The organism is Methylobacterium tarhaniae (genome assembly GCF_001043955.1).
In the GTDB taxonomy this organism is placed as follows: domain Bacteria; phylum Pseudomonadota; class Alphaproteobacteria; order Rhizobiales; family Beijerinckiaceae; genus Methylobacterium; species Methylobacterium tarhaniae.
Map to the genome: position 1 here is coordinate 1 of NZ_LABZ01000112.1, position 40,611 is coordinate 40,611.

A 40,611-nucleotide genomic window follows, 5' to 3' on the forward strand; every position below is an offset into this window, starting at 1 on the left:
GGCCGCGACAGCGGAGCCCGGAATCCAGAAACGGAGATGGAAAGAATAAATCGGAATGCGGCCCGCCTTGTCCCGACGCGTCAGCGGCTCTGGATTCCAGGCTCCACTGCGCGGCCCCGGTACGACGGCGAGGAATTCAAAAAGTTCGGATCAAAACAGACGACGTTTCTTTGCATAAAAAAACCCGCCCCTCCCTTGCGGGACAGGCGGGTGTGAAGTCGAGGGTCCGTCCGTGGTGGAGGGAGGTGACTATTCCCGCTCGCCGGTGAGGTTCAGCAGCAGCTGGAACAGGTTGATGAAGTTCAGGTAGAGCGAGAGCGCCCCGAACACCGCGAGCTTGGAATTGGCTTCCTCGCCCCAGCTCTCGGCGTACTGCTCCTTGATCGACTGGGTGTCGTAGGCGGTGAGCCCGGTGAAGATCACGACACCGATGAGCGAGATCGCGAATTGCAGGGCGCTCGAGCCCAGGAAGATGTTGACCAGGCTGGCGATGACGAGGCCGATCAGGCCCATCACCAGGAACGAGCCCATCCGCGAGAGGTCGCGCTTGGTGGTGTAGCCGTAGAGGCTGGTCGCCCCGAACATCGCCGCGGTGATGAAGAAGGTGCGGGCGATGCTGGTGCCGGTGAAGACCAGGAAGATCGAGGCCAGGGACAGGCCCATCACCCCGCAGAAGGTCCAGAACAGGGTGTGGGCGGTGGCGGCCGAGATCCGGTCGGCGCGGAACGACAGCACCATGATGAAGGCGAGGGGCGCCAGCATCACGACGTATTTGAGCGGCGTGCCGAAGAGCGGCTTGTAGAGCGCCGGGGTCGAGGAGACGCCGAGGGCCACGAGGCCGGTCAGGGCCAGGCCGAGACCCATCGTGTTGTAGACCCGCAGCATGTGCCGCCGCAGGCCCTCGTCGAAGACCGCACCGGCGGGAGCCGCATGGGTCTGCCAGGCGTAGGGGGTGTTCATCGGGGAGATCGCTCCGGGATGGTGGCGGGTGTCAGGTGTCAGTGCCGCAGGGCCGCCAGGGTGGCGGCGGCGCGGCCGAGTTCGGGCTCGCTGCCCGAACCGCTGAGCGCATAGGCGCCGTGTCCCGCCTTCCAGTAGACCGTAACGGCCTCCGGCGAGCGGACGATGGCGGGAGCGCTGGCCTCCGCGTCCGGCGTGCGGGTGGCGAAGAGCGCGAGCTTGCCGAGATTGCCGGCATCGATCGCGACCTCGACGCCTGCTCCGCTGCGCGCGGGGAAGATCTGCATGTCGTCGACCCGCCAGTCCGGCGGCAGGTCGGGCAGGGCGATGCCGGTCGCCGCCTCGACCTCGCGCCGGTCATAGGCCGGGGTCGGGCGCTGCGAGGCGACCCGGGCCCGGACCATGGCCGCCTGCCGGGCCTGCAGCGCCTCCTCGACGAAGGCCGGGGAATGCGTCGAGGCGATGGTGTTCTGCACCCCGAAATCACCCGTCTCGTTGTGCAGGAGCCAGCCGGTCCCGACCAGCATGGCGATCACGGCGGCCCGCTGGAGGCGCGCGCCGATGCGCCGCCAGGTCAGGGCCCGGTCGAGGCGGCGGGCCGCCGCCGCGAGGCGCTCCGGGGTCGGGCCGGGCCGCACGGCCACGCCCTGCACCGGCCCGAAGGCCGCGCACAACGCGTCGCGGGTGTGCAGGTCGGCCATCACCCGGGCCGCGACCTCGGGCCGCGCCGCCAGATGCTCCTCCACGTCGATCCGACGGCCGAGATCGAGCTGGCCGTCGATATAGGCGTTCAGGTCGGCCTCGGTGATCGGATCCATGGTCGTCTCCGGTGAATGCTCGCCGCTCATCACGACGCCCTCGCGGAGGGAACCCCACCCTCGACCACCCGCAGCCGCGGCGCCGGTCGCTCCGAGGTATCGTCGGGGGCGGGTGCCCGGGACGCGCCGCCGCTCTCGATGTTGCGCAGGGCCGCGCGGGCTCGCCCGAGGCGCGACATCAGCGTGCCGATCGGGATGCCGAGCACGTCCGCGGCCTCCTGGTAGGCCAGCCCCTCGATGGTCACGAGGTGCAGGGCCTCGCGCTGCTCGGCCGGCAGGCGCTGGAACGCCTCGCGCACCTGGGCCAGCCGGACGTGCCCTTCCTGGGCCGGGGGCGTGGACTCGTCGGCCATCTGCCCGAGGGCGTCGGCGTAGCGGGCCTCCACCTTGCGGCGGCGCTGATCGTCGATGAAGGCGTTGTGCAGCACCGTCATCAACCAGGTGCGCAGGTTGGTGCCGGGCCTCAGGGTACCCTGGCGCTCGAGGGCGCGCACGAGGGTGTCGTGCACGAGGTCGTCGGCCTGCGCGGAATCACGCGTCAGGGACCTGGCATAGCGCCGGAGCGGCACCAGGAGGTCGAGCACGTCGGGGCGCTTGCGAAGCATCATGTTGGGTAAACGTCCGGCGGCCGGCTCCTAATCCCGCCGCCTCTCGACCTTCGTCGCCGCCGTCGCGCAGGGTGAGTTCACATCCGCGTGATCGCACCGGGCCCGGAAGCGGGCGCACGAACGACGAGGGGCCCCGCGCGGGGCCCCCTTGCTCATGGCCGGCTGCGATGCCCGCTCAGTGCGACAGGATCCGCGACAGGAAGGTCTGGGCGCGCTCGCTGCGCGGCGAGCCGAAGAACTCCTCCTTCTGCGCGTCCTCGACGATCTCGCCCTTGTCCATGAAGATCACCCGGTGGGCGACCTTGCGGGCGAAGCCCATCTCGTGGGTCACCACCATCATGGTCATGCCCTCGCGGGCGAGCTCGACCATCACGTCCAGCACCTCGCCGACCATCTCGGGGTCGAGGGCCGAGGTCGGCTCGTCGAACAGCATCACGATCGGGTTCATGGCGAGCGCCCGGGCGATGGCGACGCGCTGCTGCTGGCCGCCGGAGAGCTGGCCCGGGAACTTGTGGGCATGGGCCTTGAGGCCGACCCGCTCCAGGAGCGCCAGGCCCTTGGCCTCCGCCTCGTCCTTGCCCCGGCCGAGCACCTTGCGCTGGGCGAGGCTCAGGTTGTCGGTGATCGACAGGTGCGGAAACAGCTCGAAGTGCTGGAACACCATGCCGACCCGCGAGCGGAGCTTGGGCAGGTTGGTCTTCTTGTCGGCGATCTTGGTGCCGTCGACGGTGATCTGGCCCTTCTGGAACGGCTCGAGGGCGTTGACGCACTTGATGAGCGTCGACTTGCCGGAGCCCGAGGGGCCGCAGACCACCACCACCTCGCCCTTGGAGACGGAGGTGGTGCAGTTCGTCAGCACCTGGAAGTCGCCGTACCACTTCGAGACGTCGTCGATGGCGATCATCCGGCCGGCCGTCGCGGCGACGGGCGGCCGCTCGGTGAGCAGGGTGCCGACGGGGCCGGTGCCCGGCGCCGCGTCGATGGCGGCCTGCGGCTCCGGAACGGGGCTGACGGGCGGCATCGCGGAGGAGGTCATGGCGTGAACCCTATCGGATGATGGCGACCCGGCGCTGCAGGCGGCGCACCAGGAGCGAGGCGATGAAACAGATGGTAAAGTAGACGACGGCCGCGAACAGGTACATCTCGACCAGGCGCCCGTCGCGCTGCGCGATCTTGGAGGCGGCGCCGAGGAAGTCGGTGATCGACAGGACGTAGACCAGCGAGGTGTCCTGGAACAGCACGATGGTCTGGGTCAGCAGCACCGGCAGCATGTTGCGGAAGGCCTGGGGCAGGATGACGTTGCCCATCGACTGCCAGTAGGTGAGGCCGAGCGCCGAGGCGGCGGCCGCCTGCCCCTTCGGGATCGACTGGATGCCCGCCCGCATGATCTCCGAGAAGTAGGCCGCCTCGAACAGCGTGAAGGTGATGAGCGAGGACGAGAAGGCGCCGACCTGGATCGGTCGCTCGGCCCCGATGATCCACTGCCCGATATACGGCACCAGGAAGTAGAACCAGAAGATCACCAACACCAGCGGCAGCGAGCGCATGAAGTTGACGTAGGCCTTGGCGACCTGCGGCAGAACCGGCAGGCCGGAGAGCCGCATCATGGCGATCAGGGTGCCGAGGATCACGCCGCCGACCGCCGCCAGGGCGGTCAGGGTCAGCGTGAAGGCCATCCCGTCGAGGAACAGGTAGCGCCAGGAATTCAGGATGACGCTGAAGTCGAAATTCGAGAACATCGCGGGCCCTTGTCCGGCAGCCTAGAGCATTTTCCGACGGAGTGGATACCGGTTCGTCGCAGAAAATGCCACAAAATCAATGGCTTGGAGCACAGCCGATCGCCGGGTGATCGCGCTGCGCTCCGGAGGCTAGCGGCCCGGCACCGCGACGCGGCGCTCGATCAGCCCGGCGGCGGTCACCACCAGCAGGTTGATGATGATGTAGATGATCGTCGCGGCGGTGAAGGCCTCGAAGACCTGGAACGAGAATTCCTGCATCGCGCGGGCCCGGGCGGTCAGCTCCAGGAGGCCGATGGTCAGCGCCACCGACGTGTTCTTCAGGTTGTTGAGGAACTCGGAGGTCAGCGGCGGCAGGATGATGCGGTAGGCGTTGGGCAGGAGCACGTAGCGGTAGGTCTGGGCGGTGGTGAGCCCGAGCGCCGTGCCGGCCATGCGCTGGCCCCGCGGCAGGGCCTGGATGCCGGCCCGCACCTGCTCGGCGACGCGCGAGGCGGTGAAGAAGCCGAGGCACACCACGGCGGTGTAGAACGGTGCGTTCGGCAGCTGCTTGAGCCAGGTGCCCCAGGATTCCGGCAGCACCTCGGGCAGCACGAAGAACCACAGGAACATCTGCACGAGGAGCGGGATGTTGCGGAACAGCTCGACATAGGCGTTGCCGGCCGCTTGCGCCGCACGGCTCGGCAGGGTGCGCAGCACGCCGACGACCGAGCCGATCGCGAAGGCGATGACCCAGGCGCACAGGGCGGTGACGATGGTCCACATCAGGCCCGACAGCAGCATGTCGGCGTAGCTGCCGGTCCCCTCGGGCGACGCCTCGAAGAAGATGCCCCAGTTCCAGTTGTAGTTCATGCCCTGTCTTCCGGGTCCGCCTGACGTCCGAGATGGTATACGGTTTTCCGGCCCGGGCGAGGCCGGGAGCGGTCGAGACACGGGGAAAAGTGCCGACGGGAGGGGATTCGGCGAGGCGCCGCCCCGTCGTGGGGGCGGCGCCCGATCTCAACTCAGTAGGCGGCCGGGTCCGGGCTGTCGCTCGGCTTGGCGAAGGCGTGCTTCAGCGCGTCGCTCATCGGCAGGTTCAGGTTGATGTCCCGCGGCGGGATCGGCTTCAGGAACCACTTGTCGTAGGTCGGGCCGCTCTCGGCGCTCTTGTAGAAGGCGGCCGTGGCCCCATCGACGACCTTCTTGAACGGTGCGTCGTCCTTGCGCAGCATGATGCCGTAGGGCTCGGGCTTCGACAGCGCGTCGGTCGAGATCGCGTAGGCGGTCGGCTCCTTGGAGGAGGCGGCCAGCGAGGCGAGCAGCACGTCGTCCATCACGAAGGCGGCGGCGCGGCCGGTCTCGACCATCAGGAACGCCTCGGCGTGGTCCTTGGCCGGCAGGATCGTGATGCCGAGCTTCTTGTCGGCGTTGTACTCGTTGATCTGCTTGATGTTCGTGGTGCCCGAGGTCGACACGACGGTCTTGCCCTTCAGGTCCTCGAACTTCGTCAGGCCGCTCGACTTCTTGGCGACGAAGCGGTTGGCGGTGAGGAAGTGGGTGTTGGTGAAGGCGACCTGCTTCTGCCTGTCGACGTTGTTGGTGGTCGAGCCGCATTCGAGGTCGACGGTGCCGTTGGCGATCAGCGGGATGCGCGTCGCCGAGGTCACCGGGTTGAGCTTCACCTCGAGCTTGTCGAGCTTCAGCTCGGACTTCACCGCGTCGACGATCTTGTAGCAGATGTCCATCGCGAAGCCGACCGGCTTCTGGTTGTTGTCGAGGTAGGAGAACGGCACCGACGAATCGCGGTAGCCCAGCGCGATCTGCCCGGTCTCCTTGATCTTCTTCAGCGTCCCGGTCAGGTCCTGGGCAGAGGCGGTTCCCGCGGAGGCCGCCAGGCCGGCGAGCAGGACGGGAAGCAGGCTTCTCAAACGCATTCGTGCTCTCCTATTGGGCACAGACCTAGTCCGTCACGGCGATCTTGGCGTCAAGTGTGAGGCTGGGGATGACGATACGGCTCGAACGAAGCCGATTTACGCAGACCGGAGGCCGCGCCCGGTCCGCCCCTGGCAAGGCGCGGGCCAATCTCGGCCGCCGCGGCGCCTTCGGCCGGGGCGTCCACCGCGACGGACCCTTCGGCGACGGACCTGTTGCACCCTGGACGCGCCCGCGCGAAGGTGCCTCCGCCGATGGCCGCACCCTTGCCCGGCATCCGTGACGACCCCGCGACGACGAACCGACGAGACCGATGCAGATCGCCACGCCCTACCTGATGTTCCTCGGCGACGTGCCGGACAAGCTCGCTGCCAAGACCGCCTACGGCATCGTCGACTGGCGGCCGGAATGGTGCGTCGGGCAGCTGCGCCTGCCCGGCTGCGCCGCCGACCTCGGCATCCCGGACCTCACGATCGGGGAGGGCGTCGCCAAGGGCGCCCGCACGCTGATCGTCGGCGTGGTCAATGCCGGCGGCGTGCTGCCGCAGCACTGGATCGCCAGCATCGTCGCGGCGATCGAGGCCGGGCTCGACGTGGCGAGCGGCCTGCACACCCGCCTCGGCTCGGTACCGGAGATCGCCGAGGCCGCGTCCCGCCACGGGCGCCAGCTCCACGACGTGCGCCATTCCGACCAGCGCTTCGACACCGGCAAGGGCACGCGCCGGCCGGGCCGGCGGCTCCTCACCGTCGGCACCGACTGCTCGGTGGGCAAGAAGTACACCGTGCTGGCGCTGGAGAAGGGCATGCGGGCCCGCGGCCTCGACGCCGATTTCCGCGCCACCGGCCAGACCGGGGTGTTCATCTCCGGCCGCGGCGTCGCCATCGACGCGGTGGTCGCCGACTTCATCTCCGGCGCCGTCGAGTGGATCGCCCCCGCCGCCGATCCGCACCATTGGGACCTGATCGAGGGCCAGGGCTCGCTGTTCCATCCGAGCTTCGCCGGCGTCAGCCTCGGCCTGCTGCACGGCGCCCAACCCGACGCCTTCGTGGTCTGCCACGAGCCGACCCGCACGACGATGCGCGGGGTCAAGCACGCGCTGCCGAGCCTCCGCGAGGTGATCGACCTCACGGTGCAGCTCGGGCGCCTGACCAACCCGGACATCCGGCCGACCGGCATAGCGGTCAACACCCAGGCGCTGGAGGAAGCGGAGGCGCGGGCGCTGCTCGATAAACTCGCCGCCGAGCACGATCTGCCGGCGACGGACCCGGTCCGGTTCGGGGTCGAGGGGCTGGTGGACCGCCTGGTCGCGGAGTTCCCGGCGTGATCCGGCTCGAGACCGCCATCGAGCGCTGGCCGATCGCCGGCCGCTTCACCATCTCGCGCGGCAGCCGGACGGAGGCCGTGGTGGTGACCGCCGTGGTGACGGACGGCACCGTCACCGGCCGCGGCGAGTGCGTGCCCTATGCCCGCTACGGCGAGACCGTGGAGGGCGTGCGCGACCTGATCGCCCGGCAGGGCGAGGCGCTCGCCGCCGGCCTCACCCGGCGCGACCTCGCCGCGCGCCTGCCCGCGGGCGCCGCGCGCAACGCCCTCGACTGCGCCCTGTGGGATCTCGAGGCCAAGCGCGCCGGCACGCCCGCCCACGTCCTCGCCGGGATCCCGGCGCCTGCCCCGGTCACGACCTGCTACACGCTGAGCCTCGGCAGCCCGGAGGAGATGGCCGCCGCCGCCCATATGGCGGCGGCGCGGCCGCTCCTGAAGGTGAAGCTCGGCGGCGTCGGCGACCCGGAGCGGATCGCCGCCGTGCGCCACGGCGCGCCGGATGCCCGGCTCGTGGTCGATGCCAACGAGGCCTGGTCGGCCGAGACGCTGGAGGCCAACCTCGCGGCCTGCGCGGCGGCCGGGGTGGAGCTGATCGAGCAGCCGCTGCCGGCGGGCGACGACGGGCTGCTCGCCCGGGTCGGGCGCCCGATCCCGATCTGCGCCGACGAGAGCCTGCACGGCGATGTCGACCTTGACGCCCTCAAAGGTCGCTACGACGCGATCAACATCAAGCTCGACAAGGCCGGCGGCCTCACCGAGGCCCTGCGCCTCGCGCGGGACGCGAAGGCGCAGGGCCTGTCGATCATGGTCGGCTGCATGCTCGGCACCTCGCTCGCCATGGCGCCGGCGATGCTGCTCTCAGGGTACGCCGACTTCGTCGACCTCGACGGCCCGTTGCTGCTGGCCCGCGACCGCGAGCCCGGCCTGGCCTTCGAGGGCAGCCTGGTCCACCCGCCGGAACCGGCCTTGTGGGGATGAGGACGTTTTTGGGCTGAACCGACCTTCGGGCGGGCCCGGCGCGCTTGCGCCGGGCCGGCAAAGGATGCTCTCTGGCCGTCAGGGACCGGGAACGGGTCCCACATCCGGGAGAACCCGAACGTCATGATCCTGGTCAGCGTGATGTATCCGGGCGGCGGCGACGCCCAGCCCTTCGATCTCGCCTACTACCTCAAGCACCACATGCCCCTCGTGCGCGAGCGCTGGTCGGGCATGGGCCTGGAAAAGGCGGAGGTGGTCAAGGCGAGCGGCACGCCCGACGGCAGCCCGGCGCCGTTCCAGGTGATCGCGCTCCTCACCTTCCGCTCGCTGGAGGACTTCCAGAAGGCGGGGGCGGCCCACGGCAAGGAGATCTTCGGGGACATCCCGAACTTCTTCAAGGGACAGCCGGTGGTGCAGATCAACGAGCCTCAGAGCTTCTGACGACTCCGATGATCGACATCGTGAAGGTTCTCCGCGAGCAGCACCCGGATCTCGGCCCCTACGTCCTGGCCCTGCGCGAGCGGTCCGGGCTGGTGGCACCGGACGATCCGGACGCGCTCGCGCCCGAGGTGCGGGACTGGGCCGCCGCGGAGGCGCCCAGCACCGGCTTCAGCCGGCGCCGCGTGACCTACGCGCCGTTCCCGGGCCTGCCGGAGGAGACCCGCACCCTCAGCGTCGTCGCCTTCGACAGCGCCGCGGACCTCGCCCGCTTCGCCACCCGCTGGACCTGAGCGTCAGCGACCCCGCACGGCGACGTCGCGCGGGATCGCGGGGGGACCGGCCAGCCGGGAGCTGAGGGTCAGCCCGAGATCGATGCAGAGCACGAGCAGGATGCCGGCGAGCAGCGCGATGACCGCGGCCTGGCCGCGGGGGCTGAACCCGGCCACCACGGCGCGCGGGCTCTCCGTCACCGGAAGCGGCGCGTCCCCGGGCTCCGGCACGGAGGCGCCCTCCGGCGGAGCCGGTACCGCCTCCAGAGGGCCGAAGCGGGGCCGGTAGCCGCCGACCGGTACCGTGATGCGTACCTCCAGCGCCTCGGCGTTCTGGGCATAGGCCTCGTCCAGCGCCCGCCGCAGGCGCCCGGCCTCGACACGGACGCTGGGATCGAGGCTCGGATCGAAATCGGGGCTGCGGCCGAGGGCCTGGGTGGCGATGGTGTAGGCCTTGATGGTCGCGCCGCGCCCGGCCAGTTCCTCCTCGACGACGAAGCGCAGGAAGCGCGCGAGCTTCGGCGAGCGCTGGAAGGGCGGCGCGCGCAGCACGACTTCCAGGGTCTCGACCACGCGGTCGGCCGGAACCTCCTCCTCGGTCACGGACATCGCACTGCCTTCCCGCGCGGCCGGAGGCGTGCCCCGGCCCGTCGCCTGGTCCGCGCTGCCGGAGGCAGCGAACCACCTAACACTCCTGAGTAGTATAGCGGTGGGATCGCAGGATGTTAGTCCCTGAAAGGCCGTCATGCGGTCCGTCCTGGGGACAGGTCGTGCGAGGACGGGGCAGGCGGCTCGGCCGGGCTCAATCGGTGCGAGGCGGGAAGGGGACGGTGAAGAGCAGCTTCCGCGCCTCGTCGCGCACCTCGACGCGCCAGGCGCGCCAATCGATCCGCGTGGCTTCCGGGCCGTTCATCGCGTCGGCGATCAGGGTCTGCGCCTGCTGATGCGCATCGCCCAGGTCGCAGCAATCCAGCCCGGCCTCATCCGGCACGCTCTGCACCGAGTCCATGATATCGAAGAAGTAGCGGGGCAAGGCGGCTCGGACTCGAAGCTTTGGCTGAATGGGAGATGAGGAACACCATCGTTTTGCCCATCGCCGACCATGGCCTGCGCAGCAAATCCGATGATGACCTGTTAGGCTCAGTACGTTGAAACGGAGTCCGCCCGGCAAAGTTCCGCTTCCTACTCGACGGGCAGGCATAGGCCGTCCGGTCTAGAGACGGCCTATGCCGTGTGATCTTTGCCTCGTCATCGTCGGCTGGCCCGGGACTCAGTGGGCCTCCCGGTCCGCGGCGCCGCGCCAGGCGGGCTGCCGGTCATGGGCCGTCAGGGTATCGCGGGAGGCCGGCCTGCCCGCCTCCGCCGCGGCTGTCCGCAAGCCGGCTGCCAAGCCTGGTCCCAAGCCTGGTCCCAATCCGGCTCCCAAGCCCGCTCCGAGGGCGCGCCCGGCCTCCGCGCCGGCAGCCTCGACCACCCGGGCGCGCACCGAGTCGGGCAGCGCGTCGAGGATCGGGCCGGCGACCTCCGCGAGCACCGGGGAAGCCTGCGCCGTGGAGGCTTGTGCCGAAGGAGCTTTTCCCGGAGAGGGCTGAGCCCTCCCCGCCGGGACCGGTCCCGGCGCCTCGCCGAGACGCAAAGGCGACAGATAGTAGATCGCGCCGATCACCAGCCCGGCCCGCAGCCAGAAGGCCATCCCGTACCCCCGCTCATCCATCGTCCTCGCGACGGCGCGACCGTGGGCGGAAATCGTGAAGCGTTTGCCGTCCGGGCGGTGGCGATCCGCCGACATGCCTAACGGCCGCGACCGCGCGGCGCCCCGCGATCCTGTTCGCAACTCGCGCGAGGGGCTTCAATTTTTCTGAGTATCCTGCTCAAGCGATTTGATCTTTTCGACAAGGGCGGCCTCCGCCTAGAATCCTCGCCACGCCAAGCCGCTTCCCCCGGCTCCAGAACAACGATCGGGACCCAGGATGTCCGAACCCTTGCCGACCGACATCGAGATCGCCCGCGCGGCCACCCTGCAGCCCATCACCGCGATTGCCCGGCGGATCGGCATCCCCGACGAGGCCCTGCACCCATACGGCCGGCACATCGCCAAGATCGACCATGCCCACATCCAGGGCCTGGAGGCGCAGCCCGAGGGCAAGCTGATCCTGGTGACGGCGATCAGCCCGACCCCGGCCGGCGAGGGCAAGACCACCACCACGGTGGGTCTGGGCGACGCGCTCAACCGCATCGGCCGCAAGACGGTGATCTGCCTGCGCGAGCCGTCCCTCGGTCCCTGTTTCGGCATGAAGGGCGGGGCGGCCGGCGGCGGCAAGGCCCAGGTCGTGCCGATGGAGGCGATCAACCTCCATTTCACGGGCGATTTCCACGCCATCACCTCGGCCCACAGCCTCGCTGCCGCGCTGATCGACAACCACATCTACTGGGGCAACCCGCTCGGGATCGACCTGCGCCGGGTGGCGTTCCGGCGCGTCCTCGACATGAACGACCGGGCCCTGCGCAACATCACCCAGAGCCTCGGCGGCGTCGCCAACGGCTATCCGCGCGAGGACGGCTTCGACATCACGGTCGCCTCCGAGGTGATGGCGGTGTTCTGCCTCGCCCGCGACCTCGCCGACCTGGAGGCGCGCCTCGGCCGGATCGTGGTGGCGGAGAACCGCGACCGGAAAGCCGTGACCCTCGCCGACCTGAAGGCCACCGGCGCCATGACGGTGCTGCTCAAGGACGCGCTGCAGCCGAACCTCGTCCAGACCCTCGAAGGCAGCCCGGCGCTGATCCATGGCGGGCCCTTCGCCAACATCGCCCATGGCTGCAACTCGGTGATCGCGACCCGCGCGGGCCTCAGGCTCGGCGACTACGTGGTGACGGAGGCCGGCTTCGGCGCCGATCTCGGGGCGGAGAAGTTCTTCGACATCAAGTGCCGGCAGGCGGGGTTGAGCCCCTCCGCGGTGGTGATCGTCGCGACGGTGCGCGCCCTCAAGATGCATGGCGGCGTCGCCAAGTCGGAACTCGGCACCGAGAACGTCGCGGCGCTGGAGCGGGGCTTCGCCAACCTCGCCCGCCACGTCGAGAACGTGCGCCGCTTCGGCGCGCCGGTGGTGGTGGCGGTCAACCACTTCCACGCGGACACGGAGGCCGAGCACGCGGCCCTCAAGGCGCTCTGCCGCGACCGCCTCGACGTCGAGGCGATCACCTGCCGCCACTGGGCCGAGGGCGGCGCCGGGGCCGAGGGCCTCGCCCATGCCGTCGCGGCCCTGGCCGACGGCGGATCGGCCGCGACGCCGCGCTTCGTCTACCCGGACGCGATGCCGCTCGAGGACAAGATCCGCACCATCGCTCAGACGCTCTACGGCGCCGCCGACATCCAGGTGGAATCGAAGGCGGCGGCCAAGCTCGCGGCCTTCGAGCAGGCCGGCCACGGCCACCTGCCGGTCTGCATGGCCAAGACCCAGTACTCGTTCTCCACCGACCCGACCCTGATGGGCGCGCCGAGCGGCCACGTGGTGGCCGTGCGCGACGTGCGCCTGTCGGCCGGAGCCGGCTTCGTGGTGGCGATCTGCGGGGAGATCATGACCATGCCGGGCCTGCCGAAGGTGCCCGCCGCAGAGGGCATCCACCTCGATGCCCAGGGGCGGATCGAGGGGCTGTTCTGAGCCTCCCGAGCCTTCGCGGGCCTGTTTCAGACCTCGGCCCGCAGGGGGCGGCTGAGCAGGTCCGCGATCGCCGCGTCGAGGCTGAGCGCGCCGGAGAGCAGCCCCGCCACCGCCTCGGCGACCGGCATCTCGACGTCCCGCCGGCGGGCGAGGGCGACCAGACCCTGCGCGGTGAGGGCGCCTTCCGCGAGCTTGCCGCCGGAGGCTTCCTCGAGGCTCGCACCCCGCCCCAGGCGTTCGCCGAAGGCGAAGTTGCGTGACTGGGCCGAGGCGGCGCTGAGCACGAGGTCGCCGAGGCCGGAGAGGCCCATCAGGGTCTCCGGTCGGGCGTCCCAGGCGCGCGCGAAGCGCATCAGCTCGGCGAAGCTGCGGGCGACGAGGGCGGCCCGGGCGCTCTCGCCGAGACCCCGGCCGATCGCCGCGCCGCAGGCGATGGCGAGCACGTTCTTGGCCGCCCCGCCGATCTCGACCCCGCGCGGGTCGCTGCCGTGATAGACCCGGAAGGTCGGCCCGGACAGGGCCGCGGCGAGATGCGCCGCCAGCGCGTGGTCGCGGCTCGCCAGGGTCACGGCGGTGGGCAGCCCGCGAGCGACGTCGGCCGCGAAGCTCGGGCCCGACAGGACCGCGATCGGGGCGCCCGGCGCGGCCTCTGCGGCGACGTCGGTCAGGAAGGCGTCGGTGCCGCGCTCGATGCCCTTGGCGCACAGGATCAGCGCGGCGTCCGGCCGCAGGTGCGGGCGCAAGGTGCCCAGCACGCTTCTCAACGTCTGGGCCGGCGTCACCACCAGCACCGCCTCGGCCCCGGCGAGGTCCGAGGCGGCGGCGGTCGGGAGCACGCCCGGATGCAGCATCACGCCGGGGAGGTGGCGGGCATTCTCGCGGGTGCGCGCCATGGCGGCGGCGCTCGCGTCGTCGCGCATCCACAGCACCACGGGCCGCGGTGCCGCCGCCGCGGCGGCGTTGGCGAGGGCCGTGCCCCAGGCGCCGCCGCCCAGGACCGCGATCGGGCCGATGGGGCTCATGCAGCGTCTCCCGCCATGAAGTCCGCCGCCGCCAGCCGATAGAGCCGATGCGGCCGCAAGGGGTGGCCCTCGGGCAGGGCCGGATGGTCGAAGCCGCCGGTCTCCGTCATGCCGAGGCGCTCCATCACCCGGCGCGAAGGGGCGTTCAGATCGGCCGTATAGGCCACGACCTCCGTCAGCGCGCAACGGGAGAAGGCGTCGGCGAGCGCGGCCCGCGCGCCACGCACGGCGAAGCCCCGGCCCCAGGCGTGCCGGGCGAGGCGCCAGCCGATCTCGACCAGGCCCGTTTCCTGGCCGATCAGGGTCCCGAGCGGCAGCGGCCGGGCCGGTCGCCAGCAGCCGACGAAGCCGCAGAACCCCTCCGGCGCCTCGACCACCCAGGGGCCGAACCCGTCCTCGTCGAAGCGCCGGGCCAGCGCCCGGGCCTCGATCTGGCTCTCGCGCGCGGTCTTGGGGGCGGGGAAGAACCGCATCACCTCCGGGTCGGCGCAGAGCGCCGCGAAGGGCGCGTCGTCGGCGAGGCGCCAGCGCCGCAGGGAGAAGCCCTCGCCCGGAAGGCTCCGGGGCGCCGGCGGGACCGAGCGCTTGCGCCGCCACAGCAGCGAGCGGTGGTTGAGGGCGGCGAGGTCCTGCCGGCCGGCCAGCACCGCCTCGCCGAGGCTCACCGCCAGGGCCAGCCGCTCGGGCGGCATGTTGGCCCAGGCGGGCGGGGCGACGCTCTCGCGCCAGGGCCCGCCGCAGGCATTGTCGAGCAGGATGCGGGCGAAGCAATGGTTGCGCGAGACCGGCCAGTCCGGATGCTCGCGCGCGGCGTCCGGCAGGCGCTCGTCGACCAGGGCCCGCCAGCGGCGCTGCTGCGCCTCGGCCTCCGCGGGGCTCATCCGGCGGAGCGGCCGTCTGCCGGAGCGGAATCCCTGGCGAGGTCCTTGGCTTGGGCGAAGGGCCAGCGCGGCCGGGCCGGCGCGGTGATGTCGTCGGTGAGGCCGAGCCGCAGACGCTCGATCCCGGCCCAGGCGATCATCGCGCCGTTGTCGCCGCAGAGCGGCAGGGGCGGGGCGACGAGGGGCAGCCCGGCCTCGCCCGCCTGGCGGGCGAGCGCCCGCCGCAGGGCGCCGTTGGCGGCGACGCCGCCGGCCGCCACAAGAGCGGTCGGGTGGCCGGCGACGGGGCCGAAATCGCGTAAGGCCACCCGCACCCGGTCGACCACCACGTCGACGACGGCCGCCTGGAAGCTGGCGCAGAGATCGGCGACGTCTTGGCCGGCGAGGGGGGCGATGCGCTCCGCCTCGATCCGGAGCGCGGTCTTCAGGCCCGACAGGGAAAAGTTCGGCTCGCGCCGGCCGAGCATCGGCCGCGGCAGGGCGAAGCGCTCCGGGTTGCCGCTCTCGGCGGCGCGCTCGACCTCCGGCCCGCCCGGATAGGCCAGCCCCAACAGCTTCGCCACCTTGTCGAAGGCCTCGCCGATGGCGTCGTCGATGGTGCCGCCGAGCCGGACATACTCGCCGACCCCTTTCACGGCCACGAGCTGGGTGTGGCCGCCGGAGGCGAGGAGCAGCAGGTACGGGAAGGCGAGGCCGTCGGTCAGCCGGGCGGTGAGGGCATGGGCCTCCAGGTGGTTGACCGCGATGAGGGGCTTTCGCGAGACCAGCGCCAGGGTCTTGCCGGTGACGAGGCCGACCAGCACGCCGCCGATCAGGCCCGGCCCCGCCGCGACCGCGACGCCGTCGAGATCGGCGAGCCGCATCCCCGCATTGTCCAGCGCCCGGGCGATCAGCCGGTCCAGCACCTCGACATGGGCGCGGGCGGCGATCTCCGGCACCACCCCGCCATAGGCGGCGTGCTCGGCGATCTGGCTGAGCACCTCGTTGGAGCGGATCGCGCCGCGACCGTCCTCCTCCACCGTCACGATCGCGGCCGCGGTCTCGTCGCAGGTGGTCTCGATCCCGAGAACGTTCATGGCGTGCGTGTGGTCTCGCGAGGGGGCTGGCACGCCGCGCGGCGGCCGGTATGGTGACCCAGATAACCCGTCGGCGAGGGGCCGGCCAAGGGGGGACGCCGTGGGGGAGGGCGCGTGACGCGGGCGACGGAGTGCGGGACCGCCCTCAGGGTCTGGGTCGCGCGGCCCCTGCCGGCCGGCGCGCGCACGGCCGGGCGCGTCGGCGCCCTCGGTCACCGTCCACTCCTCGCCCCGGTGCTGGACCTGGCGCTCAGCGGCGCGCCGGCCCCGGAGGGCCCGTTCGACGCCCTGATCCTGACCAGCGCGAGCGCGGTGCCGGCCCTGGCGGGCTCCCGCCTCGCGGCCCTGCCGGCCTATTGCGTCGGCACCCGCACGGCCGAAGCGGCGCGGGCGGCGGGGCTCGGCCCCGTCCACGAGGCCGGGGGCGACGCCCTGGCCCTGGCGGAGCTGATCGGCCGCGACCTGCCGCGGGGCGCGCGCCTCGTCCACGCCGCCGGGCGCGAGCGCAAGGACGAGCCCGGCGACACCCTGTCCGCCCGCGGCTACCGGCTCACGGCCTGGATCGCCTACGCGGCCCGGCCCCTGCCGGCCCTGCCGGCGCCGGTGGCGGAGGCCCTGGACGATGACGGCCTCGACGCAGCCTTGCACTATTCCCGGCGCAGCGCCGCGACGGCCCTGGGGCTCGCCCGGGCGGCGGGGCGGGAGGAACCGTTTCGCCGCCTGGCGCATCATTGCCTGTCGGCGGACGTGGCCGCGCCCCTGGTCGCGGCCGGGATCGTGTCCCATGTCGTCGCGGCGCGGCCGGACGAGGAGACCCTCCTGGCCGGCCTGCGCCCCATTCGACAGGACAGTGACGCAGAGGCGTCGCCGGCCCTTCGCCCGGGCCGGGAGCGATGCTAAGGGACGATGAATCAGTGCGCGGCCCGGGCGGGATCCTGCCCTGCGGTCACGCTCACGCCGAGCCGATCAGGCCGCCTTCCGGCGCGCCCCGGCCCGGCCCCAGAGGTGAGGATCTTCGGCCGTGACCCCATCCGACAAGGACCAAAAGGATTCGCGCAACCGTCCCGGCGGACGCAGCGGCAACCCCGCGGATGGGCCGATCATCGACCTGAAGGCCACCCGCATCGCCGATGCGCCCAAATCCGAGCCCGGCAAGGCCGCCGAGCCAGGCAAGACCGATTTGCCAGGCAAGACCGATTCGCCCGCGAAGCCGGCCGAGGCGGCGAGGGATGCGGCGAAGACCGATGCGCCGAAGCCCGGCGTGACCGCTCCGGCGGCCGCGAAGCCCGGCGAGCCGCCGAAGGCGACCGAGGCGAAGCCGGGGGAGACCAAGCCGGCCGAGGCTCCGAAGCCCGGCGTGACCGGTGCGGCTTCCGGCCCGGCCGTGACGCCAGGCGCCCCCATCACGCCCTCGGCACCGAAGCCGGCCGGCGGCACGCCTGCTGGCGCCGCGACGCCCGCCGCCGCGACGGGAACCACGCCCCCGAAGCCGGGGGAGACCAAGCCGACCGACGCTCCGAAGCCCGGCACGCCGTCCTCCGTGGCGGCTCCCGCCGCGCCCGCGACGAGCGGCGCCCCGAAGCCGGCGACCGGCACCGTCGTCACCGGCCCCGGCAGCGGCCCGCTCAAGGTCGGGGATGCCAAGCCGGGTGACGTGAAGCCGGGCGAGACCAAGCCCGCGGTCGGCACGCCGGTGACCGCCGGGCCCGGCGGCAAGCCCCTGGATCCCAAGGCGTCCGACACCAAGCCCGTGGAGACGAAGACGCCGGACACGAAGCCCCCGGCCGCCGGCACCGGCGCGACGGCGGGCGCCGCCTCGGCGGGGTCGGGCCCCAACCCGGCGAGCCCGGCCGGCGCGAAGCTCTCGACGGTGCCCAAAACCGGCCCGCAAGGGGCCGGCTCGCTAGGGACCGGCCCGCAAGCCGGGGCGACGACCGGCACCGGCGCGCTCCCGCCGAAGGACGCCCCGAAGCCCGAGGCTGCCCGGACCCCGAGCGCCGTCCCGGCCGCGGCCCCGCAAGCCCGCTCCGGCGCCGGTTTCGGCTCGCTCCTTGCCGCCTCGCTCCTCGGCGGCGTCGTCGGCGCCGGCCTGCTCTACGGCGTGACGACCTACGGCCCGGCCTACGGCATCAACCTGCCGAAGCCCGCGACGTCCGAATCCGATTCGGCCGGCGCGGTGCCGCTGGAGCAGCGCCTCGCCGACCTCGCGCCGCGCGACAGCGTCCAGGCGCTCGACCGCCGCATCGCCTCGATCGAGACCGCCCTGCGTCCGCTGCCCGACGCGGTGCGGGCGGCCGACGCCGCCGCCAAGGCCGCGACCCAGCGCGCCGACGAGGCCCTGCGCAAAGCCGATGCGCCGGCCCAGGGTTCAAGCCAAGGATCAAGCCAAGCGACCGGCCAGGCGGCGCCCGCGGCGTCGGCCCCGAGCGCCGGCATCGACCCGGCCCGCCTCCAGGGTCTCGAGAAGCAGATCGCGGAGCTTCAGAGCCGCCCGGGCGGGACCGATGCCGGCCTGCGCCAGCGGGTCGATGGCCTGGCCCAGGCGGTGACGGCGCTCCAGGGCCGCAGCGACGGCGCCGACCTGCGCGGCCGCCTCGACGGGCTCGACAAGGGGCTGAAGGCGCTCCAGGCCGATCTCGGCACCCGCGCGGCGGCCGAGGAGCAGGCCGACAAGGCCCTCGGCCAGCGCCTCGACGAGCTGCGTCAGGCCCTGGATACCAGGGCCAAGGCGGCGGACCAGCGCTTCGACGGGCTGCAGCAATCCACTGAGGCCCGCGCCAAGACCGTCGACCAGCGCCTCGCCGACCTCGCCAAGGCGGTCGAGGGCCGGGCCGAGGCGAGCAGCGTCCAGGCAGCGCTCCGGGTGGTGGCCTCCGACCGGATCGCCAGCGCGCTCGCCTCCGGCGCACCCTATGCCGATGCCCTCGCGACCCTGAAGCAGCTCGATCCCGGTCAGGCCGGGGCGCTGGCGCCGCTGGAGCCCTTCGCCCAGAGCGGCGCGCCGAATGCGGCGGCGCTCGCCCAGAGCTTCCAGCCCGTCGCCGCCAAGCTGAACGCGGCGGCCCTCGCCGCCCGGCAGCGGGCGGTGGCCGAGCGCGGCAGCATCACCGACCGGCTGACCAGCATGGCCGAGTCGATCGTCTCGGTGCGCAAGGTCGGCACCGAGGGCGCGGCCCCGGCGCCGAGCAGCGCCGGCGACCCGACCGAGGCGGGAGTCGCCAAGATCCAGGACGCACTCGCCCGCGGCGCGGTGGCGGAGGCAGCCCAGGCCTTCGACGCCCTGCCGGAGGAAGCCCGCAAGGAAGCCGCCGAGTTCGGCCAGCGCCTGAAGGCCCGCGCTGCGGCCGGCGAAGCCGCCCGGGCGCGCCTGGCGGCCTCCTTCGCCGCCCTCCAGGGTCCGGCGACCCGCTGATGCCCCGCTCGCGGCCACTCTCCGGGGTGGCCGCGTCGTTCGTTTCCGGTGCGGCCGCCATGGCGGCCGCCGTGCTTGTCCGGGGCTCGCTCGACGCCCCTTCGCGCGCCCGATGCGGCAGCGCGGCTTTCTGGAGTTGATGGACAGATGTGGCGCGCACTCGCCTTCCTGGCTCTCCTCGCCCTCGCCGCCTATGGGGCGGTCTGGCTCGCCGACCGGCCCGGCGTGGTCACCGTGACCTGGGGCGGCTACGAGCTGGCGACCAGCCTCGCCGCGGCGCTCGTCGGCGTGATGGTGCTGGCGGTGGTGCTCGGCTTCATCTGGGCCTTCGCCCGGGGCATCCTGAACCTGCCCGAGCGGCTGACCCTGTCGAGCCGGCGCCGGCGCCAGGCCCGGGGCTACAACGCGCTGTCGCGCGGCATGGTGGCGGTGGGCTCGGGTGATCCGATCGCGGCGCGACGCCATGCCGGCGAGGCCGAGCGCCTGCTCGGGGCTGAGCCGCTCGCCCTGCTGCTGACCGCCCAGGCCGCCCAGATCTCCGGCGATCGCGCCGGGGCCGAGCGGGCGTTCCGCCGCATGGTCGACGACCCCGAGACCCGGGTGCTCGGCCTGCGCGGCCTGTTCGTCGAGGCACGGCGCCAGGACGACGAGACCTCCGCCCGCGCCTACGCGATCGAGGCCGCCCGCCTCGCCCCGAGCGTCACCTGGGCCAACGAGGCGGTCATGGAGGGCCAGTGCGCCGACCGCGACTGGGCCGGCGCCCTCGACACCGTCTCGCGCCGCGCGGCCCTCGGCCTGTCCGACAAGGCGGCGATGCGCCGCCAGCGCGCCGTGCTGCTGACCGCCAGCGCCCTCGACCTCGAGGCGGGCGATCCCGAGCGGGCGCTCGCGCAAGCACGCGAGGCCGTGAAGCTCGCCCCCGACCTGGTGCCGGCGGCGGCCGTCGCCGGGCGCCTCTTCGCCCGCCGCGGCGACCTCAAGCGCGGCGCGAAGGTGGTCGAGGCCGCCTGGCGCGCCAACCCGCATCCGGATCTCGCCCGGGTCTATCTCGACCTGCGCACCGGTGATTCGAGCCGCGATCGCCTCGCCCGCGCCGAGACCCTGGCCCGGATCTCGTCCTGGCACCCGGAGGCGCGCTTCGCCATCGCCCGCGCCGCCCTCGACGCCCGCGAGTTCGGCCGCGCCCGCGACGTGCTGGCGCCGCTGCTGACCGACCAGCCGACCGTGCGCGCCTACGAGCTGATGGCCGAGATCGAGGAGGCCGAGCACGGCGCCCAGTCCGGCAAGGCCCGCGAGTGGCAGGCCCGCGCCGCCCGCGCCCCGCGCGATCCGGCCTGGTGCGCCGACGGCCTCGTCACCGACCGCTGGGCCCCGATCTCCCCGGTGAGCGGCCGCCTCGACGCCTTCGTCTGGCAGACCCCGCCGGACCTGCTCGGCCGCGCCCACGGGACGGCGCACGAGCCCGCGCCCGCCGCGGCGCCGGGCTCGCTCAACGGCTCCGCGCCGGCCCCGATGGCCGGTAACGGCGCCGCCCCCGTCGGCACGATCCCGTCCGGGACCGTGACTCCGCCGGTGGTGCCGGTCTCGGCGAAGGTGCCGGAGGTGGTCGGGCCGGGGCGGTAAGTCCGGAATTGCGATCTTGCGATCGTGCTCCGCTCGACATTGCTGACATCCACCGCGTCATCCCGGGGCCGCGCAGCGGAACCCGGGATCCATAGCCGCCGACGGTGGAGGACAAGGCAGGCCGCGTTCCGCGTTATTTTTGGAAGGTCACCGATTATGGATCCCGGGTTCTCGCCTGCGGCGAGCCCCGGGATGACACCGAGCGTTTCAGACGCGTCGCGCCGCCGAACAGACGTTTACGCCGCCACCGCAGCGCCCGCCGGCGCCTCCCATTCCGGCCCCCACACCTGCACGACGTGACCCGGCGAGACCTCCCGGTACAGCCGCTCCGGCGGGACGTAGTCCACCGGGCGGATCGGGCTCTTGATCTCGTCGCTGCGCACCGCATGGAGTTGCCGCCGGCGGCCCGGATCGGGGACCGGGACGGCGGCCATCAGCTTCTTCGTGTAGGGATGCTGGGGCGCGCCGAAGATCGCCGCGCGGGGGCCGATCTCGACGATCTCGCCGAGATACATCACGGCGACCCGGTGGCTGACCCGCTCCACCACCGCCATGTCGTGCGAGATGAACAGGTAGGCGAGGCCGAGCGATGCTTGCAGGTCGAGCATCAGGTTCACCACCTGCGCCTTCACCGACACGTCGAGGGCCGAGACCGATTCGTCGGCCACGATCAGCCGGGGCTCCAGCGCGAGCGTCCGGGCGATGCAGATGCGCTGGCGCTGGCCGCCGGAGAATTCGTGCGGGAAGCGCCCGGCCATCTCGGGCTTGAGGCCGACCCGGCGCAGCAGGTCGGCGGCGCGCTCGCGGGCCTCCTGCCGGGAGCAGAGGCGGTTGATCAGCAGCGGCTCGGCAATCGCGGCGCCGACGCTCATGCGCGGATCGAGGCTGGCGAAGGGGTCCTGGAAGATCATCTGCATCCGCCGGCGCTTGGCGCGCAGGGCGGAGGGCGACAGGCCGAGCACGTCCTCGCCGTCGAGGAGCACCGAGCCGGCGACCGGCTCGATCAGCCGCAGCACCGAGCGGCCGGTGGTGGACTTGCCGCAGCCCGATTCGCCGACGAGGGCCAGGGTCTCGCCCGCCCGCACCGCGAAGGAGGCGTTCTCGACCGCGTGGACCCGGCCGCGCACCCGCGAGAGCAGGCCGCTGCGGATGTCGAACCGGGTGGTGAGGCCCTTCACCTCGAGCACCGGGCGCTCGCCCTCGCGCACGGTATCGGGCAGGGGCGGGGCCGCCTCGGGCTCGCCGGTGGCGCGGTCGACGATCTCGAAGCGCGCCGGCCGGGCCTTGCCCTGCATCGCGCCGAGGCGCGGCACGGCGGCCAGCAGCGCGCGGCTGTAGGGATGGGCCGGGCGGTTGAAGATCTGCTCGGTCGCCCCCGTCTCGACGGCGCGCCCGTCGACCATCACCACGGTACGGTCGGCGATCTCGGCCACCACCCCCATGTCGTGGGTGATGAACAGGACCGACATGCCCTCCTCCTCCTGGAGGAGCTTGATGAGGTCGAGGATCTGGGCCTGGATCGTCACGTCGAGGGCGGTGGTCGGCTCGTCGGCGATCAGGAGCTTCGGCCGGCAGGCCAGCGCCATGGCGATCATCACCCGCTGGCGCATGCCGCCGGAGAAGCGGTGCGGGTAGTCGTGCACCCGCGAGGCGGCGGCCGGGATCCGCACCTTGTCGAACAGCCGCACCGTCTCGGCCTCCGCGGCCTTCTGCGACATCCCGCGATGCAGCCGCAGGGCCTCGCCGATCTGGAAGCCGACGGTGAGCACCGGGTTCAGGCTCGTCATCGGCTCCTGGAAGATCATCGCGACGTCGTCGCCGCGGATCCGCCGCATCTCGGCATCGGGCAGGCGCAGGAGATCCCGGCCTTCCAGCAGCACCCGGCCGCCGGTGCGGGTCGCGTCGCGCGGGGTGAGCCGCATGATCGACATCGCGGTGACGCTCTTGCCGGAACCCGATTCGCCGACGAGGGCGACGGTCTCCTTGGGGCCGATGTCGAACGAGACGCCGTGCACCACCGGGCGCCAGGCCTGCTCGGAGCGGAACGCGACGGTGAGGTCCTGGACCGAGAGGATCGGGGTTTTCATGATCGGGGAGGTCATACCTGCATCCTCACAGCACCCGCCGCGGATCGAGGGCGTCGCGCAGGCCGTCGCCGATGAAGTTGATCGACAGGACGGTCAGGAAGATCGCGGCGCCCGGGAACAGGGCCCAGTGCGGCGCCACGTCGAGGTGGTCCTTGGCGTCGTAGAGGAGCCGCCCCCAGGTCGGGATGTCGGGCGGGAAGCCCAATCCTAAGAACGACAGGGTCGACTCGGCGATGATCGCCGAGGAGACCTCGATCGTCGCCGCGACGATCACCGGCCCGATCGCGTTCGGCAGGATGTGGCGGGTGACGAGGTGCCAGGCGGTCGCCCCTTGCGAGCGCGCCGCCTCGACGAACTCCTTCTCGCGCAACGACAGGAACTGCGCCCGCACCAGCCGCGCCACCGGCATCCAGCGCAGGCCCCCGATGACCGCGACGATCATCACGAACACGCCGCCCTCGACGCCGAAGACCTGCTTCAGCTGGTCGCGGAACAGGTAGATGATGAGGAGCAGGAGCGGCAGTTGCGGCAGCGACAGGAAGAGGTCGGTCAGCCACATCAGCACCGGGTCGAGGAAGCGGCGCGACATGCCGGCGAGCGCGCCCACCACCACGCCGACCAGCGTCGCCACCACCATGGCGGCGAAGCCCACGGCGAGCGAGATGCGCCCGCCATAGATCATCCGCGCGAGCAGATCCTGGCCGAGATCGTCGGTGCCGAGCGGATGGGCCCAGGACGGCCCCTGGAGGGTGGCCGCGAAGTCGATCTCGTCGATCGCCACCGGCCAGACCCAGCCGCCGACGAGGACCGCGAGCACGAGCAGGCCGAGCACCCCGACGCTGACGACCGCCAGGCGGTGGCGGCGGAAACGCCGCCAGGTGTCCCGCCCCGAGGCCGCCGGCGCGGCCACCGGGGCCGCCTCAGCGGTAGGAGATGCGAGGGTCGAGCCAGCCATAGAGGAGGTCCGCGACGAGGTTGAACAGGACGACGAGGCAGGCGAACACGAAGGTGACGGCCATCACCACCGGCGTATCGTTGGCGAGCATCGCGTTGATGAGGAGCGAGCCGATGCCGGGGATGCGGAAGATCTGCTCGGTGACGATGGCGCCGCCGAACACCGCCGGGATCTGGAGCGCCACGAGCGTCACGACCGGGATCAGGGCGTTGCGGGCGATGTGCCGGACCGTGACGGTGCCGTCCGACAGGCCCTTGGCCCGGGCGGTGGTGACGTAGTCGAGGCGCGCCACGTCGAGCACCGAGGCGCGGACGTAGCGGGTATAGGAGGCGGCCTGGAAGAAGCCGAGCACGCAGACCGGCATGATCGCCTGCCGGACATGCTCCCAGTACCAGTGCCAGCCCGTCGCCGCGACGTCGGCCTGGTAGACGAAGGGCAGCCAGTCGAGGGTGAGGCTGAACAACAGGATGAACAGGAGGCCGGTGAAGAAGGTCGGCAGCGAGAAGCCGACGAAGGCGAGCGTGTTCGCCACCTGGTCGAAGACCGAGTAGGGCCGGATCGCCGCCAGGATGCCGACCGGCACGGCGATGAGGAGCGCCAGCACCTGCGACGAGCCGACCACGAACAGGGTGGTGGGCAGGCGCTGCAGGATCAATTCGTCGACATCGACCCGGCTGGCGAAGGAGAAGCCCCAGTCGCCCTGGAGCATCGCCGTCAGCCAGTGCAGGTAGCGCACCAGGATCGGGTCATCGAGCCCGAATTTCAGCCGCAGCGCCTCGCGCACCTCCGGCGGCACGTTGGGGTTGGTGGCCAGTTCCCCGAACGGGTCTCCGGGGGCGAGCGCCAGCACGGTGAACAGGATGAGGCTGATCCCGAGCAGGCTCGGGATCGCGATCAGGAGGCGGCGGAGGAGATAGGCTCCCATCGTCGTGTCGTTACGCCTGCTTGTACCATTCGGCCAGGAAGGCCAGCGAGTTGTCCCAGCCACTCGCGGGCGCCTCGAGCTTGCCGTTGATCGCCGAGACCTGTGCGCGGTGAAGCAGCGGCAGGACGTAGTCGGCGACGACCAGATCGTTCATCTTGACGAACAGGGCGGCGCGCTTGACGAGGTCGAGCTCGCCTTGCGCCGCGCGGTAGCAGGCATCGACCTCCGGGTTCTGCATCCGGCAGATGTTGCGGCCCTGCCACTTGTTGGCCTTCGTGGCGGCCTCCCAGGAGACGTATTGCAGGGCGAACACCGCCGGATCGGCCTGCGTCATGTTCCAGGTATACATCTCCATGTCGGCGTAGAAATGCGGATAGGTATCCGGGTTCGCGACGTCCGAGGAGAAGAACACCGAGCCGGGGATCGACTTCAGCTCCATGTCGATGCCGGCCTTCTGGGCGACCTGCTTGATGATGGCCTGGGTCTTCTGGCGCGGCGCATTGATCGAGGTCTGGAAGACGAATTTCAGCTTCTTGCCGTCCTTGGCGCGGATGCCGTCGCCGCCCTTCTTCCAGCCGGCCTCGTCCAGGATCTGGGCCGCCTTCTCGGGTTCGAAGGCGAAGGAGGTGTTCTTCGAGACGAAGGGAGCCGGGCCGTTGAACACGTTGGCGGTGGCCCGGCCGGTGCGGCCGTAGATGTGCTGCTGGATCGCCGCCCGGTTGACGAGCAGGTTCATCGCCTTGCGCACCGCCGGATCCGAGAAGGCCGGGTGCTTGGTCTTGAGCGAGGCGCGCTCGCCGTCGACCTCGACATTCGGATCGGTGGCGTTCAGCAGCAGGAATTCGAGGTTGCCGCCGTAATCCATCTTGACCCGGCCCTTGCCCTCGGCCTCGAGCCGCTTGAGGATCTCGTCCTCGACCTGCATGTTCCAGGCATAGTCGTATTCGGCGGTCTGGAGCACGGCGCGGGCGGCCGAGACGGCGTCGCCGCCGCCCTTCATCTCGATCGAGTCGAAGAACGGCCGGTTCGGCACGTGGTAATCGGGATTGCGCACGCCGCGCAGGATGTCGCCGGGGCGGAATTCGCTGAACTTGTAGGGACCGGTGCCGACCGGCGCGAGGTTGGCCGGCGCGTCGCGGGACTTGTCGCCGGCATAATCCGCGAAGACGTGCTTGGGGATGATCATCCCGGCACTCGACACGAAGGCGTCGGCCCAGAACGGGGTCGGCTCCTTGAAGGAGAGCTTGACCGTGAGGTCGTCGACCTTCTCGACCTTGACGTTGATGTAGCTGCCGCCGGTGACGGCGGCCGTCGCCGGATTGGCGGCGTATTCGGCGGTGAACACCACGTCGTCGGCGGTGAAGGGCTTGCCGTCGTGCCATTTCACGCCGGGCTTCAGCTTCCAGGTCACCGAGCGGCCATCGGCCGCGACGCCACCGTTCTCCTTCGAGGGGATCTCGGCGGCGAGGATCGGAAAGAGGTTGCCGTCGGCATCCCAGGCCGCCAGCGGCTCGTAGAAGATCCGCGAGCCCTCCTGGTCCTTGGTGCCGATGGCGAAATGCGGGTTGATCAGGGTGGCGGCCTGCCAGAACAGGAGTTTCAGCGGCCCGCCGCCGCCGGCCTTCCCCGGCTTGTAGGCGTCGCGCAGGGGGCTCGCCGCGAAGGCGACGCCGTTCTGCGCCAGCATCATCCCGGCCATCGGGGCGGAGAGGCCCAAGCCCAGCATCCGGCCGACGAAGGCGCGCCGCGACAGGCGCCCGTCCTTCACCTCGCCGATCAGGGTGCGCAGCTCATGCTCGGTCACGTCATGCTCGGTCACGCCACGCTCGGTCATTCGACAAACACCCTTCTGGCTGGCCTCTGGCGGCCGTCAGCATCGCGCCCGCCGCCAGCCCTTACAAGCGCCCCGGCAAAAATCGGCACGAGTTGTCAGCACCAACGCGATGCCGGCAGGCAAAGGCCGGGCCAGCGCGTGCAACGCAGCACGCGCTGGAGCCATTCCGGCGGCGCGCGACACGTCCGCTCCCGCCGCGCTTGAGCCGGCCCGTCGCCTGCATGAGGCTCGCGCGCAGGGCGGCCCGCCGAGGGCCCGCACGGGAGGAACCCCCATGGACAACCGCAACGCCGTCTGGCGCCAGGTCGATGCCCACAAGGACCGGCTGATCGCCCTCTCGGACGAGGTCTGGGGCACGCCGGAGGTCTGCTACACGGAGGAGCGCTCGGCCGCCGCCCATGCCGCCGAGCTGCGCCACCAGGGTTTTCGCGTCACGGAAGGCGCCGCCGGCATCCCGACCGCCGTCATCGGCGAGGCCGGGGAGGGCGGGCCGGTCATCGCCTTCCTGGGCGAGTACGATGCGCTACCGGGCCTGAGCCAGGAGGCGGGCGTGGCGGCGCATCGTCCCATCGAGCAGGGCGGCCACGGCCATGGTTGCGGCCACAACCTGCTCGGTTCGGCGGCACTGCTCGCCGCCACCGCCCTGAAGGACTGGCTCGCCGAAGCCGGCCTGCCCGGCCGCGTGCGCTATTACGGCTGCCCGGCGGAGGAGGGCGGGGCCGCCAAGGCCTTCATGGTGCGGGAGGGCCTGTTCGCCGATGCGGACGCCGCCGTCACCTGGCATCCGTCGAGCTTCTGGGAGGTCACGCCGCCGCTGTCGCTCGCCAACACCCGGGCCGATTTCGTGTTCACCGGCCGGGCCTCGCACGCGGCCGCCGCGCCGCATCTCGGGCGCTCGGCCCTCGATGCGGTCGAGCTGATGAATGTCGGCGTCAACTACATGCGCGAGCACATGCCGAGCGACGCGCGGGTGCATTACGCGCTGCTCGATACCGGCGGCATCGCCCCCAACGTCGTCCAGGCCCATGCCCGGGTGCGCTACTCGATCCGCGCCCGCGACCTGCCGGGCATGCGCGAGCTGGTGGACCGGGTGCGCAAGATCGCTGAGGGCGCCGCCCTGATGACCGAGACCACGATGGAGATGCGCATCGTCAGCGCGGTCTCGAACCTCGTCGGCAACACGGCCCTCGAGGAGGCCCTGCACGGGGTGATGGAGGAACTCGGCGCGCCCCGTTTCGACGAGGCCGACCGGGCCTTCGCCAAGCAGATCCAGGGCACGCTGACCCCGCAGGACATCGCGGCGGTCTACCGCACCGTCGGCCTGCCGGTGACCGATGCGCCGCTCGCCGACTTCCTGGTGCCGCTCGATGCCCGCCGCAACCCGGCGATCGGCTCGACCGATGTCGGCGACGTGAGCTGGGTCGTGCCGACGGTCCAGGCCCACGCGCCGACCGTCGCGGTCGGCACCCCGTTTCACACCTGGCAGGTGGTGGCGCAGGGCAAGAGCCCGGCCGCCCACAAGGCGATGGTGCAGGTGGCCAAGGCCATGGCGGCGCTCGGCGCGCGGCTGGCCACCGACGCGTCCTTGCGCGATGCCGCGAAGGCGGAGCTGAAGGTCCGCACCGGGCCGGAGGGCTACGTCTCGCCCCTGCCGGCTGAGGTGCAGCCGCCCTTGACGATGTCGGTGGGATGAGGAAACCCGGCTCGCCGCGTCGCGCCGGCTCGGATAGGGATGCGGCGCACCGTTCCTCGCCTCCGGACGCCCCATGGACCAGACCCCGCCGCCGGCCCCGATCGCCATCGACGACTTCCTGAAGCTCGACGTGCGGGTCGGCACCATCGTCGAGGCGGCGCCGATCCCCGAGGCGCGCCGGCCGGCCTACCGGCTCGTCATCGATCTCGGGGCGGCGCTCGGCTTGAAGAAATCGTCCGCCCAGGTGACGGTGCACTACACCCCCGACTCCCTGATCGGCCGGCAGGTGCTCTGCGTCGTCAACCTGCCGCCGCGCCAGGTCGGCCCGGTGCGCTCCGAGGTATTGACCCTCGGCGTGCCGGACGGGGAGGGCGCGGTGGTCCTGATCGCGCCCGAGCGGCCGGTGCCGAATGGCGGGCGGCTGTACTGAGACGAAAGCAGCGCGCTCCCCATGATAGTATGGCAAGGATTACCATCTCTTGCTGACGCTGCATGGCAATGCGGGCGCAGGGTTCCGTGCTGCAACGAACCTGTCTCGAAAAGGGCGATCGACGGCGAGAATCGAGGACCGGGTGCGGATATACGCCTTGCCGAGGTTCGCAAAGGACACGGTCAAGCTGGGTCTCGACGACACGGCTCTCGCGCACGCCGTCACGCGGGCGGAGAGCGGATTGATCGATGCCGGGCTCGGCCTCTGCCTGATCAAGCAGAGGGTTGCGCGTCCTGGCCAGGGCCGCTCGGGCGGATTCAGAACCATCCTCTTCTACAAGAGGAAGGAACGCGCCGTGTTCCTGTACGTGTTTCCCAAGAATGCCCGCGCAAACGTCACGCCCGGCGAGCTCGAGGCGCTGCGCGATTTCGCGGCCATCCTGGCCGGCCTTACGGACGAGGCTTTCGACCGCCTCACGCGGGAGCAGGGATGGAAGGTGATCCCGAATGAGCAACCCGAAGAAGACGTATCGCAGTGATCTCCTCGGCGCGCTCCACCAGGGGGCCGAGGACCTGCATGCGATCGGCGCCATCGACAAGGCGACCATGCGCCGATTCGACCTGAGCTGCCTGACTCCGGTCGAACCGCTTGCACCTGACGCGATCCGGGCGATCCGCGAGCGGGCTCAGATGAGTCAGGCGATCTTCGCCAGGGCACTGAACGTCACGACCTCGCTCGTGAGCAAGTGGGAGCGTGGCGACTCCAAGCCTGGGGGCGCATCGCTTAAGCTTTTGTCTCTCGTAGCCCATAAGGGGATCGATGCGATCCTCTGAACACCCTTGACCATGGCAAGCATCCTGCGATGAGCCGGCACCGGCTCTTGTCGGGCATCCCTTGAGGAGATCGAACGCGTCATGACCTCCAGCCATGGCCCCCTGCGGGTCGGCATCGGCGGCCCGGTCGGGTCGGGCAAGACCGCCTTGATGGAGGGCCTGTGCAAGGCCCTGCGCGAGCGCTACGACCTCTGCGCCATCACCAACGACATCTACACCAAGGAGGATGCGCGCCTCCTCACCGTGGCCGGCGCCTTGGCCGAAGAGCGCATCATGGGCGTCGAGACCGGCGGCTGCCCGCACACGGCGATCCGCGAGGATGCCTCGATCAACCTCGCGGCGGTGGCGGAGATGCGCCGGCGCTTCCCCGCCCTCGACCTCGTGCTGCTCGAATCCGGCGGCGACAACCTCGCGGCGACGTTCTCGCCGGAACTCGCCGACCTGACGATCTACGTCATCGACGTGGCCGGCGGCGAAAAAATCCCGCGCAAGGGCGGCCCCGGCATCACCCGCTCGGACCTGCTCGTCATCAACAAGACCGACCTCGCCCCCCTCGTCGGCGCCGATCTCGGGGTGATGGAGGAGGACACCAAGCGGATGCGGGGCACGCGTCCCTACGTGTTCGCCTCCCTGCGCCACGGCGACGGCGTCGCGGCGGTGGCCCGCTTCGTGGTGGAGGCCGGCGGGCTGTAGGTGCTCCTCGACCTCCTGCACTGGCTCACGCTGCCGGCGCCGCTTGCCGCGCGGCGCCTCGGCTATGTCGGCGACAGCGTGCGGCTCGCCTCGCGCTCGCGCCGCTGCCGCCGGGCCTGGGCGCCGCACCTCGCCGCGGCGAAGGATGCGGTGCGGGCGGCGATGCGGGACCTGCCGCGGTGCGACACCGCCGTGGTGCTGGGCTCGGGCCTCCTCGACGACGTGCCGATCGACGACCTCGCCGCCGCGTTCCGGCGGGTGGTGCTGGTCGACGCGGTGCATCCCTGGCGGGGGCGCTGGCGGGCGCGGCGCCACCCCAACGTGGTGCGCCTCGTCCACGACCTGAGCGGCACGCGGGACCTGCTGCTCGGCCGCAGCGAGGCCTTCGGGCCGGTGCTGCCGCCGGCCTGCCGGGAGGCCGACCTCGTGGTCTCCGCCAACCTCCTGTCGCAGCTGCCGATCCGGCCTGTCGCCCGGCTCGAGGCGGCGGTCCGGATCGGGCCCTGGACGGATCCGGACGCCTTCGGGCACCGCATCGTGGCGGCCCATCTCGATGCTCTGGCGGAACTCCCGGCCCGCATCTGCCTCGTCACCGATCGCGACGAGACCGAGGAGAACCGGGACGGGCAGGTGATCGAGCGGCTCGACCTCCTCTACGGCGTCGATCCCGGTCCGGCGCCACGGGCCTGGGATTGGGTTTTGGCGCCGTTCGGCGAGGAGGCGCGGGACCGGCGCCTCGTGCACCGGGTCGCGGCCTGGCCCGACTGGCGGCCGGCATGACGTTACGGTATGCCGGGGCGCGGCTTCGCGGCGGGCCCTGGGGCCGTCTACGGTCCTGCCCCTGGTCGGGCCCGGACCGGTTCAGGATCGGCTCGCGCCAGCTCATGCCGGGACCATACACTTGGCCTGTATGGGAGAAGGGAGGTTGAGCCTCGCCTTTACTCCGCCGCCTGCAACCACTTCGCCTGTTGCGGCTCCCCGCCCACCACCTCGTCGGTGTGAACCTCGAACTTGGCGAGCCAGGCCGGGCCGAAGCTCGTCGAGATCGCCACGTCGGTGGCGTCGCGGCCCCGGGCCATGACGATGCGGCCGATGCGAGGCCGGTTGTGGCGGGCGTCGAACGTGTACCAGCGTCCGCCGAGATAGACCTCGAACCAGGCCGAGAAATCCATCGGGTCCGGCACCGCCGGCACGCCGATGTCGCCGAGATAGCCGGTGCAGTAGCGCGCCGGGATGTTCATGCAGCGGCAGAAGGTAATGGCCAGATGCGCGAAGTCGCGGCAGACGCCCTCGCGCTGGTTGAAGCCGTCGAGGGCGCTGCGGGTGGAATCGGCGCGCTGGTAGTCGAAGCGGATGTGGTTGTGGACGTAGTCGACGATGGCCTGCACCCGGGCCCTGCCCTCCGGCGTCGACCCGAAGAGCTGCCAGGCGGTGTTCGACAGCTTGTCGGTGTCGCAGTAGCGGCTGGCGAGGAGGAAGGGCAGCACGTCGTCGGGCAGGTCCTGCACCGGGTGCTGCACCGCATCGGGCGCGTAATCGTCGACCTCGCCGCTGTCCTGGACGAGGAAGTCGGCCGAGACCGTGATGCGGCCGCCCGGTGCGGTGACCCGGGTGCAGACATTGCCGAAGGAGTCGACGAAGCGGCGCGCGGGGACCGGCGGATCGATGGTCATGGTGTCGGGGGTGATCAGGTCGCCGGCCCGGTCCGGATGCACGGTGAGCATCAGGACCATCGGAGTCGGGCCGGGCGTGTCGAAGGCGATCGAGTAGCCGGTGCGGATCTTCATCGTGGCGTCCACGCGTATCAAAAACGTGGTGCCTCAATCCTTGACGGGCGCTGTTGTTCCGAGTTGTCGCCCGCCTCCGCGTGCCGAAGTTGCTCAAATGTTGAGCAAGATCCGCACGTCTCGGCTTAACGTCTATTTCCTGACACCGACGTCACCCGCCGGTGAAGGTGTCGACGAGGAGCTTCAAGTTCAGGACCACGATCACCGCGGCGATGGCCCAGGACAGAACCTTCAGCCAGGCCGGGATGACGAAGACGCCCATCTTGGCCCGGTCGGAGACGAAGCGCACCAGCGGGATCACCGCGAAGGGGAGCTGCATCGACAGCACGACCTGGCTCAGCACCAGGAGCCGGGCGGTGCCCTCGTCGCCGTAGAGGCCGGTGACGACGACCACCGGCACGATGGCGATGCCGCGGGTGAGAAGGCGGCGCGCCCAGTCGGGCAGGCGCAGCCGCAGGAAGCCTTCCATCACGATCTGGCCGGCGAGCGTCGCGGTGACCGTGGAATTGAGGCCGGACGCCAGGAGCGCCAGCGCGAACAGGGTCGAGGCAAGGCCGACGCCCAGGAGCGGCGAGAGCAGGGCATGCGCCTCCTCGATCTCCTGCACGCCGGTATGGCCGGTGCCGTGGAAGACCTTGGCCGCCATGATCAGGATCGCCGCGTTGACGAACAGCGCCAGCGTCAGGGCGATGGTCGAGTCGGCCACGGCGAAGCGCAGGGCACTCCGCTTGCCGGCCTCGTCGCGCGGATAGGCGCGGGTCTGCACGATCGAGGAATGCAGGTAGAGATTGTGCGGCATCACCGTGGCGCCGAGGATGCCGATGGCGAGGTAGAGCGCCGCCGGATCGGTGACGATCTTGGTCGAGGGCACGAAACCGCCGAGCACGTCGCGGATCGGCGGCGCGGCCATGGCGATCTGGATCGCGAAGCAGACGAAGATGATCGTCAGGAGCGCGATCACGAAGGCTTCGAGCGCGCGAAAGCCCCGTCGCATCAGCAGCAGGATCAGGAGCACGTCGAGGCCGGTCAGGATCGCGCCGGCGAGGAGCGGCAGGCCGAAGAGGAGCTTGAGGGCGATGGCGGTGCCGATCACCTCGGCGAGGTCGCAGGCGATGATCGCCGCCTCGCAGGCCAGCCACAAGGCGATGCCGACCGGGCGCGAATAGGCGTCGCGGCAGGCCTGCGCCAGGTCGCGGCCGGTGGCGATGCCGAGCCGCGCGGCGAGCGCCTGGAGCACCACGGCCATCAGGTTCGAGAGCAGGATGACGGCGAGCAGGGTGTAGCCGAACTGCGCCCCGCCGGCGATGTCCGTGGCCCAGTTGCCCGGGTCCATGTAGCCGACCGAGACCATGTAGCCGGGGCCGAGGAAGGCGAGCAGCCGTCGCGGCCACGAGCCGGTGGCCAATACCGGCACGCTCGCGTTCATCGCCCCGAGGCTCGGCTCCGCCGCCCCGTCGCCGGCGCGCCACGCCCATCCGTCCCGCATCAGCCCGTGCTCCATCGCTCCCGCCCGGCTTCGGGCGGGTACATATAGCCACTGCTATATTGATTTGAGAAGGCTGAATTCGAGGGTGTCAGGACCGCCGGTCGCGGAAGAACGCCCGCAGGAGCGCGGCGGCCTCGCTCTCGCGCAAGCCCCCGTAAACCTCCGGCGCGTGGTGGCAGGTCGGCTGGTTGAAGAAGAGCGGCCCGTGCTCGACGGCGCCGCCCTTCGGGTCGGAGGCGGCGAAGTAGAGCCGGCGGATGCGCGCGAAGCTGATCGCGCCGGCGCACATCGCGCAGGGCTCCAGGGTGACGTAGAGGTCGCAGCCGGTCAGGCGCTCGTCGCCGAGCGCGGCGCAGGCGGCGCGGATCGCCAGGATCTCCGCGTGGGCCGTGGGATCGCGGTCGGCCCGGGGGCGGTTGCCGGCGACGCCGAGCACGATCCCGTCCCGCACCACGACGGCGCCCACCGGCACCTCGCCGCGCGCCGCCGCGTCGCGCGCCGCGTCGAAGGCCAGGCCGAGGGGGTCCGGGCGCGAAGCCCCGCTCGCAGGCAGGCTCCCCCTTGCAAAATCGCGCATCGGTTCCACTCGCGTCGCCACACCCCGTCTGGTATCAGGCGCGCATGAACGACATCAACGACGACGAGACCGGGGCGCCGCAGCGGCGTCGCGGACGGGACGAGGCATCCGCGGGCTCCCCGGAGGGGCAGGCTTCCGGCAAGCGTGGAGCACCGGCGGCGGCCGCCAAGCCGGCGGCCGAGCCGGAGCCGGAGCGCATCGCCAAGGCGATCGCCCGGGCGGGCGTAGCCTCGCGCCGCGACGCCGAGGCGATGATTGCGGAAGGCCGCGTGACCCTGAACGGCCAGCGCCTCGATTCGCCGGCGGTGAACGTGACCCCCGACGACCGCATCACGATCGACGGCGAGCCGCTGCCGACCCGCGAGCGCACCCGGCTGTGGCTGTTCCACAAGCCCCGCGGCGTCGTCACCACCGCCCGCGATCCGGAGGGGCGCCAGACGGTGTTCGACGTGCTGCCCGAGGACATGCCCCGGGTGGTGGCGATCGGCCGGCTCGACATCAACACCGAGGGGCTCCTGCTCCTCACCAACGATGGGGGCCTGGCCAAGGTCATCGCCCATCCGGAAACCGGGTGGCTGCGCCGCTACCGCGTGCGCGCCTTCGGCGACATCGACCAGGCGATGCTGGACGGGTTGCGCAAGGGCGTGACCATCGACGGGATGGAATACGGCCCGGTCGAGGCGACGATCGACCGGGCGCAGGGCGACAACGTCTGGCTGACGCTCGGCCTGCGCGAGGGCAAGAACCGCGAGGTCAAGCGGATCCTCGAGCATCTCGGCCTGTCGGTGAACCGGCTGATCCGGCTCTCCTTCGGGCCGTTCCAGCTCGGCGACCTCGAGGTCGGGCTGGTCGAGGAGATCCGCACCCGGGTGCTGAAGGACCAGCTCGGCAACACGCTCGCCGAGCAGGCCGGCGTCGACTTCACCAGCCCGGTGCGCGAGCCGATCGCGCCGTTCGGCTCGCCGAAGGCCGCCACCCGGGCGGCGCAGGAGGGGGGGGCGCCCCGCGGGCGCGACCCGGCCCGGCCGCAATTCGGCAAGCCGCCCGCGGCGCCTGCGGCCCGCCGGGCCCCGGCGCGCACGGTGTGGCGCGATCCCGAGGCCGAGGCTGCCGGCGACCTTCCGAATCGCGGCCGGGTGCACCGGCGCGGCGACAGCCCGCAGGAGATTCGCGCCGCCACCGCGGATGCGCCGCGCAAGCGCGTCGGCGCCATCGCCTCGGGCGACCGCCGGGTGCTCGTCGAGCGCCTGGTGGCCCAGCCGCAGGAGGAGGCGGCCCCGCACCGCCGCACCAAGTTCCGCGGCGGCGACCGTGACGGCGCGCCGACCCGTGGCCCGGGCGGCGACGATCGCCCGATGCGCCGGGACCGCGACGGTGCCGCCCCGCGGGGCGGCGCCAAGGCCGGCCTCGCCGACGAGGGCGGGCGCGGCCGCGGCTTCGGCCGGCCTGGCGGACGCCCGGAGGGCGGCGAGAGCCGTGGCTTCGGGGGCCGCTCCGGTGGCGAAGGCCGTTCCTTCGGCGGCGAGGGGCGCGGTCCGGGCGGCGGCGGTCGCTCGTTCGAGGGCCGGTCCGGCGGCGAAGGCCGCTCCTTCGGCGGCGGGAACCGCGGCTTCGGCGGCAAGGGCGAGGGCCGTCCGGGCGGCGCCGGTCGTTCGTTCGAGGGTCGTTCAGGCGGCGGCGAAGGTCGCTCCTTCGGGGGCGAAGGCCGTGGTGGTGGCGGTCGCTCGTTCGAAGGCCGGTCCGGCGGCGGCGAAGGCCGTTCGTTCGGGGCCAAGCCCGGGGGCAAGTCGTTCGGCGGAAAGCCGTTCGGGGCCAAGCCCGGCGGTGGCAAATCCTTCGGGAGCAAGTCCTTCGCCGGCAAGGGCGAAGGCCGTCCCGGTGGCGGCGGTGGCCGGCCCGGGGGCAAGCCCTTCGGCAAGCCGGGCGGCGGGTTCCGCTCGGGCGGCCCCGGCGGGGCGAAGCCCGGTGGACGCGGGGGTCGCCCCGGCGGCGGCCGGCCGCAGCGCGGCTGAGCCTGACCGATGCGGATCGTCGGAGGGGAGTTGCGCGGCCGCGGCCTCGCCGGGCCGCGCAGCGACGCGATTCGGCCGACCTCGGACCGGCTGCGCGAGGCGCTGTTCAACGTCTTGGGCCATGCCTACGACGATCCGGTCGCGGGCGCCCGGGTCCTCGACCTGTTCGCCGGCACCGGGGCTTTGTCCTGCGAGGCGATCTCCCGCGGCGCGGCCTTCGCGCTCCTCGTCGACGAGGGGGCGGAGGCCCGCGGCGTGATCCGCACCAACCTCGACACCCTCGGACTCGGCGGGGTGACCCGGCTGTTTCGCCGCGACGCCACCCGCCTCGGCGCGGCGCCGCCCGGCGAGCGGTTCGGCCTCGTCTTCTGCGATCCGCCCTATGGCCGCGACCTCGCCCCGAAGGCGCTGAGCGCGGCACGGGAGGGCGGCTGGCTCGCGCCGAACGCCCTCGCGGTGGTGGAGGAGGCGGCCTCCGCCGTCCTGGCCGCGCCGGAGGGTTTCTCGGAGCTGGAGCGCCGGACCTACGGCGACACCCAGGTGGCGTTCTGGCGCCTCACTTCCTGACCATCTCGTCGAGCGCGCCGGCGAAGCTGCCGGCGGCGACCCCGACGCCGCTCGCCGAGCGGTAGGCCCGGCCGACCCGCACGCCCTGCGTCACCGCGGTGTGAATGCCGACGAGCGCCGCGCCGCCATCGGCGTCGAGCACCAGCACAGGCGCACCGGATTCCCCCGACATCGATTCGCACAGGTCGCTGAGCGTGCCGGCGGCCGGAGCGTCGATCCGGGCCGAGCAGCCGTGATGGATCACCGGCAGGTACGGCCGGTCGGCGGCGTAGCCGGCGAGCGCCACCACCGCACCCGGCCGGCTTCCCGGCAGATCGGCGTTCGGCAGCACCAGCCAGGGCACCGGCTTCAGCCCGAGTGGCTGGCGCAAGGTGAGGATCACCCAGTCCCTCCCGATCATCTCGGGCGCGATCGCCCCCCGGGCCGGCTGCGCCGCCGCCCGCAGGTCGATACCGGGGGCGAGGCGGAAGGCCTCGACCGCGGCGGTGCCGGTATTCAGGTCGCGGGCCTGGCCGGCGACGAAATGGACTTGGTGCGGCTTGACCCAGGTATCGAGGCGGGCATCGAACAAGCAATGGGCGGCGGTGAGCACGTGACGCGGCCCGACCAGGGTGCCGGTGCAGTGGCTGCGATGCGCGGGTCCCTGCACCACGTTGACCCGCCCGATCGCCGTGAACGGCCAGGCGGTCGGCTCCATCGGCACGCGCTTGTCCGGAGGAGCGCCCTGGGCCCTGGCCGGGGCGGCGAGCCCGAGCGCCAGCGCCAGCGCGAGGACCTGTCGGACCGGACGTTGTCCCCGCAGCGGCATCGTCGTCGGTTCCCGTAACGTCATCGATTCTCCTCGTATTGGACCGGCCCGGGGCCAGTGTTCAAGCGTCGGCCTCCAAGACGAGGGCAGGGACGGCGAGGTTCGGCTCGCCGCCGTTGCGGCGCGGTCCCGCCGTGGCCTGACGCTCATCCGATCGGAGGGGGCGTTGGGTGGCGCGCTCATAAATTGTTCATCTATGGCGCGATGCCCGGAACTGGCAGGCTGCCGTCGAGGTTAATCGCCCGGGTATCATTACGGTTTTTTCAAGAACCCACCGCCGTACTCACTGGAGGGGCTCGATGCCGCTGCACCAGACCATGCCGGCTGCCCGGCTCCGCGCCCTGCTCCTGGCGGTGACGTCGGGATGCCTGCTGATCGCCTCGAGCGCAGGCGCGCAGGCGCAGAGCGACGGCCTGGATTTTCTCCGGCAGATCTTTTCCGGCCCGCCCGCCGCCCCGGCTCCGGTGGCCCAGCCTTACGCCGTCCAGCCCTACGCGGCCCAGCCCTACGATGCGCCGATCCGGCAGCGGGCGAGCCGGCGCAGCCGCCTCGCGGCCCAGGCCCGGGCCGTGCGCGGCCGCACCCGCTACGTCGCACTTCCGAAGGCCGAGAAGGTGCTGAAGGAGCCGAAGCCAATCGCGATCACGGTCTCGCCGCTCAAGTCCCTCGATGCCCGTACCGCGCTCCTGCGCGACCCGACGCTTCGGCCCGGCGACATCGTCATCATGCCCGAGGGGCCGCGGGTGTTTCACGGCGTTCCCGATTCCGACAAGCACAAGATGAGCGACTTCCAGGACGTGAACCGTCCCGGCGTGGTGGCGGCCAAGACTCGCAAGGAGCTGCTGGCCATGACGGCGCCGATCGGGGCGCTGCCGGCCGATGCCGCCCGCCGGATGATGGCGCAGTACCAGAAGGCCTCGACGAAGGCGGCCGTGGCCACGCCGCGCGTCGAGGCGGCCCTGGCGCGGGTGGTGTATCCGGCCCGGTGAAGGACGCGGGCTTCCGGCCTGCGGCAACGAAGGTGTGATTGACCGCGAGCCGGGCGGCGCGGCGCCCGACCACGCTTGCTAGGATGCGGGCGGGCCGCAATCGGGCGGCCTCCCGCGTCGAGTCGTGTCCGCATGTCGAATCCGAGCAGGTTCCCGCACCGCGCGCCGTCCGATGGCGAGAGCCTGCCTCGTCCCGGGACCCGTCGCCCGTCCGTCGTCGCCCTGGTGGCCATCCTGGCCGCCGGCGCCCTGCTGGCGCCGCTCGGACCCGTTCGCGCGGCGGAGGGCTCCGTGCTGGTGGCGCAGTGCAAGAGCCTCCTGCGCGGCGCCAAGATGCGGGGCAACGACGTCGAGTTCCGCCAGGATCCGGAGACCGTCGGCTGCTGGGCCTTCATGGGCGCGGTGCAGGACCTCGCCGGCGTCGCCGACTCCGCCAACCAGCCCCCGTTGCTCGGCGCCTGCCTGCCGCCCGACGGCAACCGGCTCCAGCTCGTGCGGGCGGTGGTGGCCTATGGCGGCGCCCATCCGCCGGCCCTGCGCGAGAAGGCGGGCGTCCTGGCCCTGCTCGCCCTGCGCGATGCCTTCCCATGCCGCAAGGAGTAACTTGCCGCAAGGAGTGACGATGCGGAATGCTCTCCCGCTCGTATCGGCGAAGGTTCCGCAATCCTGGTGAGAGTAAACGATCGCCGGCACGGCTGATCAGCCGGCCACGATCGACGCGAGGGCATCGCTGTCGCGGCCAAAAGGTTCCCGGCAATATTTCCTGCGGCCCCGCTTGCTCCGGCGGGCACGGCTCATACTCTTAGTGAGTAAGCGGACCAGGGCGCCGGATACGGCTTTATCCTGGCCCGCGACCCGCTCGATCGGAGGATGAACATGGCCAAGGCCGACAGGCACAACATGGGTCCCGGGGCGCAGGGCAAAGGGTCCGGCACCGGCGCGATGACCGAGCTGCCCGAGGGCATCCTCGAGGAGAACATGGTGCTCAGCAACCGCGACAAGGCCCAGCACGGCGCGGCGCGGGGTCTCGACAGCAAGTTCGTGCAGACCGAGCAGTATCACGACCACGCCGCCAACCGGCGCAACTTCGATCAGACGATGCCCGAGCGGGCCGAGCAGAATACCAGCGGCCTCGAAGCCCCGATGACCACCACCTCGGGTGACGACAGCGCGCTCGCCCGCCGGCAGCACAAGTAGCGGACCATCGCCGCCATGAAGGCAGCCCCCGTCCCGACCGGGACGGGGGCTTCTTCGTGACGCAAGTCGGGATCGGAGATCAGGGTTCGCCGCGCAGGCCGCTCGCCAGCTCCCGGTTGATCCGGATCAGGGCCGTCAGCTTGTCGGCGCTGGGCTCGATCATCGCGTCGAGGGTGCGGGTGAACACGAAGGCACCGAGGCGGGCCATCGAGGTCTTCATCTCCTCGGGCATGGGCGCGTCCGGCTCCGTCGCGGCCGTCGAGAGCAGCGTCCAGACCTTGCGGTTGAAGCCGAGCGCGTCGTTGAGCGTCGGCTGCTGGGCGTCCCAATTGTCCTGAATCGCCTGCAGGCGGGCGGCCGCCTTGATCAGCACCGCGGCTTCCGCCTCGCGGGGTGTCAAGGCCACCTGGGCCGTTCGCGCATAGGCGTTCGCGGCGTAGCTCATCGTCTGCCTCTCCGGAGGGCCGCTGCGGTGGCCCCGGGGCAGGTCTGCCATCGATTTGTTAAGCTTGAGTTGTGAAAGAGGAGCGACTGAGAGAGGACCGACGTAGCGGCAACCGGCTTGCACCGCGTGGGCCGGGCTCGCCCTCAAACCGCTACGATGTCGGCGCAAGGACCGGCCGCTATGCTGAACTTCCTCCTCGGCGCCGTCGCGGGCGCATTGATGGCCGCCGTGGCGACGGTCGCGGCCCTGCGCAATCCGGATGTCCAGGTGAAGATGGGCATCGTGCGGCCCGAGCCGGTCACGATCCAGACGCGGCGCCCGGATCCGGTCTGCCCGCCGTCGCCGGCGGTGCAGGCCCAGGGTCAAGTCCATCCGCAGGCAACGAGCCCGCAGGTCGGCCAGCCGGAGATGTTGTTCGCCCGGCGCCGGTTCTGGTCGGTCGCGCCGTGAGGGCGACCGGATCGGTCAGACGCTGCTGAGCAGCAGCATCACCACGGTGGTCGCCGCGGTCGAGCCGAGGAAGCCGCAGAGCGCCGCCGTGAAGGAATGGGCGCCGGTGGCGGGGGCGGAGAG

The 40,611-nt window shown here is 71.8% G+C and carries 42 protein-coding genes; 20 read left to right on the forward strand and 22 right to left on the reverse strand.

Annotation, left to right across the window (positions count from 1 at the left end; translation table 11 throughout):
• Nucleotides 1–249 precede the first annotated feature (249 nt).
• The 7 genes from VQ03_RS15920 to VQ03_RS15950 all read right to left on the reverse strand — a co-directional run bounded on the left by VQ03_RS15920 (nt 250) and on the right by VQ03_RS15950 (nt 6,038).
• Complete coding sequence (locus VQ03_RS15920; protein ID WP_048451874.1) at nt 250–960, reverse strand: Bax inhibitor-1/YccA family protein; 711 nt, start codon at nt 958–960, stop codon at nt 250–252.
• 38 nt (nt 961–998) lie between these two features.
• On the reverse strand, nt 999–1,778 hold the full coding sequence (locus tag VQ03_RS15925; RefSeq protein ID WP_157064126.1) for an anti-sigma factor family protein: 780 nt from the start codon (nt 1,776–1,778) through the stop codon (nt 999–1,001).
• A gap of 29 nt (nt 1,779–1,807) precedes the next feature.
• Nucleotides 1,808–2,383 (reverse strand): sigma-70 family RNA polymerase sigma factor, encoded by a 576-nt coding sequence (locus VQ03_RS15930; RefSeq protein ID WP_208605519.1) that lies wholly within the window; start codon nt 2,381–2,383, stop codon nt 1,808–1,810.
• Nucleotides 2,384–2,561: 178 nt separating this feature from the next.
• The gene (locus VQ03_RS15935) at nt 2,562–3,290 is read right to left on the reverse strand and encodes an amino acid ABC transporter ATP-binding protein (protein WP_048451908.1); all 729 of its coding nucleotides are present in this window, start codon (nt 3,288–3,290) and stop codon (nt 2,562–2,564) included.
• A gap of 142 nt (nt 3,291–3,432) precedes the next feature.
• Entirely contained in the window at nt 3,433–4,125 is a 693-nt protein-coding gene (locus VQ03_RS15940; RefSeq protein WP_048451877.1) for an amino acid ABC transporter permease, read from the reverse strand.
• Nucleotides 4,126–4,254: 129 nt separating this feature from the next.
• Nucleotides 4,255–4,974 carry an amino acid ABC transporter permease gene (locus VQ03_RS15945; RefSeq protein ID WP_048451878.1) on the reverse strand — a complete coding sequence of 240 codons (720 nt, stop codon included), beginning with the start codon at nt 4,972–4,974 and terminating at the stop codon, nt 4,255–4,257.
• A 152-nt stretch (nt 4,975–5,126) separates the two neighbouring features.
• Nucleotides 5,127–6,038 (reverse strand): transporter substrate-binding domain-containing protein, encoded by a 912-nt coding sequence (locus VQ03_RS15950; protein ID WP_048451879.1) that lies wholly within the window; start codon nt 6,036–6,038, stop codon nt 5,127–5,129.
• A 311-nt stretch (nt 6,039–6,349) separates the two neighbouring features.
• Between VQ03_RS15950 and dgcN the strand changes: the two genes are divergently transcribed.
• From dgcN to VQ03_RS15970, 4 genes are all read left to right on the forward strand, one after another.
• A complete protein-coding gene (dgcN, locus tag VQ03_RS15955; RefSeq protein WP_048451880.1) occupies nt 6,350–7,360 on the forward strand; it encodes an N-acetyltransferase DgcN in 1,011 nt (336 codons plus the stop codon).
• Nucleotides 7,357–8,337 (forward strand): N-acetyl-D-Glu racemase DgcA, encoded by a 981-nt coding sequence (gene dgcA, locus VQ03_RS15960; protein WP_048451881.1) that lies wholly within the window; start codon nt 7,357–7,359, stop codon nt 8,335–8,337. The genes dgcN and dgcA overlap by 4 nt, the downstream gene beginning before the upstream one ends.
• A gap of 123 nt (nt 8,338–8,460) precedes the next feature.
• Nucleotides 8,461–8,778, forward strand: coding sequence for an EthD family reductase (locus tag VQ03_RS15965; protein WP_048451882.1), 318 nt, complete (start codon nt 8,461–8,463; stop codon nt 8,776–8,778).
• 8 nt (nt 8,779–8,786) lie between these two features.
• Nucleotides 8,787–9,068: a hypothetical protein gene (locus tag VQ03_RS15970; protein WP_048451883.1), complete on the forward strand. Its 282-nt coding sequence runs from the start codon at nt 8,787–8,789 to the stop codon at nt 9,066–9,068.
• Between the two features lie 3 nt (nt 9,069–9,071).
• Here VQ03_RS15970 and VQ03_RS15975 read toward each other — a convergent pair whose 3' ends face one another.
• The 3 genes from VQ03_RS15975 to VQ03_RS15985 all read right to left on the reverse strand — a co-directional run bounded on the left by VQ03_RS15975 (nt 9,072) and on the right by VQ03_RS15985 (nt 10,761).
• Nucleotides 9,072–9,656 (reverse strand): hypothetical protein, encoded by a 585-nt coding sequence (locus VQ03_RS15975; RefSeq protein ID WP_048451884.1) that lies wholly within the window; start codon nt 9,654–9,656, stop codon nt 9,072–9,074.
• A 193-nt stretch (nt 9,657–9,849) separates the two neighbouring features.
• Nucleotides 9,850–10,080, reverse strand: coding sequence for a DUF6894 family protein (locus VQ03_RS15980; protein WP_048451885.1), 231 nt, complete (start codon nt 10,078–10,080; stop codon nt 9,850–9,852).
• A 237-nt stretch (nt 10,081–10,317) separates the two neighbouring features.
• The gene (locus tag VQ03_RS15985) at nt 10,318–10,761 is read right to left on the reverse strand and encodes a hypothetical protein (protein ID WP_245292100.1); all 444 of its coding nucleotides are present in this window, start codon (nt 10,759–10,761) and stop codon (nt 10,318–10,320) included.
• A 268-nt stretch (nt 10,762–11,029) separates the two neighbouring features.
• On the opposite strand from VQ03_RS15985, the gene VQ03_RS15990 reads away from it, so the two are divergent.
• Nucleotides 11,030–12,706 carry a formate--tetrahydrofolate ligase gene (locus VQ03_RS15990; RefSeq protein ID WP_048451909.1) on the forward strand — a complete coding sequence of 559 codons (1,677 nt, stop codon included), beginning with the start codon at nt 11,030–11,032 and terminating at the stop codon, nt 12,704–12,706.
• 26 nt (nt 12,707–12,732) lie between these two features.
• On the opposite strand, the gene VQ03_RS15995 is transcribed toward VQ03_RS15990, so the two are convergent.
• Genes VQ03_RS15995 through tsaD form a run of 3 tightly spaced genes read right to left on the reverse strand, consistent with a single transcriptional unit; the run spans nt 12,733 to nt 15,685 of the window.
• Complete coding sequence (locus VQ03_RS15995; protein WP_048451887.1) at nt 12,733–13,728, reverse strand: NAD(P)H-dependent glycerol-3-phosphate dehydrogenase; 996 nt, start codon at nt 13,726–13,728, stop codon at nt 12,733–12,735.
• Nucleotides 13,725–14,609: a GNAT family N-acetyltransferase gene (locus tag VQ03_RS16000; RefSeq protein ID WP_048451888.1), complete on the reverse strand. Its 885-nt coding sequence runs from the start codon at nt 14,607–14,609 to the stop codon at nt 13,725–13,727. Before VQ03_RS16000 ends, VQ03_RS15995 begins: the two co-directional genes overlap by 4 nt.
• Nucleotides 14,606–15,685: a tRNA (adenosine(37)-N6)-threonylcarbamoyltransferase complex transferase subunit TsaD gene (gene tsaD, locus VQ03_RS16005; protein WP_048451889.1), complete on the reverse strand. Its 1,080-nt coding sequence runs from the start codon at nt 15,683–15,685 to the stop codon at nt 14,606–14,608. Before tsaD ends, VQ03_RS16000 begins: the two co-directional genes overlap by 4 nt.
• Nucleotides 15,686–15,799: 114 nt before the next feature.
• Between tsaD and VQ03_RS16010 the strand changes: the two genes are divergently transcribed.
• The 3 genes from VQ03_RS16010 to VQ03_RS16020 all read left to right on the forward strand — a co-directional run bounded on the left by VQ03_RS16010 (nt 15,800) and on the right by VQ03_RS16020 (nt 20,720).
• Entirely contained in the window at nt 15,800–16,585 is a 786-nt protein-coding gene (locus tag VQ03_RS16010; protein ID WP_083468039.1) for a uroporphyrinogen-III synthase, read from the forward strand.
• 121 nt (nt 16,586–16,706) lie between these two features.
• Nucleotides 16,707–19,097 carry a COG4223 family protein gene (locus VQ03_RS16015; RefSeq protein WP_048451890.1) on the forward strand — a complete coding sequence of 797 codons (2,391 nt, stop codon included), beginning with the start codon at nt 16,707–16,709 and terminating at the stop codon, nt 19,095–19,097.
• A gap of 147 nt (nt 19,098–19,244) precedes the next feature.
• Nucleotides 19,245–20,720, forward strand: a complete 1,476-nt coding sequence (locus tag VQ03_RS16020) for a heme biosynthesis protein HemY (RefSeq protein WP_048451891.1) — start codon at nt 19,245–19,247, stop codon at nt 20,718–20,720.
• Between the two features lie 236 nt (nt 20,721–20,956).
• Here VQ03_RS16020 and VQ03_RS16025 read toward each other — a convergent pair whose 3' ends face one another.
• Genes VQ03_RS16025 through VQ03_RS16040 form a run of 4 tightly spaced genes read right to left on the reverse strand, consistent with a single transcriptional unit; the run spans nt 20,957 to nt 26,491 of the window.
• Nucleotides 20,957–22,807 carry an ABC transporter ATP-binding protein gene (locus VQ03_RS16025; protein ID WP_048451911.1) on the reverse strand — a complete coding sequence of 617 codons (1,851 nt, stop codon included), beginning with the start codon at nt 22,805–22,807 and terminating at the stop codon, nt 20,957–20,959.
• 25 nt (nt 22,808–22,832) lie between these two features.
• Nucleotides 22,833–23,762, reverse strand: coding sequence for an ABC transporter permease (locus VQ03_RS16030; protein ID WP_048451892.1), 930 nt, complete (start codon nt 23,760–23,762; stop codon nt 22,833–22,835).
• The gene (locus tag VQ03_RS16035) at nt 23,728–24,687 is read right to left on the reverse strand and encodes an ABC transporter permease (RefSeq protein ID WP_048451893.1); all 960 of its coding nucleotides are present in this window, start codon (nt 24,685–24,687) and stop codon (nt 23,728–23,730) included. Before VQ03_RS16035 ends, VQ03_RS16030 begins: the two co-directional genes overlap by 35 nt.
• A gap of 10 nt (nt 24,688–24,697) precedes the next feature.
• Entirely contained in the window at nt 24,698–26,491 is a 1,794-nt protein-coding gene (locus VQ03_RS16040; RefSeq protein ID WP_048451912.1) for a peptide ABC transporter substrate-binding protein, read from the reverse strand.
• A gap of 304 nt (nt 26,492–26,795) precedes the next feature.
• Between VQ03_RS16040 and VQ03_RS16045 the strand changes: the two genes are divergently transcribed.
• From VQ03_RS16045 to VQ03_RS16070, 6 genes are all read left to right on the forward strand, one after another.
• Nucleotides 26,796–28,214: a M20 family metallopeptidase gene (locus tag VQ03_RS16045; protein ID WP_048451894.1), complete on the forward strand. Its 1,419-nt coding sequence runs from the start codon at nt 26,796–26,798 to the stop codon at nt 28,212–28,214.
• 73 nt (nt 28,215–28,287) lie between these two features.
• Entirely contained in the window at nt 28,288–28,644 is a 357-nt protein-coding gene (locus VQ03_RS16050; RefSeq protein ID WP_048451895.1) for a tRNA-binding protein, read from the forward strand.
• Nucleotides 28,645–28,693: 49 nt separating this feature from the next.
• Complete coding sequence (locus tag VQ03_RS16055) at nt 28,694–29,182, forward strand: type II toxin-antitoxin system RelE/ParE family toxin (RefSeq protein WP_245292101.1); 489 nt, start codon at nt 28,694–28,696, stop codon at nt 29,180–29,182.
• Complete coding sequence (locus VQ03_RS16060) at nt 29,151–29,477, forward strand: helix-turn-helix domain-containing protein (protein WP_048451897.1); 327 nt, start codon at nt 29,151–29,153, stop codon at nt 29,475–29,477. The genes VQ03_RS16055 and VQ03_RS16060 overlap by 32 nt, the downstream gene beginning before the upstream one ends.
• A gap of 81 nt (nt 29,478–29,558) precedes the next feature.
• Complete coding sequence (gene ureG, locus VQ03_RS16065) at nt 29,559–30,170, forward strand: urease accessory protein UreG (RefSeq protein WP_048451898.1); 612 nt, start codon at nt 29,559–29,561, stop codon at nt 30,168–30,170.
• Nucleotides 30,171–30,950 carry a hypothetical protein gene (locus VQ03_RS16070; protein WP_048451899.1) on the forward strand — a complete coding sequence of 260 codons (780 nt, stop codon included), beginning with the start codon at nt 30,171–30,173 and terminating at the stop codon, nt 30,948–30,950.
• Nucleotides 30,951–31,108: 158 nt separating this feature from the next.
• Here VQ03_RS16070 and VQ03_RS16075 read toward each other — a convergent pair whose 3' ends face one another.
• The 3 genes from VQ03_RS16075 to VQ03_RS16085 form a co-directional block, all read right to left on the reverse strand.
• Nucleotides 31,109–31,957: a transglutaminase-like domain-containing protein gene (locus VQ03_RS16075; protein WP_048451913.1), complete on the reverse strand. Its 849-nt coding sequence runs from the start codon at nt 31,955–31,957 to the stop codon at nt 31,109–31,111.
• Nucleotides 31,958–32,108: 151 nt separating this feature from the next.
• Complete coding sequence (locus VQ03_RS16080; protein WP_048451914.1) at nt 32,109–33,443, reverse strand: Nramp family divalent metal transporter; 1,335 nt, start codon at nt 33,441–33,443, stop codon at nt 32,109–32,111.
• A gap of 88 nt (nt 33,444–33,531) precedes the next feature.
• Nucleotides 33,532–34,020 carry a nucleoside deaminase gene (locus VQ03_RS16085; protein WP_048451900.1) on the reverse strand — a complete coding sequence of 163 codons (489 nt, stop codon included), beginning with the start codon at nt 34,018–34,020 and terminating at the stop codon, nt 33,532–33,534.
• Nucleotides 34,021–34,064: 44 nt separating this feature from the next.
• Here VQ03_RS16085 and VQ03_RS16090 point away from each other — a divergent pair, with 44 nt between their 5' ends.
• Nucleotides 34,065–36,032, forward strand: a complete 1,968-nt coding sequence (locus VQ03_RS16090; protein ID WP_048451901.1) for a pseudouridine synthase — start codon at nt 34,065–34,067, stop codon at nt 36,030–36,032.
• Between the two features lie 9 nt (nt 36,033–36,041).
• On the forward strand, nt 36,042–36,599 hold the full coding sequence (gene rsmD, locus VQ03_RS16095) for a 16S rRNA (guanine(966)-N(2))-methyltransferase RsmD (RefSeq protein WP_048451902.1): 558 nt from the start codon (nt 36,042–36,044) through the stop codon (nt 36,597–36,599).
• Here rsmD and VQ03_RS16100 read toward each other — a convergent pair.
• Nucleotides 36,589–37,431 (reverse strand): trypsin-like serine peptidase, encoded by an 843-nt coding sequence (locus VQ03_RS16100; RefSeq protein ID WP_245292102.1) that lies wholly within the window; start codon nt 37,429–37,431, stop codon nt 36,589–36,591. The two genes, rsmD and VQ03_RS16100, sit on opposite strands and share 11 nt — an antisense overlap.
• Before the next feature lie 275 nt (nt 37,432–37,706).
• On the opposite strand from VQ03_RS16100, the gene VQ03_RS16105 reads away from it, so the two are divergent.
• The 3 genes from VQ03_RS16105 to VQ03_RS16115 all read left to right on the forward strand — a co-directional run bounded on the left by VQ03_RS16105 (nt 37,707) and on the right by VQ03_RS16115 (nt 39,593).
• The gene (locus VQ03_RS16105; protein WP_048451904.1) at nt 37,707–38,396 is read left to right on the forward strand and encodes a hypothetical protein; all 690 of its coding nucleotides are present in this window, start codon (nt 37,707–37,709) and stop codon (nt 38,394–38,396) included.
• Nucleotides 38,397–38,528: 132 nt separating this feature from the next.
• Nucleotides 38,529–38,999, forward strand: a complete 471-nt coding sequence (locus VQ03_RS16110) for a Rap1a/Tai family immunity protein (protein WP_245292103.1) — start codon at nt 38,529–38,531, stop codon at nt 38,997–38,999.
• 273 nt (nt 39,000–39,272) lie between these two features.
• A complete protein-coding gene (locus VQ03_RS16115; RefSeq protein ID WP_048451915.1) occupies nt 39,273–39,593 on the forward strand; it encodes a hypothetical protein in 321 nt (106 codons plus the stop codon).
• A gap of 79 nt (nt 39,594–39,672) precedes the next feature.
• Here the strand turns inward: VQ03_RS16115 and flaF are convergent, their stop codons facing one another.
• Nucleotides 39,673–40,038 carry a flagellar biosynthesis regulator FlaF gene (gene flaF, locus VQ03_RS16120; protein ID WP_048451906.1) on the reverse strand — a complete coding sequence of 122 codons (366 nt, stop codon included), beginning with the start codon at nt 40,036–40,038 and terminating at the stop codon, nt 39,673–39,675.
• 180 nt (nt 40,039–40,218) lie between these two features.
• Here flaF and VQ03_RS16125 point away from each other — a divergent pair, with 180 nt between their 5' ends.
• A complete protein-coding gene (locus tag VQ03_RS16125) occupies nt 40,219–40,488 on the forward strand; it encodes a hypothetical protein (protein WP_048451907.1) in 270 nt (89 codons plus the stop codon).
• Nucleotides 40,489–40,611 lie beyond the last annotated feature (123 nt).

Excerpts from the sequence above, each read along its gene's own strand:
- VQ03_RS16100 (WP_245292102.1), bottom strand. The coding sequence starts at position 37,431 with ATGACGTTACGGGAACCGACGACGATGCCGCTGCGGGGACAACGTCCG.
- VQ03_RS16080 (WP_048451914.1), bottom strand. The coding sequence starts at position 33,443 with ATGCGGGACGGATGGGCGTGGCGCGCCGGCGACGGGGCGGCGGAGCCG.
- rsmD (WP_048451902.1), top strand. The coding sequence starts at position 36,042 with ATGCGGATCGTCGGAGGGGAGTTGCGCGGCCGCGGCCTCGCCGGGCCG.
- VQ03_RS16020 (WP_048451891.1), top strand. The coding sequence starts at position 19,245 with ATGTGGCGCGCACTCGCCTTCCTGGCTCTCCTCGCCCTCGCCGCCTAT.
- VQ03_RS16030 (WP_048451892.1), bottom strand. The coding sequence starts at position 23,762 with ATGGCTGGCTCGACCCTCGCATCTCCTACCGCTGAGGCGGCCCCGGTG.
- VQ03_RS15950 (WP_048451879.1), bottom strand. The coding sequence starts at position 6,038 with ATGCGTTTGAGAAGCCTGCTTCCCGTCCTGCTCGCCGGCCTGGCGGCC.
- dgcN (WP_048451880.1), top strand. The coding sequence starts at position 6,350 with ATGCAGATCGCCACGCCCTACCTGATGTTCCTCGGCGACGTGCCGGAC.
- VQ03_RS15930 (WP_208605519.1), bottom strand. The coding sequence starts at position 2,383 with ATGCTTCGCAAGCGCCCCGACGTGCTCGACCTCCTGGTGCCGCTCCGG.
- VQ03_RS15920 (WP_048451874.1), bottom strand. The coding sequence starts at position 960 with ATGAACACCCCCTACGCCTGGCAGACCCATGCGGCTCCCGCCGGTGCG.
- VQ03_RS15975 (WP_048451884.1), bottom strand. The coding sequence starts at position 9,656 with ATGTCCGTGACCGAGGAGGAGGTTCCGGCCGACCGCGTGGTCGAGACC.
- VQ03_RS16085 (WP_048451900.1), bottom strand. The coding sequence starts at position 34,020 with ATGCGCGATTTTGCAAGGGGGAGCCTGCCTGCGAGCGGGGCTTCGCGC.
- VQ03_RS15935 (WP_048451908.1), bottom strand. The coding sequence starts at position 3,290 with ATGATCGCCATCGACGACGTCTCGAAGTGGTACGGCGACTTCCAGGTG.
- VQ03_RS15945 (WP_048451878.1), bottom strand. The coding sequence starts at position 4,974 with ATGAACTACAACTGGAACTGGGGCATCTTCTTCGAGGCGTCGCCCGAG.
- VQ03_RS15940 (WP_048451877.1), bottom strand. The coding sequence starts at position 4,125 with ATGTTCTCGAATTTCGACTTCAGCGTCATCCTGAATTCCTGGCGCTAC.
- VQ03_RS16045 (WP_048451894.1), top strand. The coding sequence starts at position 26,796 with ATGGACAACCGCAACGCCGTCTGGCGCCAGGTCGATGCCCACAAGGAC.
- VQ03_RS16025 (WP_048451911.1), bottom strand. The coding sequence starts at position 22,807 with ATGAAAACCCCGATCCTCTCGGTCCAGGACCTCACCGTCGCGTTCCGC.
- VQ03_RS16060 (WP_048451897.1), top strand. The coding sequence starts at position 29,151 with ATGAGCAACCCGAAGAAGACGTATCGCAGTGATCTCCTCGGCGCGCTC.
- VQ03_RS16115 (WP_048451915.1), top strand. The coding sequence starts at position 39,273 with ATGGCCAAGGCCGACAGGCACAACATGGGTCCCGGGGCGCAGGGCAAA.
- VQ03_RS16000 (WP_048451888.1), bottom strand. The coding sequence starts at position 14,609 with ATGAGCCCCGCGGAGGCCGAGGCGCAGCAGCGCCGCTGGCGGGCCCTG.
- VQ03_RS16090 (WP_048451901.1), top strand. The coding sequence starts at position 34,065 with ATGAACGACATCAACGACGACGAGACCGGGGCGCCGCAGCGGCGTCGC.
- VQ03_RS16105 (WP_048451904.1), top strand. The coding sequence starts at position 37,707 with ATGCCGCTGCACCAGACCATGCCGGCTGCCCGGCTCCGCGCCCTGCTC.
- VQ03_RS15965 (WP_048451882.1), top strand. The coding sequence starts at position 8,461 with ATGATCCTGGTCAGCGTGATGTATCCGGGCGGCGGCGACGCCCAGCCC.
- VQ03_RS16075 (WP_048451913.1), bottom strand. The coding sequence starts at position 31,957 with ATGAAGATCCGCACCGGCTACTCGATCGCCTTCGACACGCCCGGCCCG.
- VQ03_RS16035 (WP_048451893.1), bottom strand. The coding sequence starts at position 24,687 with ATGGGAGCCTATCTCCTCCGCCGCCTCCTGATCGCGATCCCGAGCCTG.
- tsaD (WP_048451889.1), bottom strand. The coding sequence starts at position 15,685 with ATGAACGTTCTCGGGATCGAGACCACCTGCGACGAGACCGCGGCCGCG.
- VQ03_RS15925 (WP_157064126.1), bottom strand. The coding sequence starts at position 1,778 with ATGGATCCGATCACCGAGGCCGACCTGAACGCCTATATCGACGGCCAG.
- VQ03_RS16050 (WP_048451895.1), top strand. The coding sequence starts at position 28,288 with ATGGACCAGACCCCGCCGCCGGCCCCGATCGCCATCGACGACTTCCTG.
- VQ03_RS15970 (WP_048451883.1), top strand. The coding sequence starts at position 8,787 with ATGATCGACATCGTGAAGGTTCTCCGCGAGCAGCACCCGGATCTCGGC.
- VQ03_RS15985 (WP_245292100.1), bottom strand. The coding sequence starts at position 10,761 with ATGGATGAGCGGGGGTACGGGATGGCCTTCTGGCTGCGGGCCGGGCTG.
- ureG (WP_048451898.1), top strand. The coding sequence starts at position 29,559 with ATGACCTCCAGCCATGGCCCCCTGCGGGTCGGCATCGGCGGCCCGGTC.
- VQ03_RS15995 (WP_048451887.1), bottom strand. The coding sequence starts at position 13,728 with ATGAGCCCCATCGGCCCGATCGCGGTCCTGGGCGGCGGCGCCTGGGGC.
- VQ03_RS16125 (WP_048451907.1), top strand. The coding sequence starts at position 40,219 with ATGCTGAACTTCCTCCTCGGCGCCGTCGCGGGCGCATTGATGGCCGCC.
- flaF (WP_048451906.1), bottom strand. The coding sequence starts at position 40,038 with ATGAGCTACGCCGCGAACGCCTATGCGCGAACGGCCCAGGTGGCCTTG.
- VQ03_RS16110 (WP_245292103.1), top strand. The coding sequence starts at position 38,529 with ATGTCGAATCCGAGCAGGTTCCCGCACCGCGCGCCGTCCGATGGCGAG.